The 57,671-nt window shown below is 69.1% G+C and carries 43 protein-coding genes and 2 pseudogenes (1 of these 45 running past the window's edge); 28 read left to right on the top strand and 17 right to left on the bottom strand.

Translation table 11 applies throughout. From position 1 onward, the window contains the following. The 7 genes from ABZ027_RS12755 to ABZ027_RS12725 all read left to right on the top strand — a co-directional run. Positions 1–1,612: the 3' portion of an acyl-CoA dehydrogenase family protein gene (locus ABZ027_RS12755; protein WP_356767337.1), read on the top strand. 320 nt of this gene lie to the left of the window's left edge; only the last 1,612 of its 1,932 coding nucleotides appear in the window; the start codon falls outside the window, past its left edge; it ends in the stop codon at positions 1,610–1,612. 343 nt (positions 1,613–1,955) lie between these two features. Further along, entirely contained in the window at positions 1,956–3,317 is a 1,362-nt protein-coding gene (gene dxr / locus ABZ027_RS12750) for a 1-deoxy-D-xylulose-5-phosphate reductoisomerase (protein ID WP_356767335.1), read from the top strand. 8 nt (positions 3,318–3,325) lie between these two features. After that, positions 3,326–4,618, top strand: a complete 1,293-nt coding sequence (locus ABZ027_RS12745) for a site-2 protease family protein (protein WP_356767549.1) — start codon at positions 3,326–3,328, stop codon at positions 4,616–4,618. A 318-nt stretch (positions 4,619–4,936) separates the two neighbouring features. Beyond that, positions 4,937–6,094 (top strand): flavodoxin-dependent (E)-4-hydroxy-3-methylbut-2-enyl-diphosphate synthase, encoded by a 1,158-nt coding sequence (gene ispG, locus ABZ027_RS12740; RefSeq protein ID WP_356767333.1) that lies wholly within the window; start codon positions 4,937–4,939, stop codon positions 6,092–6,094. 395 nt (positions 6,095–6,489) lie between these two features. Next, complete coding sequence (locus ABZ027_RS12735) at positions 6,490–7,338, top strand: GNAT family N-acetyltransferase (protein WP_356767331.1); 849 nt, start codon at positions 6,490–6,492, stop codon at positions 7,336–7,338. Between the two features lie 79 nt (positions 7,339–7,417). Continuing rightward, a complete protein-coding gene (locus ABZ027_RS12730; RefSeq protein WP_356767329.1) occupies positions 7,418–7,948 on the top strand; it encodes a GNAT family N-acetyltransferase in 531 nt (176 codons plus the stop codon). 84 nt (positions 7,949–8,032) lie between these two features. Beyond that, on the top strand, positions 8,033–9,736 hold the full coding sequence (locus ABZ027_RS12725; protein WP_356767327.1) for a proline--tRNA ligase: 1,704 nt from the start codon (positions 8,033–8,035) through the stop codon (positions 9,734–9,736). Positions 9,737–9,957: 221 nt separating this feature from the next. On the opposite strand, the gene ABZ027_RS12720 is transcribed toward ABZ027_RS12725, so the two are convergent. The 3 genes from ABZ027_RS12720 to ABZ027_RS12710 all read right to left on the bottom strand — a co-directional run bounded on the left by ABZ027_RS12720 (position 9,958) and on the right by ABZ027_RS12710 (position 12,195). Continuing rightward, entirely contained in the window at positions 9,958–10,854 is an 897-nt protein-coding gene (locus tag ABZ027_RS12720; RefSeq protein ID WP_356767325.1) for an aminoglycoside phosphotransferase family protein, read from the bottom strand. Positions 10,855–10,902: 48 nt separating this feature from the next. Next, the gene (locus tag ABZ027_RS12715; protein ID WP_356767323.1) at positions 10,903–11,370 is read right to left on the bottom strand and encodes a ferritin-like domain-containing protein; all 468 of its coding nucleotides are present in this window, start codon (positions 11,368–11,370) and stop codon (positions 10,903–10,905) included. A 270-nt stretch (positions 11,371–11,640) separates the two neighbouring features. After that, on the bottom strand, positions 11,641–12,195 hold the full coding sequence (locus tag ABZ027_RS12710; RefSeq protein ID WP_356767321.1) for a hypothetical protein: 555 nt from the start codon (positions 12,193–12,195) through the stop codon (positions 11,641–11,643). A 225-nt stretch (positions 12,196–12,420) separates the two neighbouring features. Between ABZ027_RS12710 and rimP the strand changes: the two genes are divergently transcribed. The 9 genes from rimP to ABZ027_RS12665 all read left to right on the top strand — a co-directional run bounded on the left by rimP (position 12,421) and on the right by ABZ027_RS12665 (position 24,095). Next, positions 12,421–12,930 carry a ribosome maturation factor RimP gene (gene rimP / locus ABZ027_RS12705; protein ID WP_356767319.1) on the top strand — a complete coding sequence of 170 codons (510 nt, stop codon included), beginning with the start codon at positions 12,421–12,423 and terminating at the stop codon, positions 12,928–12,930. A gap of 2 nt (positions 12,931–12,932) precedes the next feature. Then, on the top strand, positions 12,933–13,919 hold the full coding sequence (nusA, locus tag ABZ027_RS12700) for a transcription termination factor NusA (protein WP_356767317.1): 987 nt from the start codon (positions 12,933–12,935) through the stop codon (positions 13,917–13,919). 102 nt (positions 13,920–14,021) lie between these two features. Continuing rightward, entirely contained in the window at positions 14,022–14,300 is a 279-nt protein-coding gene (locus ABZ027_RS12695; RefSeq protein WP_356767315.1) for a YlxR family protein, read from the top strand. A 146-nt stretch (positions 14,301–14,446) separates the two neighbouring features. After that, positions 14,447–17,584, top strand: a complete 3,138-nt coding sequence (infB, locus tag ABZ027_RS12690; protein ID WP_356767313.1) for a translation initiation factor IF-2 — start codon at positions 14,447–14,449, stop codon at positions 17,582–17,584. A 154-nt stretch (positions 17,585–17,738) separates the two neighbouring features. Next, positions 17,739–18,032, top strand: a complete 294-nt coding sequence (locus ABZ027_RS12685; protein ID WP_356767311.1) for a DUF503 domain-containing protein — start codon at positions 17,739–17,741, stop codon at positions 18,030–18,032. Between the two features lie 58 nt (positions 18,033–18,090). Further along, positions 18,091–18,537: a 30S ribosome-binding factor RbfA gene (gene rbfA / locus ABZ027_RS12680; RefSeq protein ID WP_356767309.1), complete on the top strand. Its 447-nt coding sequence runs from the start codon at positions 18,091–18,093 to the stop codon at positions 18,535–18,537. Continuing rightward, positions 18,534–19,439, top strand: a complete 906-nt coding sequence (truB, locus tag ABZ027_RS12675; protein WP_356767307.1) for a tRNA pseudouridine(55) synthase TruB — start codon at positions 18,534–18,536, stop codon at positions 19,437–19,439. Before rbfA ends, truB begins: the two co-directional genes overlap by 4 nt. A 488-nt stretch (positions 19,440–19,927) precedes the next feature. Continuing rightward, positions 19,928–22,909, top strand: coding sequence for a trypsin-like peptidase domain-containing protein (locus ABZ027_RS12670; protein ID WP_356767547.1), 2,982 nt, complete (start codon positions 19,928–19,930; stop codon positions 22,907–22,909). A 232-nt stretch (positions 22,910–23,141) separates the two neighbouring features. Continuing rightward, complete coding sequence (locus ABZ027_RS12665; RefSeq protein ID WP_356767305.1) at positions 23,142–24,095, top strand: bifunctional riboflavin kinase/FAD synthetase; 954 nt, start codon at positions 23,142–23,144, stop codon at positions 24,093–24,095. A 124-nt stretch (positions 24,096–24,219) separates the two neighbouring features. On the opposite strand, the gene ABZ027_RS12660 is transcribed toward ABZ027_RS12665, so the two are convergent. The 3 genes from ABZ027_RS12660 to eccE all read right to left on the bottom strand — a co-directional run bounded on the left by ABZ027_RS12660 (position 24,220) and on the right by eccE (position 30,081). Next, a complete protein-coding gene (locus tag ABZ027_RS12660; protein ID WP_356767303.1) occupies positions 24,220–27,360 on the bottom strand; it encodes an SCO5717 family growth-regulating ATPase in 3,141 nt (1,046 codons plus the stop codon). A 568-nt stretch (positions 27,361–27,928) separates the two neighbouring features. Then, entirely contained in the window at positions 27,929–28,684 is a 756-nt protein-coding gene (locus ABZ027_RS12655; RefSeq protein WP_356767545.1) for a hypothetical protein, read from the bottom strand. Between the two features lie 5 nt (positions 28,685–28,689). After that, positions 28,690–30,081, bottom strand: a complete 1,392-nt coding sequence (eccE, locus tag ABZ027_RS12650) for a type VII secretion protein EccE (RefSeq protein WP_356767299.1) — start codon at positions 30,079–30,081, stop codon at positions 28,690–28,692. A 204-nt stretch (positions 30,082–30,285) separates the two neighbouring features. Between eccE and eccB the strand changes: the two genes are divergently transcribed. The 6 genes from eccB to ABZ027_RS12620 all read left to right on the top strand — a co-directional run bounded on the left by eccB (position 30,286) and on the right by ABZ027_RS12620 (position 36,275). Further along, on the top strand, positions 30,286–31,812 hold the full coding sequence (gene eccB, locus ABZ027_RS12645) for a type VII secretion protein EccB (RefSeq protein ID WP_356767297.1): 1,527 nt from the start codon (positions 30,286–30,288) through the stop codon (positions 31,810–31,812). A 25-nt stretch (positions 31,813–31,837) separates the two neighbouring features. After that, the gene (gene mycP, locus ABZ027_RS12640; protein WP_356767295.1) at positions 31,838–33,106 is read left to right on the top strand and encodes a type VII secretion-associated serine protease mycosin; all 1,269 of its coding nucleotides are present in this window, start codon (positions 31,838–31,840) and stop codon (positions 33,104–33,106) included. Positions 33,107–33,415: 309 nt separating this feature from the next. Next, a complete protein-coding gene (locus tag ABZ027_RS12635) occupies positions 33,416–33,769 on the top strand; it encodes a DUF4333 domain-containing protein (protein WP_356767293.1) in 354 nt (117 codons plus the stop codon). Between the two features lie 333 nt (positions 33,770–34,102). Continuing rightward, positions 34,103–34,408 (top strand): hypothetical protein, encoded by a 306-nt coding sequence (locus tag ABZ027_RS12630; protein WP_356767291.1) that lies wholly within the window; start codon positions 34,103–34,105, stop codon positions 34,406–34,408. A 26-nt stretch (positions 34,409–34,434) separates the two neighbouring features. Further along, positions 34,435–35,724: a putative T7SS-secreted protein gene (locus tag ABZ027_RS12625; RefSeq protein WP_356767289.1), complete on the top strand. Its 1,290-nt coding sequence runs from the start codon at positions 34,435–34,437 to the stop codon at positions 35,722–35,724. Between the two features lie 35 nt (positions 35,725–35,759). Then, positions 35,760–36,275 carry a hypothetical protein gene (locus ABZ027_RS12620; protein WP_356767287.1) on the top strand — a complete coding sequence of 172 codons (516 nt, stop codon included), beginning with the start codon at positions 35,760–35,762 and terminating at the stop codon, positions 36,273–36,275. Positions 36,276–36,359: 84 nt separating this feature from the next. On the opposite strand, the gene ABZ027_RS12615 is transcribed toward ABZ027_RS12620, so the two are convergent. From ABZ027_RS12615 to ABZ027_RS12570, 10 genes and pseudogenes are all read right to left on the bottom strand, one after another. Beyond that, a complete protein-coding gene (locus ABZ027_RS12615; protein WP_356767285.1) occupies positions 36,360–37,073 on the bottom strand; it encodes a hypothetical protein in 714 nt (237 codons plus the stop codon). A gap of 286 nt (positions 37,074–37,359) precedes the next feature. Continuing rightward, a pseudogene (locus ABZ027_RS12610) lies at positions 37,360–37,618 on the bottom strand (DUF397 domain-containing protein); the annotation flags it as partial. 70 nt (positions 37,619–37,688) lie between these two features. Continuing rightward, positions 37,689–37,861, bottom strand: a pseudogene (locus ABZ027_RS12605) (transposase family protein); the annotation flags it as partial. A 61-nt stretch (positions 37,862–37,922) separates the two neighbouring features. Then, positions 37,923–38,234 (bottom strand): hypothetical protein, encoded by a 312-nt coding sequence (locus ABZ027_RS12600; protein ID WP_356767283.1) that lies wholly within the window; start codon positions 38,232–38,234, stop codon positions 37,923–37,925. A 399-nt stretch (positions 38,235–38,633) separates the two neighbouring features. Continuing rightward, positions 38,634–39,140, bottom strand: a complete 507-nt coding sequence (locus tag ABZ027_RS12595) for a hypothetical protein (RefSeq protein ID WP_356767281.1) — start codon at positions 39,138–39,140, stop codon at positions 38,634–38,636. 54 nt (positions 39,141–39,194) lie between these two features. After that, positions 39,195–41,522: a hypothetical protein gene (locus ABZ027_RS12590; RefSeq protein ID WP_356767279.1), complete on the bottom strand. Its 2,328-nt coding sequence runs from the start codon at positions 41,520–41,522 to the stop codon at positions 39,195–39,197. A 104-nt stretch (positions 41,523–41,626) separates the two neighbouring features. Beyond that, a complete protein-coding gene (locus ABZ027_RS12585) occupies positions 41,627–42,133 on the bottom strand; it encodes a hypothetical protein (protein ID WP_356767277.1) in 507 nt (168 codons plus the stop codon). 467 nt (positions 42,134–42,600) lie between these two features. After that, a complete protein-coding gene (locus ABZ027_RS12580) occupies positions 42,601–43,293 on the bottom strand; it encodes a hypothetical protein (protein ID WP_356767275.1) in 693 nt (230 codons plus the stop codon). A 58-nt stretch (positions 43,294–43,351) separates the two neighbouring features. Further along, complete coding sequence (locus tag ABZ027_RS12575) at positions 43,352–45,589, bottom strand: DUF6571 family protein (protein WP_356767273.1); 2,238 nt, start codon at positions 45,587–45,589, stop codon at positions 43,352–43,354. 11 nt (positions 45,590–45,600) lie between these two features. Next, positions 45,601–46,071 carry a hypothetical protein gene (locus ABZ027_RS12570; protein WP_356767271.1) on the bottom strand — a complete coding sequence of 157 codons (471 nt, stop codon included), beginning with the start codon at positions 46,069–46,071 and terminating at the stop codon, positions 45,601–45,603. Positions 46,072–46,556: 485 nt separating this feature from the next. On the opposite strand from ABZ027_RS12570, the gene ABZ027_RS12565 reads away from it, so the two are divergent. From ABZ027_RS12565 to ABZ027_RS12545, 5 genes are all read left to right on the top strand, one after another. After that, positions 46,557–47,009, top strand: coding sequence for a hypothetical protein (locus ABZ027_RS12565; protein WP_356767269.1), 453 nt, complete (start codon positions 46,557–46,559; stop codon positions 47,007–47,009). Between the two features lie 2 nt (positions 47,010–47,011). Further along, entirely contained in the window at positions 47,012–48,778 is a 1,767-nt protein-coding gene (locus tag ABZ027_RS12560; RefSeq protein WP_356767267.1) for a hypothetical protein, read from the top strand. Positions 48,779–48,877: 99 nt separating this feature from the next. Further along, positions 48,878–50,116, top strand: a complete 1,239-nt coding sequence (locus ABZ027_RS12555) for a S8 family serine peptidase (protein ID WP_356767265.1) — start codon at positions 48,878–48,880, stop codon at positions 50,114–50,116. A gap of 127 nt (positions 50,117–50,243) precedes the next feature. Beyond that, positions 50,244–50,594 (top strand): WXG100 family type VII secretion target, encoded by a 351-nt coding sequence (locus tag ABZ027_RS12550; protein ID WP_356767263.1) that lies wholly within the window; start codon positions 50,244–50,246, stop codon positions 50,592–50,594. Between the two features lie 72 nt (positions 50,595–50,666). Continuing rightward, a complete protein-coding gene (locus ABZ027_RS12545) occupies positions 50,667–50,966 on the top strand; it encodes a WXG100 family type VII secretion target (protein ID WP_356767261.1) in 300 nt (99 codons plus the stop codon). A 676-nt stretch (positions 50,967–51,642) separates the two neighbouring features. Here ABZ027_RS12545 and eccCa read toward each other — a convergent pair. Then, positions 51,643–55,617, bottom strand: a complete 3,975-nt coding sequence (eccCa, locus tag ABZ027_RS12540) for a type VII secretion protein EccCa (protein WP_356767259.1) — start codon at positions 55,615–55,617, stop codon at positions 51,643–51,645. Between the two features lie 336 nt (positions 55,618–55,953). On the opposite strand from eccCa, the gene eccD reads away from it, so the two are divergent. Further along, on the top strand, positions 55,954–57,462 hold the full coding sequence (eccD, locus tag ABZ027_RS12535) for a type VII secretion integral membrane protein EccD (RefSeq protein WP_356767257.1): 1,509 nt from the start codon (positions 55,954–55,956) through the stop codon (positions 57,460–57,462). Positions 57,463–57,671 lie beyond the last annotated feature (209 nt).

The raw sequence follows: 57,671 nt of genomic DNA, 5'->3' as shown, positions 1-57,671 counted from the left end.
GTACGGCGGCCTGGGTCTCACGCAGGTCTACTACAACAAGGCCCTCGCCCTGGTCGGCACCGCGAACCCGGCGCTCGGCGCGCTGCTGTCCGCCCACCAGTCGATCGGCGTTCCGCAGCCGCTGAAGATCTTCGGCACCCAGGAGCAGAAGGACACCTTCCTGCCGCGCCTGGCCCGCACGGACATCTCGGCGTTCCTGCTGACCGAGCCCGACGTCGGCTCCGACCCCGCCCGCCTGGCCACCACCGCCGTCCCGGACGGCGACGACTACGTGCTCGACGGGGTCAAGCTGTGGACCACCAACGGCGTGGTCGCCGACCTGCTGGTGGTGATGGCCCGGGTGCCGAAGTCCGAGGGGCACAAGGGCGGCATCACCGCGTTCGTCGTCGAGGCCGCCTCCGAGGGCATCACGGTCGAGCACCGCAACGCCTTCATGGGCCTGCGCGGCCTGGAGAACGGCGTCACCCGCTTCCACCAGGTCCGCGTCCCCGCCGCGAACCGCATCGGAGCCGAGGGCGCGGGCCTGAAGATCGCGCTCACCACCCTCAACACCGGCCGGCTGTCGCTGCCCGCGATGTGTGTGGGCGCCGGCAAGTGGTGTCTGAAGATCGCCCGCGAGTGGTCGGCGGCCCGGGAGCAGTGGGGCAAGCCGGTCGCGTTCCACGAGGCGGTCGGCTCGAAGATCAGCTTCATCGCGGCGACCACCTTCGCCCTGGAGGCCGTGGTCGATCTCGCCAGCCAGATGGCGGACGAGGACCGCAACGACATCCGCATCGAGGCCGCCCTCGCCAAGCTGTACGGCTCCGAGATGGCCTGCCTGATGGCCGACGAACTGGTCCAGATCCGCGGCGGCCGCGGCTTCGAGACGGCCGCGTCCCTGGCCGCCCGCGGGGAACGCGCGGTACCCGCCGAACAGATCCTGCGTGACCTGCGCATCAACCGCATCTTCGAGGGCTCCACCGAGATCATGCACCTGCTGATCGCCCGCGAGGCGGTCGACGCCCATCTGTCGGTGGCCGGCGACCTGATCGACCCCGACAAGTCCCTGTCGGACAAGGCGAGGGCGGGCGCGAACGCGGGCGTCTTCTACGCCAAGTGGCTGCCGAAGCTGATCGCCGGACCGGGTCAACTCCCGCGTTCCTACAGTGAGTTCAACCACGAGGTGGACCTCTCCGGGCACCTGCGCTACGTCGAGCGCACCGCCCGCAAGCTCGCCCGCTCCACCTTCTACGCCATGTCCCGCTGGCAGGGCCGGATGGAGACCAAGCAGGGCTTCCTGGGCCGGATCGTCGACATCGGCGCGGAACTGTTCGCGATGAGCGCGGCCTGCGTACGCGCGGAACTCCTGCGCGCCACCGACGACCACGGCCGGGAGGCCTACCAGCTCGCGGACGTCTTCTGCCGTCAGTCCCGCATCCGGGTCGAGGAACTCTTCGGCCGCCTGTGGACCAACACCGACGACCTCGACCACAGGGTCGTCAAGGGCGTGCTCTCGGGCACCTACGAGTGGCTGGAGGAGGGCATCGTCGATCCGTCGGGCGACGGTCCGTGGATCGCGGACGCGACACCGGGGCCGAGCGAGCGCGCCAACGCCCGCCGCCCGATCCGCTGACCGACCCATGACAGAACGCGTTCCCCTCAGGCCCTGGCTGACAATTCCCGTCTGCCGCGCGACGCCATGCACGCTCCCCCACTGCCTTAAGGGCGTGGGAGGTGCCCCCACTCGCCGCACCGGGCGCAGGCCCAAGTACGTCCAGTACGAGGGTCTACGCCCGGCACACCGAGAGCACGCTCCCCCACTCTCGGCTGCGCTCGAGCGGGAGGGGCCCCCATGACGCCGCGCGGCCGCCCTTCGGGCGACGACGGGAATTGTCGGCCAGGACCTGGGCCCCCCGTGCGGGGGACGAGGGGGGCGCGCTGTCCTCACACACCGTCCTTACGGCAACAATGGGGGGATGAGCGACAGTCCAGCCCCCTCAGGGCACGGGTCGGAGACCCCGTCCACCCCGCGACGCCACGCACTCTCCCTCGCCGCACCGGGTCCCGACCCGAGCACGCCCGGTACGGGGCTCGCGACCCGAGCCCTGGCCGACCCGCACCGCGTCTACGACCCGGTCGTCGGCGACGGGCCCAAGGACGTGGTGATCCTCGGCTCCACCGGCTCGATCGGCACCCAGGCCATCGACCTCGTGCTGCGCAACCCGGACCGGTTCCGGGTCACCGGCCTGTCCGCCAACGGCGGCCGCGTCGCCCTCCTCGCCGAGCAGGCGCACCTGCTCAGGGCGAGCACCGTGGCGGTGGCCCGCGAGGACGTCGTACCGGCGCTGCGGGAGGCCCTGAGCGCCCGGTACGGCGCCGAGCCGCTCCCCGAGATCCTCGCCGGACCGGACGCGGCCACCCGGCTCGCAGCGTCCGACTGCCACACCGTCCTGAACGGCATCACCGGCTCCATCGGTCTGGCCCCGACCCTCGCCGCGCTCAAGGCGGGCCGCACGCTCGCGCTCGCCAACAAGGAGTCGCTCATCGTGGGCGGCCCGCTGGTCAAAGACCTCGCCGAACCGGGCCAGATCATCCCGGTCGACTCCGAGCACGCGGCGCTCTTCCAGGCGCTGGCCTCGGGCAACCGGGCCGACATACGCAAACTCGTCGTCACCGCGTCCGGCGGTCCCTTCCGGGGCCGTACCAAGGCACAGCTGGCGGACGTCACGGTCGAGGACGCCCTCGCCCACCCCACCTGGGCCATGGGCCCGGTGATCACGATCAACTCCGCGACCCTCGTCAACAAGGGCCTGGAGGTCATCGAGGCGCACCTCCTGTACGACATTCCCTTCGATCGGATTGAGGTGGTCGTGCACCCGCAGTCGTATGTCCACTCGATGGTTGAGTTCACCGACGGATCCACGATCGCCCAGGCGACGCCCCCCGACATGCGGGGGCCGATCGCCGTGGGCCTCGGCTGGCCCGAACGCGTGCCCGACGCGGCGCCCGCCTTCGACTGGAGCAAGGCGTCGACGTGGGAGTTCTTCCCGCTCGACAACGACGCCTTCCCGTCGGTGAACCTGGCGCGACACGTGGGGCAGCTCGCGGGCACCGCACCGGCGGTGTTCAATGCCGCCAACGAGGAGTGCGTGGAGGCCTTCCGGACCGGCGCGCTGCCGTTCGACGGGATCATCGACACCGTGACCCGGGTGGTGGACGAGCACGGCACCCCGGACAGGGGAACCTCGCTCACCGTCGCGGACGTCCTCGAAGCGGAGACCTGGGCGCGGACCCGGGCCCGGCAACTGGCGGCACAGACGGCGGAGGCCCGTGCATGACGACCCTGATGTTCATCCTCGGCATACTGATCTTCGCCGTCGGCCTGCTGGTGTCGATCGCGTGGCACGAGCTGGGGCACCTGTCCACCGCCAAGCTCTTCGGCATCCGCGTGCCGCAGTACATGGTCGGCTTCGGACCGACGATCTTCTCCCGTCAGAAGGGCGACACCGAGTACGGCATCAAGGCCATCCCGTTCGGCGGCTACATCCGCATGATCGGCATGTTCCCGCCGGGCCCGGACGGCCGCCTGGAGGCCCGGTCCACCTCGCCCTGGCGCGGCATGATCGAGGACGCCCGCTCGGCCGCGTTCGAAGAGCTCCGGCCCGGTGACGAGAACCGCCTCTTCTACACGCGCAAGCCCTGGAAACGGGTCATCGTGATGTTCGCGGGCCCCTTCATGAACCTGGTCCTGGCGGTGGCGCTGTTCCTGACCATCCTCATGGGCTTCGGCATCTCCCAGCAGACCAACACGGTCAGCTCGGTCTCCCAGTGCGTCATCGCGCAGAGCCAGAACCGCGACGAGTGCAAGAAGTCCGACCCGGCCTCCCCGGCCGCGGCAGCCGGCCTCAAGGCGGGCGACAAGATCGTCTCTTTCGCCGGCGTGAAGACCGACGACTGGAACCAGCTCTCCGACCTCATCCGCGCCAACCCCGACAAGGAGGTGGCGATCGTCGTCGACCGCAAGGGCGAGCAACTCACCCTGCACGCGAAGATCGCCTCCAACCAGGTCGCCAAGAAGGACTCCAGCGGCCAGTACGTCCAGGGCGAGTACGTCACCGCCGGCTTCCTCGGCTTCAGCGCCGCCACCGGCATCGTGAAGCAGGACTTCGGCGACTCCGTGACCTGGATGGGCGACCGGGTCGGCGACGCCGTCGACTCCCTCGCCGCGCTGCCCGGCAAGATCCCGGCCCTGTGGGACGCGGCCTTCGGTGACGGCCCGCGCGAACCGGACTCCCCGATGGGCGTGGTCGGCGCGGCCCGGGTGGGCGGCGAGATCTTCACCCTGGACATCCCGCCCACCCAGCAACTGGCGATGGCGTTGATGCTGGTCGCGGGCTTCAACCTGTCCCTCTTCCTCTTCAACATGCTTCCGCTGCTGCCGCTCGACGGCGGCCACATCGCGGGCGCCCTGTGGGAGGCCCTGCGCCGCAACGTGGCGAGGGTGCTGAAGCGGCCCGACCCCGGCCCGTTCGACGTGGCGAAGCTGATGCCGGTCGCCTATGTGGTGGCGGGTATCTTCATCTGCTTCACGCTGCTCGTCCTGGTCGCGGACGTCGTCAACCCCGTCAAGATCAGCTGACACACGGTCGCCGCCCTCCGGCGACGACCGCACGCAACGGCACCCTCCACTCGCACGATCCGTACGGGTAGGAGGGTGCCGTTCGGCTGTCGGCCACCACGGCGACCTCCGTGCCCGGGACGGGCCGGGCACCGTGAACAGCCAAGGAGCATGTCCCCCCGTGACGAGGGTCATGCCCGTGCGGCCGACAGGGGAGCCCAACGGGCGAACCGAGGGGACGCCGTGCGCCCCCGTTCACGCTCGTGCCGTAATCTCGAAGCTCGGAGCCCGCTGCTGACGGGACCGAACCTTGATCCACGACTTGGGGTTGCACAGCAGATGACTGCGATTTCTCTCGGCATGCCGTCCGTTCCGACCAAGCTCGCCGAGCGCCGCAAGAGCCGGCAGATCCAGGTCGGATCCGTGGCGGTCGGTGGCGACGCCCCGGTGTCCGTGCAGTCGATGACCACGACCCGTACGTCCGACATCGGCGCCACCCTCCAGCAGATCGCCGAGCTCACCGCCTCCGGCTGCCAGATCGTCCGGGTGGCCTGCCCCACCCAGGACGACGCCGACGCCCTCGCGACCATCGCGCGCAAGTCGCAGCTCCCGGTCATCGCGGACATCCACTTCCAGCCGAAGTACGTCTTCGCGGCCATCGAGGCCGGCTGCGCCGCGGTCCGGGTGAACCCCGGCAACATCAAGCAGTTCGACGACAAGGTCAAGGAGATCGCGCGGGCCGCGAAGGACCACGGCACCCCGATCCGCATCGGTGTGAACGCGGGCTCGCTGGACCAGCGCCTGCTCCAGAAGTACGGCAAGGCGACCCCCGAGGCCCTGGTCGAGTCGGCCCTGTGGGAGGCGTCCCTCTTCGAGGAGCACGACTTCCGGGACATCAAGATCTCCGTGAAGCACAACGACCCGGTCGTGATGATCGAGGCGTACCGCCAGCTCGCCGCGGCCTGCGACTACCCCCTGCACCTCGGTGTGACCGAGGCGGGCCCGGCGTTCCAGGGCACGATCAAGTCGGCGGTCGCCTTCGGCGCGCTGCTGAGCGAGGGCATCGGCGACACCATCCGCGTCTCCCTCTCCGCGCCCCCCGTGGAGGAGGTCAAGGTCGGCAACCAGATCCTGGAGTCGCTCAACCTCAAGCAGCGCGGACTGGAGATCGTCTCCTGCCCGTCCTGCGGCCGCGCCCAGGTCGACGTCTACAAGCTGGCCGAAGAGGTCACCGCGGGCCTGACCGGCATGGAGGTCCCGCTGCGCGTCGCCGTCATGGGCTGCGTCGTCAACGGCCCGGGCGAGGCCCGGGAGGCCGACCTCGGTGTCGCCTCCGGCAACGGGAAGGGCCAGATCTTCGTCAAGGGCGAGGTCATCAAGACCGTCCCCGAGTCGAAGATCGTGGAGACCCTCATCGAGGAGGCCATGAAGCTGGCCGAGCAGATGGAGGCGGACGGCGTGCTCTCGGGCGAGCCGTCGGTGTCGGTGGCGGGCTGACGGGGGCGGTCCAGGGCCGACCGAAGGGTTCGGTCTAGGACGAACCGAAGGTTTCGGTCTAGGACCGGCGGGTCCGGGCCAGGACCGGCAGGTAGGCGAGACCGGCGGGTTCGGGCGACGGCCGGCGGGTTCGGTCAAGGACCGTGTGACCCTGCAAGCACCGGTCCGGGCACCCCCAGCCCGTCCGGCGTTCGAGGACGAGGCCCGTTCCGGCCCGAAGCGGGGGACCCGCGGGCGCCGACCCCCGGGACGGGTCGGCAGCCCGGTGCCAAGACGGCCGAGACGGCGGCAGCCGGTTACGTTACGGACAAGAGGGCGGAAACACAGGGCGGCGCGGCTCAGCTTCCGCAGGTACAGTGCGGGGACCAGCAGACCCGAGTGTGAGGCCCCCGCCCGTGTTGACCCAGACGACCTCCCGGGTCCTCGAACCGAGCGACCTGGACGCCGCGCTCGCCGTCCTCGACCGCGAGCCGGTCGCCAACGCCTTCGTGACATCCCGGATCCAGGTGGCGGGCCTCGACCCGTGGCGGCTCGGCGGCGAGATGTGGGGCTGGTACGAGGACGGCATGCTGACGTCCCTGTGCTACGCGGGCGCCAACCTGGTCCCGATCTGCGCCACCCCGAGGGCCGTCCGGGCCTTCGCCGACCGGGCCCGCCGGGCCGGCCGCCGCTGCTCCTCCATCGTCGGCCCCGCCGAACCCACCGCCCAGCTCTGGCGGTTGCTCGAACCCAGCTGGGGCCCGGCCCGCGAGGTCCGCCGTCAGCAGCCCCTCATGGTCACCGACCGACTGCCGGCCGACACCGCCCCGGATCCCTACGTCCGTCGCATCCGCAAGGACGAGATGGAAACGATCATGCCGGCCTGTGTGGCGATGTTCACCGAGGAGGTCGGGGTCTCCCCGATGGCCGGTGACGGAGGGCTGCTGTACCAGGCCCGCGTCGCCGAACTCGTCGGCGCCGGCCGCTCGTTCGCCCGCCTCGACCAGCACGGCAAGGTCGCGTTCAAGGCGGAGATCGGCGCCGCGACCGACCGCGCCTGCCAGATCCAGGGCGTCTGGGTGGCCCCGGAGTACCGGGGCAGGGGCCTCGCCGCTCCCGGCATGGCGGCGGTACTCCGCTTCGCCCTGGCCGATGTGGCCCCCGTCGTCAGCCTCTACGTGAACGACTTCAACACGGCGGCGAGGCGCACCTATCGCAGGGTGGGCTTCCAGGAAGTCGGCGCGTTCATGAGCGTGTTGTTCTAGGCGGACGTCCGCGGGGCGCGCACAGCCAGTGATCACCCGCACCGGACAGGACGCCCTCGCGCCCCTGTACGCTCCCCGCATGGACCTCGTCATCGGCCCCCTGGACCTCTCCGCCCACGTGGACGAGGCCCTGGCAGTCCAAGCGATCGCCTTCGGACTCGGTCCCGACGAGGTCGCCGTACGCCGTCAGATCGTCCTGCGTCACATGACCCACCCCGGAGCGAGGGCCCTCGGCGCGAGTGCCGGAGGCAACCTCGTGGGGTTCGTCTACGGCATGCCCAACAACCGCACCCACTGGTGGTCCACCGTGGTGGAGCCGTATCTCCGGGCGCGCCACTGCGACGACTGGCTCGACGACTCCTTCGTGATCACCGAGCTGCACGTCCACCCGCGCTACCAGAACCGCGGCATCGGCCGGTCGCTGATCACCACGATCACCGACGGCGCCGCCGAGCCCCGCTCGATCCTCTCCGCGATCGACACCGACAGCCCGGCCCGCGGCCTCTACCACTCCCTCGGCTACCAGGACCTCGCCCGCCAGGTCCTGTTCCCCAGCGCCCCGAAGCCGTACGCGGTGATGGGGGCACCGCTGCCGCTGCGCAGGCGGTAGCGCGGGGGCCAATCGATTTCCGACGGGACGGACCCCCCGGCTAACCTCCTGGCATCACCCTTAATCAGCAGGAGTACGAGAGCCATGGCGAAAGCACCGGTCCAGCGCATGTCCCAGTTGATGGCGAAGACGCTGCGCGACGACCCGGCGGACGCCGAGGTCCTCAGTCACAAACTGCTCGTCCGGGCCGGCTACGTCCGCCGTACCGCCGCCGGTCTGTGGAGCTGGCTGCCGCTCGGCAAGAAGGTCCTCGCCAACGTGGAGCGGATCGTCCGTGAGGAGATGGACGCGATCGGCGCCCAGGAGGTGCTGCTCCCCGCGCTGCTGCCGCGCGAGCCCTACGAGGCGACCGGCCGCTGGGCGGAGTACGGCCCCGAACTCTTCCGCCTCCAGGACCGCAAGGGCGGTGACTACCTCCTCGGTCCGACCCACGAGGAGATCTTCACGCTGCTGGTGAAGGACCAGGCCTCCTCCTACAAGGACCTGCCGGTCATCCTCTACCAGATCCAGCACAAGTACCGTGACGAGGCCCGCCCGCGGGCCGGCATCCTGCGCGGCCGTGAGTTCCTGATGAAGGACTCCTACTCCTTCGACACCGAGGACGAGGGCCTCGCCCAGTCCTACGCGCTGCACCGCCAGGCGTACCAGAAGGTGTTCGCGCGTCTCGGCCTCGACTACCGCATCTGCGCCGCCACCGCGGGCGCCATGGGCGGCTCGAAGTCGGAGGAGTTCCTGGCCCCGGCGGGCGCCGGCGAGGACACCTTCGCCGACTGCCCGAACTGCGACTTCGCGGCCAACACCGAGGCGATCACCTACGAGCTGACGACGGCGGACGCCGACGGCGTGGCCGCGCTAGAAGAGATCCCGACCCCCGACACCCCCACCATCGAGACCCTCGCCGCGCACCTCGGCGTCCCGGCCTCCGCGACCCTCAAGAACCTCCTCGTGAAGGTCGACGGCGAGATCGTCGCCGTCGGCGTGCCCGGTGACCGCGAGGTCGACCTGGACAAGGTGGAGGCGCACTTCGCGCCGGCCGCGGTCGAGCTGGTCACCGCCGAGGACTTCGTGGGCCGCCCGGAGCTGGTCCGCGGCTACGTCGGCCCGCAGGGCCTGGAGAAGGTCAGGTACATCGCCGACCCGAGGGTGGCGCCGGGCACCTCCTGGATCACGGGCGCCAACAAGGAGCACACGCACGCGAGGAACGTCGTCGCGGGCCGTGACTTCGAGGTCGACGCCTACGTCGACGTGGTGGTCGTCCAGGAGGGCGACCCGTGCCCGAAGTGCGGCACCGGCCTCAAGCTGGACCGCGCCATCGAGATCGGCCACATCTTCCAGCTGGGCCGCAAGTACGCCGACGCCCTCAAGCTCGACGTCCTCGGTCAGCACGGCAAGCCGGTCCGGGTGACCATGGGCTCCTACGGCATCGGCGTCTCCCGGGCGGTCGCCGCCCTCGCCGAGCAGACCGCCGACGACAAGGGCCTGTGCTGGCCCGCCGAGGTCGCCCCGGCCGATGTGCACGTCGTCGCCGCGGGCAAGGCCCTCCAGACCGAACTCGCCCTCGACGTCTCCGACAAGCTGGCGGCGGCCGGTCTGCGCGTCCTGGTGGACGACCGGGCCGGTGTCTCCCCGGGCGTGAAGTTCACCGACTCGGAGCTGATGGGCGTACCGCGGATCCTGGTGGCCGGACGACGTGCCGCCGAGGGCGTGCTGGAGCTGAAGGACCGCCGCTCCGGTGAGCGCGAGGAGCTGACGGTGGACGAGGCGATCGAGCGCCTCACGACCGCCTGAAACCCCTCGTGAGGGCCCACGTCTGACTGACCGTCCGCTACGGCGCGCCGTGGGTTCCACTCCGGTGGAACCCCGGCCCGCGTCGCTGTGGCGTGGAGTCACGGCTTAGCTCGGTCTGACGGCCCGCCACAGTTCCGCTACGCGGCGGGGCACTCCACTGCGCTGCCGCCGGGGCAAGACCGCCCCGTGCCGCCCCGAACCCGTCAGAGCGGTCAGCACACCTAGAGCCACACGGCAAGCTCCAACAACATCTCCGCGTCCTTCTGCCGCCCCACCCGGCGGGCCCGCACCCCGGACTCCACCGCCCTGAACAGCGTCCAGCCCCGCAGCCGGTCCTGATCCACGTCCAGGGACTCCGCGAGTCGCTTCACCCGCCGCCGGGTCGTCGCCGCACCCGACGGTGAGGCGATCAGGTCCTCCACCCGGTCCCGCACCAGCCGCGCCAGATCGAAGGCGCACTCGCCGACCACCGGGTCGGGCCCCACGGCCAGCCACGGCATCCGCTCCCCGGCGAGCACCTTGCTCTGCCTGAACGTCCCGTGCAGCAACCGCCGCTCGGGCGGCGCGGCCAGCAGGTCCGCACGGACGGAGAGCGCCGCGTCCACCAGTTCAGCCACCTCCGCGTCGGCCACGGCGCTCGCCCGCATCGCCTCGGCCTGCCGCCCGGTCCGCTCGGCCACCGTCTCGAAGGCATGGTCCCCGGGCTCCACCCACAGCCGCCGCAGGGCGCCCGCCGCCTCCAGCAGCGCCTTCGCCTCCGGCAGCGAGCGCACCGACACATCCGGACGCAGCCGCTCCAGGAGCAGCACACCCTCCGCCGTATCGGGTTCGAGCAGCTGTACGGCACCCCGACCGGCCCACCGGGCGAGCGCGGCCCGCTCGCTCTCCGGACGTGCCCGGGGCGGGGCCAGCTTCAGCACCGCCGGCGTACCGTCCGCCCGCCGCACCAGCACCACCAGACTGCTGCGCCCGCCGGGCACCTGCACCCGCTCCACGGTCGCCTCGCCCAGCGCGACGGCCTCCCGGGCCGCCTCGGGCAGCTTCTCCAACCAGCCGTCACCGTCCGGTGCCGTCTCACCGAGCGCCCTCACCAGACGCGGCGGTGGTTCGAAAGCCATACGCGAGCCGTTCCCTTCCCGCACGATTCGAGCCGTACGCGTGACGCGTTACGCAGTGGGCGTCGCCGACGCCGAAGCGGACCGGGCCCGCTCGGCGAGCCCAGGGAAGGCTACGCTCTCGCCGCGCCAGCGCACCGCCCGCACCGCCGCCTCGCGCAGCGCCCCGGCCGCCGCACCCCGCCGCTCACCCGTCGCCGCCCGCACCAGATCGGAGTACACCCCGGCCACCCTGTCCTCCAGCTCGGCCGCCAGCCGCACCGCCGAGGCGGGGTCCGGCACCGGGAAGGGCAGCGCGTACCCCGGCGCCGCGGACACCGGCGTACCGCCCAGGTCCCGCACCTGACGGACCAACGCGTCCCGCCGGGCGCGGTGCGCGTCGTAGGCGGCCTGCGCCTCGGTACGCCGCTCCTTCGGGACCCGGCCGCCGACGACCCCGTACCCGTACACCGCCGCGTGCTCGGCGGCCAGCGCCGCCTGCAGGGCCTTCAGCTCCCGTTCCCTCTCCCGCTTCGTCACCGGATTCCTCCGAGCAGGTCCGGAAGCGGTGTTTCGCCTCCGGGGCGAAACACCGTCCACCTGAGCGGGTCAGCTGCATGCCGTGCGTTGCGAGAACCAAGCGCGTACACCGTGCTGATCGAGAGCCAAGACAGCACATGCACCTCCAAGCTTTGCCGTATCAATCCGGGCTGGTTTCAACCCGGCTGGTGTTGATCGTGGAAGACCTGTTGGGTCGCTGACCCGCAGGCATCGTGAGCCAGGAATCCCCCTGCTCAGCTGGGGGAGGATTCAATTCGTGCCCTCCGTCAGCAGGTACGCGTGCGCCGCCCCGGCCGCCGCGACCGAGGCCAGCAGCCGTGCCAGCTCGCCCGGCACGTCGAGCAGCGCCTTCGCACGCCGGTCGGCGACGGCCCGCTCGGCCGCGGCCAGCTCCGCGAGGGCGTCCCGCTCGGTCCCCGGTACGGCGGGAGACGGGGAAGCGGAGGCCGGCAGCGAGGGCGAGGCCTCGGACGGCTTCGCGGGAGCCCCCTGGGCGGCGACCTCGGGCGCCCTGCCCCCGAACGCCTCCGTGTGCCCCGCGACCGCCGCCCGCAACGGCACCAGCCGGTCCGCCAGCGCGGGATACACGGCGAGGACGGCGTCGTACCGCTCGGCCAGGCCCTGGCTGTCCCGGGCGGCTCGAGCGCGTGCCCGCGCCGCGACCGACGGACTGCCGCCCGTCGTCCCCCCGGACCCGTCGGAACCGGCGGAGCAGCCCGCCGACAGGGCGGCCCCGGCGGCCGAGACGAACAGCGCTCTTCTGCGCGGCCCCGAGGGGGTGCGCGGCGGTGGGGAAAACGGCACGGCAGACGTCCTCGGGAGCTCGTACGAACACACGGGCGGGAAGGGCGGCCCCGCAGGTGATCACGGTACCCGCGTACCGGCCCGCCACCGCTCACCGGCGCCGCCGGAGCCCGCGCCAAGGGCCCCGGGGGCACGGTGGACGGCAACACACCCTGGGACCGGATACCCTTTGACCAGACACGCGACGTTCCCCACAACAGCACACGCGGCCGAGGAGTCACCCGGATGAGCACCACCCAGAGCGAGAGGCTGCGAGAACTTCTGGAGCCGCTCGTCGGCTCCCAGGGCCTCGATCTCGAGGAGATCGCGGTGGACTCGGTCGGACGCAAGCGTGTGCTGCGCGTCGTCGTCGACTCCGACACCGGTGCGGACCTGGACCGGATCGCCGATGTGAGCCGCGCGCTCTCGGCGAAGCTCGACGAGACGGACGCGATGGGGGAGGGCGAGTACACCCTCGAAGTCGGCACCCCCGGCGCGGAGCGCCTCCTCAAGGAGCACCGGCACTACGTACGCGCCGTCGACCGGCTGGTGAAGTTCCAGCTGCACGAGGGCGACGAGCTGGTCGCGCGGATCCTCCAGGTCGACGACGAGGGTCTCGACGTGGAAGTGCCCGGCGTCAAGGGCCGCAAGGCCACCACCCGCACACTCGCCTTCGCGGACATCGACAAGGCCCGCGTGCAGGTGGAGTTCAACCGCAAGGACAAGAAGGACATGACGGAAGAAGAGGAGGCGTAGCCGTGGACATCGACATGAGCGCCCTGCGGGGCTTGGTTCGGGAGAAGGAGATCTCCTTCGACCTGCTGGTCGAGGCGATCGAGTCGGCCCTCCTCATCGCCTACCACCGCACCGAGGGAAGCCGCCGTCACGCGCGCGTGGAGCTCAACCGGGAGACCGGGCATGTGACCGTGTGGGCGAAGGAGGACCCGGACGACCTCGAAGAGGGCCAGGAGGCCCGCGAGTTCGACGACACCCCGTCCGGCTTCGGCCGTATCGCCGCCACCACCGCCAAGCAGATCATCCTGCAGCGGCTGCGCGACGCCGAGGACGACGCGACGCTTGGCGAGTACGCGGGCCGCGAGGGCGACATCGTCACCGGCGTGGTCCAGCAGGGCCGCGACCCGAAGAACGTGCTGGTGGACATCGGCAAGCTGGAGGCCATCCTGCCGGTGCAGGAGCAGGTTCCGGGCGAGACGTACCAGCACGGCATGCGCCTTCGGTCGTACGTCGTACGGGTGGCGAAGGGAGTGCGCGGTCCGTCCGTGACCCTCTCCCGTACGCACCCCAATCTGGTGAAGAAGCTCTTCGCCCTCGAGGTGCCGGAGATCGCCGACGGTTCCGTCGAGATCGCCGCCATCGCCCGCGAGGCCGGACACCGCACGAAGATCGCCGTCCGGTCCACCCGTTCGGGTCTGAACGCCAAGGGCGCCTGCATCGGCCCCATGGGCGGACGCGTGCGCAATGTCATGGGCGAGCTCAACGGTGAGAAGATCGACATCGTCGACTGGTCGGACGACCCGGCCGAGATGGTGGCGAACGCGCTGTCCCCGGCCCGCGTCTCCAAGGTCGAGGTCGTGGACATGGCGGCCCGGTCGGCGCGGGTGACCGTGCCGGACTACCAGCTGTCGCTGGCGATCGGCAAGGAAGGGCAGAACGCCCGGCTCGCGGCCCGGCTCACCGGCTGGCGGATCGACATCCGCCCGGACACCGAGCAGCCCGGGGAATAGATCCAAGCCGCAGGTCGCTCAGATCACGACAGTTTGGTGTGCGGCAACTGTTCGATGCTTGCCCCACAGGGGTGAGGTCGTTGCGGGGAGGTAGACTTAAGAGTGTCTGGCCGGACGCGAGCCCGCGCATGCCCTGAGCGCACCTGTGTGGGGTGCCGGGAGCGAGCGGCCAAGAAGGACTTGCTGCGGACCGTGGCGATCGAGGGCGAATGTGTCCCCGATGATCGCGGTACGCTGCCCGGCCGGGGTGCGTATCTGCACCCCGCCCTGGTCTGTCTCGATCTGGCGATACGCCGTCGGGCGTTCCCAAGGGCGCTGCGCGCCCCGGGACCGCTCGACACCCAGGCGTTGCGCCGCTACGTCGAGCAGGCAACACCGTAAGAAGTGTCGCGCGGAACCCCGTGCGGCCCTGGTACCCCGCGAGTTGGAAGTAGGTCGAGATTGCGATGAGCACTCGATGAGCACGCGATGAGTACGCCCATGAAGTAGCGACGGTCCGGACGCAACCCGGACCTAAAAGGAGCGAAGTGGCTAAGGTCCGGGTATACGAACTCGCCAAGGAGTTCGGGGTGGAGAGCAAGGTCGTCATGGCCAAGCTCCAAGAACTCGGTGAATTTGTCCGTTCGGCGTCCTCGACGATCGAGGCGCCCGTTGTACGCAAGCTGACCGATGCCCTCCAGCAGGGCAACGGAGGCGGCAAGCCCGCCGCACGCAAGGCTGCCCCGGCCAAGCCGGGCGCCCCCTCTCCCGCGCAGGGAGCCCGTCCGGCTCCCCCGCGCCCGGCGGCCCCCAAGCCGGCCGCCGCCGAGAAGCCCGCGGCTCCCGCCGCGCCGGCCACTCCCGGCCCCCGTCCCACTCCGGGCCCGAAGCCCGCGCCGCGGCCCGCCCCGGCGTCCCCGGCTCCGACCACGCCCGAGTTCACGGCACCGCCGGCGGCTCCCGCCGCACCGGCTGCCTCCTCGGGCACCGGCACCGGCTCCGGCCCCCGTCCGGGCGCTCCGCGTCCGGCCGGCCAGGGTCAGGGCGGCCAGGGCCCGCGTCAGGGTGCCCGTCCGTCCGGCCCCGGCCAGGGCGGCCAGGGCCGTGGTGACCGCGGTGACCGCGGCGACCGTCCCGGTGGTCAGCGTCCCGGTGGTCAGGCGCCGCGTCCCGGTGCTCGTCCGGCCGGTCCGCGTCCCGGCAACAACCCGTTCACCTCTGGTGGCTCCACCGGCATGGCGCGCCCGCAGGCGCCCCGTCCGGGCGGTGCCCCGCGTCCCGGCGGCCAGTCAGGCCCCGGCGGCGCTCCGCGTCCGCAGGGCTCCGGCCAGGGCGGTCCCCGTCCCCAGGGCGCGTCGGGCGGTCCCCGTCCGCAGGCTCCGGGCGGCGCCCGTCCCACCCCGGGCGGCATGCCCCGCCCGCAGGGCGGCGGTCCGCGTCCCGGCGGCGGCCCCGGCGGCGCCCGTCCGAACCCCGGCATGATGCCGCAGCGTCCCGCTGCCGGCCCCCGTCCCGGTGGCGGCGGCCCCGGCGGTCGTGGTCCCGGCGGTGGCGGTCGTCCCGGTGGCGGCGGTCGTCCGGGCGGCGGCGGCTTCGCCGGTCGTCCGGCCGGTCCCGGTGGCGGTGGCGGCTTCGCCGGTCGTCCCGGTGGTCCCGGTGGCGGTGGCGGCGGTTTCGCCGGTCGTCCCGGTGGTCCCGGTGGCGGCGGCGGTCGTCCCGGCTTCGGTGGTCGTCCCGGTGGTCCGGGCGGTCGTGGTGGCACGCAGGGCGCCTTCGGTCGTCCCGGCGGTCCCGCGCGTCGCGGTCGCAAGTCGAAGCGGCAGAGGCGCCAGGAGTACGAGGCCATGCAGGCCCCGTCGGTCGGCGGCGTGATGCTGCCTCGCGGCAACGGACAGTCCGTCCGCCTGTCGCGCGGTGCGTCCCTCACCGACTTCGCGGAGAAGATCAACGCCAACCCGGCGTCGCTCGTCGCCGTGATGATGAACCTCGGTGAGATGGTCACCGCCACGCAGTCCGTCTCCGACGAGACGCTGAAGCTCCTCGCGGATGAGATGAACTACATCCTCGAGATCGTCAGCCCGGAGGAGGAGGACCGCGAGCTGCTCGAGTCCTTCGACATCGAGTTCGGCGAGGACGAGGGCGGCGAGGAATTCCTCATGCCGCGTCCGCCGGTCGTGACCGTCATGGGTCACGTCGACCACGGTAAGACCCGCCTCCTCGACACCATCCGCAAGACGAACGTCGTCGCGGGCGAGGCCGGCGGTATCACGCAGCACATCGGTGCGTACCAGGTCGCGACCCAGGTCAACGACGAAGAGCGCAGGATCACCTTCATCGACACCCCGGGTCACGAGGCGTTCACCGCCATGCGTGCCCGTGGTGCGAAGTCGACCGACATCGCGATCCTGGTCGTCGCGGCCAACGACGGCGTCATGCCGCAGACGGTCGAGGCGCTCAACCACGCGAAGGCGGCCGACGTCCCGATCGTCGTCGCGGTCAACAAGATCGACGTCGAGGGCGCCGACCCGACCAAGGTGCGCGGTCAGCTGACCGAGTACGGGCTGGTGGCCGAGGAGTACGGCGGCGACACCATGTTCGTCGACATCTCCGCCAAGCAGGGCCTCAACATCGAGAGCCTGCTGGAGGCCGTGGTCCTCACCGCGGACGCCTCGCTCGACCTGCGGGCCAACCCGGAGCAGGACGCGCAGGGCATCGCGATCGAGTCCCACCTCGACCGTGGCCGTGGTGCCGTCTCGACGGTCCTGGTCCAGCGCGGCACGCTGCGCATCGGCGACACCATGGTGGTCGGCGACGCGTACGGCCGTGTCCGGGCGATGCTCGACGACAACGGCAACAACGTCGAGGAAGCGGGTCCGTCGACGCCCGTCCTGGTTCTCGGTCTCACCAACGTTCCGGGCGCCGGCGACAACTTCCTGGTTGTCGACGAGGACCGCACGGCGCGTCAGATCGCCGAGAAGCGTGCCGCTCGTGAGCGCAACGCCAACTTCGCCCGCCGGGGTGTCCGGTTCTCCCTGGAGAACCTGGACGAGGCCCTCAAGGCCGGTCTGGTGCAGGAACTCAACCTCATCATCAAGGGCGACGCGTCCGGTTCGGTGGAGGCTCTCGAGTCCTCGCTGCTCCAGCTCGACGTCGGCGAAGAGGTCGACATCCGCGTCCTGCACCGCGGCGTGGGTGCGGTCACCGAGTCGGACATCGACCTGGCGACCGGCTCCGACGCCATCGTCATCGGCTTCAACGTCCGCGCTGCGGGCCGCGCGGCGCAGATGGCGGACCGCGAGGGCGTCGACGTCCGGTACTACTCGGTGATCTACCAGGCCATCGAGGAGATCGAGGCGGCCCTCAAGGGCATGCTCAAGCCGGAGTACGAGGAGGTCGAGCTCGGCACGGCGGAGATCCGCGAGGTCTTCAAGTCGTCCAAGCTGGGCAACATCGCCGGTGTCCTGGTCCGCTCGGGCGAGGTCAAGCGCAACACCAAGGCGCGCCTGGTCCGCGACGGCAAGGTCATCGCGGAGAACCTCACCATCTCCGGGCTGCGCCGCTTCAAGGACGACGTCACCGAGATCCGCGAAGGCTTCGAGGGCGGTATCAACCTCGGAAACTTCAACGACATCAAGATCGACGACGTCATCGCGACGTACGAGATGCGGGAGAAGCCGCGCGCGTAAGCGCTCGGACTTCCGGGACGGTCCGGTCCGGGGCCGGTCGACGGATATTATTTCCGTCGATCGGCCCCGGCCGTTCGTTGTACGGTTCTGATGTCCCTGCCCCATGGATGGCGGGGCCATCGATCCCGGACCGGCGGGTGAACCGGTTACACACATGTATGTGGGGACTCTGTCCTTCGACCTTCTCCTCGGCGACGTACGGTCGTTGAAGGAGAAGCGCTCCGTGGTCCGCCCGATCGTCGCCGAGCTCCAGCGGAAGTACGCGGTGAGCGCGGCCGAGGTGGAACACATGGACCTTCATCGCCGGGCGATCATCGGCCTGGCCATGGTGTCCGGCGACACGGGGCACATCACCGACGTTCTGGACCGGTGTGAGCGGCTGGTCGCCGGACACCCCGAGGTGGAGCTGCTGTCGGTGAGACGGCGCCTGCACGGCGACGACGACTAGATGCCCTTCGGGCGACCAGATTCTATGAACGTGGAACAGGAAGAACGGGAGACGACCAGTGGCCGACAACGCGCGGGCTAAGAGGCTGGCGGACCTCATCCGAGAGGTGGTGGCCCAGAAGCTGCTGCGCGGGATCAAGGACCCGCGGCTCGGCTCGAACGTCACCATCACGGACACCCGGGTAACGGGTGACCTGCGGGAGGCGACCGTCTTCTACACGGTGTACGGGGACGACGAGGAGCGTGCGGCCGCGGCCGCCGGACTGGAGAGCGCCAAGGGCGTGCTCCGTTCCGCGGTCGGCGCGGCGGCGGGCGTGAAGTTCACGCCGACGCTGACCTTCGTCGCGGACGCGCTGCCCGACACCGCCAAGACCATCGACGACCTCCTCGACAAGGCCCGCCAGTCCGACGAGAAGGTGCGCGAGGTCTCCGCCGGCGCCCACTACGCCGGTGACGCGGACCCGTACAAGAAGCCGGGTGAAGACGAGGACGACAGCACCGAATGACCCAGAAGAACCAGACGCCCGACGGCCTTGTCATCGTCGACAAGCCGCCGGGCTTCACTTCGCACGACGTCGTCGCCAAGATGCGCGGGATCGCCAGGACCCGGCGCGTCGGGCATGCCGGCACGCTCGACCCGATGGCGACCGGAGTGCTCGTGCTCGGCGTCGAGAAGGCGACCAAGCTCCTCGGGCATCTCGCGCTCACCGAGAAGGAGTACCTGGGCACGATCCGCCTGGGTCAGACCACCCTCACCGACGACGCCGAGGGCGAGATCACGAGGTCGGTCGACGCCTCGAAGGTCACCCGCGACGCCGTCGACGCGGGGATCGCCAAGCTGAGCGGCGACATCATGCAGGTGCCGTCGAAGGTCAGCGCCATCAAGATCGACGGCGTCCGCTCCTACAAGCGGGCGCGTGAGGGCGAGGAGTTCGACATCCCCGCCCGGCCGGTCACCGTCTCGTCCTTCGCGGTGTACGACCTCCGGGACGCCGTCGCCGAGGACGGCACCCCGGTCCTCGACCTGGTGGTGTCGGTGGTCTGCTCGTCCGGCACGTACATCCGGGCGCTCGCCCGCGATCTCGGCGCCGATCTCGGCGTCGGCGGTCACCTCACGGCGCTGCGCCGGACCCGCGTGGGTCCGTACAAGCTCGACTCCGCCCGGACCCTCGACCAACTCCAGCAGGAGCTCACGGTGATGCCGGTCGCCGACGCCGCTGCGGCCGCGTTCCCGCGCTGGGACGTGGACGCCCGACGGGCCCGGCTGCTGACGAACGGCGTGCGGCTCGACATGCCCGACGAGTACGAGGGCCGGGGCGCCGTGGCCGTCTTCGACCCCGAGGGCGTCTTCCTCGCCCTCGTCGAGGAGCAGAAGGGCAGGGCCAAGAGCCTGGCCGTCTTCGGCTGACGGACGCACGAGGTGTCCTTCGCCCGTGGAGCGGCGATCACGGGGTCGTCACTGACGCCGCTCCACGGGTCCCCCTCGGTTCCCCCACCCCTAGGGTGTCCAGCCACCCCCGCCCATTCACCCGTCCGGGCAGGCGCTCGGAGTGAAGCGGGGGAGCGGGAGGGGGCGCGTTCGTCCCGGGACCTGTCCGGCTGATCATCTCGCGCCTACCGTCGAAACAGGCACGTGCGTGCGTACGGAGGACACGCACACGCGTACGGCGGGGAGGTTCGACCATGGCGGGACGGAGCGTGCGGGGCGAGGACGCCGACGACACCGCGCGCCTGCCCCCGGCCGACGACATCGCGCGGCCGCCCGGGACCGACCACATCGCGTGCCCGTCCCGGGCCGACGACCTCGCATGGCCGCCCTGGACCGAGGACCCCGAGCGGCCTTCCCGAGCGGCGGACCCCTCCCGCTACCCGCGCGGCCGGTGCGACGAGGCTCTCGTGCGCATCCACGACCTCGCCGGGCGCCCCCGCGGCACCGGCTTCCTGGCCGACCACCACGGCACGGTCGTCACCAGCCACGAGACCGTCGACGGCCTGCCCCGACTCGCGCTGTACGCCACCGAGGACCGTGGGTGCGTGGTGGCCGCCGACGCGGTGACCCCGTTGCCCGAGCTGGGCCTGGCTCTCGTACGCACCGAGGGTCTCGGCGTGGCCCCGCTCCCGGTGACCGTGCGGGACCGGGTCGACAGCGGCGCGTATGTGCGGCTCCCGGCCGGGTGCTGGCGCGAGGCGCGGGTTCTGGGAGTGGCCGACGCGACGTACGCGGCCACGGACGGCTCGCATCTCCTCGACGGCGTACTGGAGTTGGCGATCGGCACGGCAGGGCGGGACGCGTTGCGGCCCGGCGGCGGGGCGGCCGGTGGCCCGGTGCTCGACGCCGGGACCGGCGCGGTGATCGGTGTCCTCGGCACCGCCCTGCGCAGCGGCCACCGGGACGCCGCCTTCGCGGTCCCGCTGCGCCCGGCCCCCGAAGGCCCCCTCGCCGCCCTGCTCACCGAGAACGCCGCCACCGTCCCCGCCTACGGCGCCGACCTCAACCTCGCGGGCGTACTCGAACTGACGGTCACCTCCGTGGCGCAGGACGGACCGCCGCAGGTGGCGGAGGTCGTCGAACGGGCCGCCACGGCCGCGGAGTTCGCCGCCTTCGACCAGGGGCCGACCGCCGTCCTCGGTCTCGTCGGGGATCCAGGGAGCGGGCGTACGACACAACTCGCGGCGCTGGCCGACCGACGCCACCAGGGTGCGCGGCCGGCCCCCACACTGTGGCTGCGCGGGGCGGATCTGGAGGACGGGGACCTCTCGGTCGAGGACGCCGTGAGCCGGGCGCTGACCCGGGCCGCCCGGATCGTCGCGGCGTCACGGTCCGCCCTCGCCGACGACCTCGGTGACCTCACCCCGGACCGTCTCGCCCGCCTCTCGCACACCGCGGGCCGTCCCCTCCTGCTCATGCTCGACGGCCCCGAGGAAATGCCGCGGGCCCTGGCCCAGCGCCTTCCCGAGTGGACCGCGGGGACGGCGGCATGGCTGCGGGACACGGGCGCACGGCTGGTGGTGGCGTGCCGGGCGGAGTTCTGGGAGGAAGCGGGGCTGGGATTCCCGGCGGGGACGCTGTACGACCCCAGGGACCGCACCGGGCGGGGAGGCGGCCGCGAGGCCGGTGATGCCGCTGAGGCTGTTGATGCCGGCGAGGCAGGTGAGACCGTGCTGCGGTTCCTCCCTCCCCATGTGCGCCTGGGAGACCTGCGCGAGGACGAGGCCCGCCGGGCACGCGCGCGCTACCGCATCCCCGACGACGCCCTCGCCGACCCCGACGCCCGTCACCCCCTCACCCTCCGGCTCCTCTCCGAGGTCCACGCGGCCCTTGCCGACGCACCCCAGGGGCAGGCCCACTCCCACACCCGCGTCGACAGAGACGAGGTGTTCTCGGCGTACCTCGACCTGATGTGCCTGCGCGTCGCCCTCCGGCTGGCCGGCGGACAGGGACTGCGCGGCGCCGCCGTGCGCCGGCTCGCCGCCAAGGTCGCGGGACAGGTGCACGAGGCCGCCCGCCGGTCCCTCGGCTCCGGCCGGGGCGAACTGGACCGGGAGTCCTTCGAGGAGGTGTTCCCGTGGGGCCAGGCCCCCGCGCGGCTCGGCGGCGGCACCGGCTGGGCGTCCGCCGTCCTCACCGAGGGCCTCCTCGTCCCCGCCGGCACCGGCTACCGCTTCGCCCACGAGGAACTCGCCGACTGGCTCCAGGGCACGCACCTCGACCTGGACCAGGCCCTGCGCGCTCTGATCCACCCCAACCCCGCCCCGCCCGGCAGCGCGCCCACAGTGCCCGTACCGCACCACCGCATCGGCCCCGTCGTCCAGGCCCTGCTGCTCCTCGCCCGCCAGCACGGAACGCCCCAACTCTCCCGCCGCCTGGAGGAGTTGACCGACGCCCTCGACACCGACCCCTGCCCCTGGTGGGCCGCCCGCCTCCTCACCGAGGTCCTGCGGCGCGTCCCGGACGCCACCCCGTACACGCCCCTCCTGCGCCTGCTCACCGACCGGATCGTGCGCCGACGGCAACAGGAACCGCCGCTGCCGCCGCCCGCGGAACTCGGCCCCGACTTCTGGACCGCCCTGCCGCTCCCGCCGGGCACCCGGCTCGACCTCCTGCGCCGCCTCGTCCTGGCCGACGGCCCTCCGCACCAGGCCGGACCACGGTTCCTCGACGCCGTCGCCGGACTGCTCACCGCGGACCCCACCGCCGTACAGGCGCACCTCATCGACTGGTTCGACGACGAACGGCCACTGCCCGCCACCCCGCACGCGACCGTCGCACAGGCGGCGCAGGCCCTGCTGCACACCCACCGGCACCGCGCGCTCGACGACCTCACGGAGCTGCTGGTGACCTGCGCGCACCAGCGGGCGGAGGAACTGCTCGACGTACTGGCGCAGGACGAGCCGTCCGCGATCTGCCGAGCCGTCGACCGGTGGGCCCGCGACGAGCGGCCCGCACGCCGGGGCGCGGCGGTGGCGTACGGGCTGCGGGCCGCCCCGCACGTACGCACCGAGGCGGACCGCGCACTGCTGCGCCGCGCCGCCCTCGCCCTGCTCGACCACCCAGACGACCGCACCGTGGACGGCGGTGCGCTAGCCCTGCTGGTCCACGATCCACGCACCCGCGCCCGCCATCTCCCGCAGGCGCTCGGACACTTCGTGGCCGGCGACCCGCGGCTCCCGCCGAGCGCCCTCGTTCCCGCCCTCGCGACCCACCCCGAGCCGGTCCTGGACGCCTTCCGTGCGCGGCTGCGCCGCCCGGACGCCGGGGAGGCAAGGCGCACCCTCGCCGACGTCACCACGCCCGCCCTGGCCCCACGGGTCGCCGCCCTGCTGCGGGAGGAGGCGACCCGGCGACGCCCGGAGACCGCCGTGCGGCTGGTGGTGTGACCGGAAGGCGCACCGGCACGCGCTTCCCGCGCTGACTGCGGCTGCCTCCCGCGACGACGCCCGCGTCGGCTGGTGTGGGGGGTGCCGTGTAGCCGGCGTGCGTGCGCTGGGTCACAGCCCCCATGCCGGTGCCGATGCCGGGCAAGGGCACGCGGCATGGCACCCTTAGACCTGCGTAAGAGGCGGAGCGACGGACACAGGTTCGGCGAGGATGCGACGAGGAGCGGTCACAGTGCAGCGCTGGCGTGGCTTGGAGGACATCCCCCAGGACTGGGGGCGCAGCGTCGTCACCATCGGGTCCTACGACGGAGTTCACCGCGGACACCAGCTGATCATCCGGCATGCCGTGGAACGCGCCCGCGAGCTGGGCGTTCCCGCCGTCGTCGTCACCTTCGACCCGCACCCCAGCGAAGTGGTCCGCCCCGGCACCCACCCGCCGTTGCTGGCCCCGCACCACCGCCGCGCCGAACTCATGGCCGACCTCGGCGTGGACGCCCTTCTGATCCTCCCGTTCACGACGGAGTTCTCGAAACTCTCGCCCGCCGAGTTCGTCGTCAAGGTCCTGGTCGACAAGCTGCGCGCGAAGGCGGTCGTCGAGGGCCCGAACTTCCGCTTCGGCCACAAGGCCGCGGGGAACGTCGAGTTCCTCGCCGGGCAGGGCAAGATCTACGACTTCGAGGTCGAGATCGTCGACCTGTACGTACGCGGCGAGGCGGGCGGCGGCGAGCCGTTCTCCTCGACCCTGACCCGGCGCCTGGTCGCCGAGGGCGACGTCGAGGGCGCCGCGGAGATCCTGGGCCGCCCGCACCGGGTGGAGGGCGTGGTCGTCCGAGGCGCCCAGCGTGGCCGCGAACTCGGTTTCCCGACCGCGAACGTCGAGACCCTCCCGCACACCGCGATCCCCGCCGACGGCGTCTACGCGGGCTGGCTGCACGTGAACGGCGAGGCCATGCCGGCGGCGATCTCCGTCGGCACGAACCCGCAGTTCGACGGCACCGAGCGCACGGTGGAGGCGTACGCCATCGACCGCGTGGGCCTCGACCTGTACGGGCTGCACGTCGCCGTCGACTTCCTGGCCTTCGTGCGCGGGCAGGCCAAGTTCGACACGCTGGACGCGCTGCTGGAGCAGATGGCCGAGGACGTCAAGCGCTGCCGGGACCTGGTGGCGGGGGCGGCGACCGAGTAGCAGGCCTTCGCCGCTCTCTGCGTCTGCCTCGGTCTCCGTCTCTATCTCTGTTTCTTTTTCTTCATGACATCGAAGGGCGGCCGGTGCGTCGGGCACCGGCCGCCCTTCGCTCATGTCGTGCGGCCTACTGCTGTGGCGGCGGGGGAGGGGGCGGGGTCTGTCCGTCCGGCTGCGGGTGGCCGGGGTACGGCTGACCGGGCTGTCCCTGCTGCGGCGGGTAGGGCTGCGGACCGGACTGCGGGTACGGACCCGGCTGGCCGGGCTGCCCCGGGTGGGCGGGCGGCTGTCCCGGGTGACCTGGCTGGCCCGGCTGAGGGTAGGGCTGGCCGGGCGCGAACTGTCCCGGTCCCGGCTGGCCCGGTTGCCCCGGCTGGCCGGGGTACGGCTGCTGCGGGTACGGACCCGGCTGACCGGGGGCCTGCTGCCCCTGAATGGGCCCCGTATACAGCTCCTGTCCCGGGCCCTGGTGCCCCGGCATCGGCGGCGCGGCCACCGGCGGCGGATTGCCATCGCTCGTCCACAGGCCATGCGCCTGCTGATGCCGTACCAGGTCCTCGGCGACCATCGCGGCGAGGTTGAAGTACGCCTCCCGCACCTTCGGCCGCATCATGTCCAGGTCGACCTCGGCACCGGCCGCGAGGTGCTCGTCGAACGGCACCACGACCACACCCCGGCACCGCGTCTCGAAGTGCGCCACGATGTCCTCGACCTTGATCATCTTGCCGGTCTCACGGACACCGGAGATGACGGTGAGGGAGCGGGAGACCAGGTCGGCGTACCCGTGCGCGGAGAGCCAGTCCAGCGTCGTACTCGCACTGCTCGCACCGTCCACGGACGGCGTCGAGATGATGATCAACTGGTCGGCGAGGTCCAGCACACCGCGCATGGCGCTGTACAGCAGACCGGTGCCGGAGTCGGTCAGGATGACCGGGTACTGCTTGCCCAGCACGTCGATCGCGCGCCGGTAGTCCTCGTCGTTGAACGTGGTCGACACGGCGGGGTCGACGTCGTTGGCGATGATCTCCAGGCCGGAGGGCGACTGGGAGGTGAACCGCCGGATGTCCATGTACGAGTTGAGGTACGGGATCGCCTGGACGAGGTCACGGATGGTTGCCCCGGTCTCCCGGCGCACGCGGCGGCCGAGCGTACCGGCGTCCGGGTTGGCGTCGATCGCGAGGATCTTGTCCTGCCGCTCGGTCGCCAGGGTGGAGCCCAGGGCGGTGGTGGTCGTGGTCTTGCCGACGCCGCCCTTGAGGCTGATCACGGCGATCCGGTAGCAGGACAGCACCGGGGTGCGGATCAGGTCCAACTTCCGCTGCCGCTCGGCCTCTTCCTTCTTTCCGCCCAGCTTGAACCGGCCGCCGGCGGCAGCCGGACGGCTGCTCTTCGCCTTCTGCCGCTTGCTGTTGAGCAGTCGGTCCGAGGACAGCTCCACCGCCGCGGTGTAACCGAGCGGCGCGGCACCGGAATGCGTCGCCTGCCGCTGGTCGTGCTGCATCGGCTGCGGCCAGGCGGCACCGGTACGGGGGTCGACCGGCGGGTGGGGCTGCTGGCCCTGGGGGCCGGGCTGGGGCTGAGGCTGCTGACCCGGCTGCGGCTGGCCCGGCTGGCCCTGCTGCGCGGGCGGCGGGGGGAAGCCGTATCCGCCTGCCTGGGCAGGGGAGTCGGGCGAGTTCGGCGCGGGCGGGGCCGGAGGCTGGGGGAAGCCGTACCCCGACTGCTGCGGACCGGTCTGCGGTTGCGCGGGGGGTGGCGGGAAGCCGTAGCCGCCCTGCGGGTTCGGCGCCGGGGCAGGGGGCTGCGGGGGGAAGCCGTAGCCGCCCTGCGGGGGAGCCGGAGGGGTGGGCTGGGGCGCAGCGGGCGCCGGGGCGTTGTCGCTGCCGGGCTGCGGGAAGCCGTAGCCGGGTGGTGCCTGCGGGGCGGGCTGTGCCGGGGCGCTCCAGGAGGCCGGCGCGGGCTGCGGGGCCTGCGGCTGGAACGGCTGCTGCTGGAGCTGCTGTTGCGGGGGCTGCTGCTGTGGAGGCGGCGGGGGGAAGCCGTATCCGCCGGGCTGAGCCTGGGCCGGATCCGGCTGTGGGACGGACGGAGCCTGCGGCTGGGGCTGTGCGGGCCACTGCGCCGCCGGGGCCGGTGCCGCGGGCTGGTAGGACGGCGGCAGCGGCGGGACGCCGCTCTGCGGTGCCGGCGGGGGAGTCCAGGCGGCCGGGGCGTCCGGCGCGGGAGCGGCGAGTCCTACGGGCTGCGCGGAGCTCTGACCGGCGCTGTCGGGACCGGCGGGCGTCTCGGCGCCGTGGGCGCCGTCGTCGTCCGGGGCACCCTCCGGTGCGGAGTTGTCCGGTGCGGTGTTGTCCGGTGCGAGGGAGTCCGGCGTCCCGGCGGGTGAGCCGGACGGGGCGGGCGTACCCGATGTGGCGGATGCGCCGGAGGTGCCGGGCGTGCCGCCGGAGGGCTGGGCGCTCTGGGTTTCCTGATCGGTGCCCTCGGTCTCCTCCGGTGTGCCCGTCGGGTCCGTGAGGGAGGGCGCGCCCCCGTCACCGCTCCCCTGCGGGCCCTCGGCGGTGGGCTCCTCGGCGGCAGCCGTGAGGTCACCCGCGGGAGCCGCCGTACCGTCCGCACCGCCCTCTCCGGTGACCCGCTCGGAACCGGCCTCGGTGTCACCGGCGCCGTTCTGCGGCGCGGCCTCGCCGTCCGCCGCGAGGGGCATGGGAGCGCCGGTCGAGAACGCGACCGGCGTCCCCGTACCGGACCCGGGCTCGTCGGCAGCGGAGTGCGCGCCCGCGGAGTACCCCCCGGCCTGGACGTCGGTCCCGGCCGCGGGCGTGGCGGTGCCGTCGCCGGACGGGGCGTCGGTGTTCGCCGCCGCGTTGCGCTCCGCGATCTCACGCTTCAGCGAGGAGGACGAGATCCGCATCGTCGCGCCGCTGACGAGGTCGCCGTCCTCGGCTTCCTCCTCGGGTGCCACGGGTGCGGGTGACGGCGTGGGCGTCCAGGCGGGCTGGAAAGCGCCGCCGTGCGGCAGGTCGGGTACGGCCACGGGAGGCCCGACCGGCGGCGGAGGCACGGCGGGACCGGGCGCCGGGGCCGGTGGGGGAGTCGGAGCCTGGGGAGCCGTGTTCGACGCGCCCGAGGCGTTCTGCGTGTACCAGGCCGGCGGGGCGTAGTCGATGGTGAACTCGCCCGTCATCTCGATGGCGGACTCCGCGTCGGTCTGGTCGTCGTCGGGTGTGTCCCAGCCCCCGCGGATCCCGTCCCGATCGCTGTTCACAGTTCCTCCTGATGTGGTCGAGCACCCTCGTGCCGTGCTGGGGCGACCGTTACTGTCGTCCGATTCGCCGGGCCGTCCCCCTTCGGGCCCCGGGCCTGTCGTCGCAGAGCCCGCATCGCCCGCTCGCGAGTACTCGCGACGTGCTCTGCCCCAGCCTAATCATCAAAACCGCGAGCCCGGCAGGCCCGCCCACTCGACGGGCTTCCGCAAAGCAGCCCAATGCCCGCTAGAAGGCGACAAGTTGGACATGACAGTCAGGGGGAATGTGTACGCGTGAGACGTCACAGCCCGGCCCGACGCGCATCCCTCGGACCGAGCGCCCCGCCCGAAAAAACGTGGCGGGCCCTGGGAGATGCGCGGCGGTCCGCCGGAGACGCACGGCGGTCCGCCGGAGACGCACGGCGGGTCCTCGGAGCAGCCGCCCGCCCCCGCCCGAAGGCCCATGCCGGACGCGTCCCGAGAAATCGGTCAGCCGACGTCCCGACAGGCTGCCCCGAAAGAGCCGCTCAGTCAGCTCGCCCCGTTCCACCCATGCGGCCCATGGAGCCAACGGGGCAGTTCGCCGCCGTCAGTCCATGCGGCGGGCCACACCCAGCAGCCCGGTCTCGGCATCCGTCGCCTGCGTCAGCACGTACTGCCGGTCCCGCTCCGTGCACCACAGGGTGAGACCGTCCTGCAGGGTGGGCAACGACTCGATCTCGGGGCGCGGCAGCCCTATCACCCGCCCGATCTCCGCGGCCTCGTCCGGCGACACCCGCTGCACGCCGACCAGCCGCGCCTGGCGCAGCAGGCGCGGCGCGACCGGGCTCAGATACGGCAGCAGCGTGAGCACGGCCTGCCACGGCGCCGACACCACGCGTCCGCGCGGCGGGCGCATACCGCAGTCCCGCACCACCAGCACGGGCGTACCGGCCGACGCGCCCTGCGGGGGCACCCGGCCGACGTCGTAGACGGCCAGGCCGTTCTGCCCGCCGCCCATGGCGTGCACCATCGGCATCCAGGCCTGCGGCCGACCCGTCTCCACGGCCACCCGGGCGCCCGTCGCCGCCGCACGCAGCGCCAGCACCTGGGCCGTCCACAGACCGCCGATGAGGAGAATGTCGTACGGCGTGGGCCGGTTGACGCCGAGCACCGCGGGCTGACCCTCGGCGTTGACGCCCGCCACCACACCGTCGTCCCCGAGGGGCAGCGAGAGCGCGCCCATCTGCTCCACGGGCAACGTGTGCCGCGGATGACGCGGGCCGATCAACCCGAACCCGGTACGCAGCCGCTCCTTGAACGCCGCCCCGCCCTCGGGCGAGGACGACTGCGTCGACGTCGTCATGGCCATCAGCGGGCACCTCCGAGCGGCAGGGTGGCGAGAACGCCGGGGAGTTGTTCACGATCCAGCCGGGCGAGCCCGGTACGCACCTGCCGCGCCGCCTGCTCCAGATCGCGTCGCGCGTTCGTCAGCTCCTGGTTGCTGCGCCCGGTGATACGGAGGTGACCGGCGACGGACACGTCCTTGCGGTCCCCCCGGGCGAGAGTCAGGCTGAACGTCGTCGCCAGCGCGGGAACGGCGGTGAGCTGCGCCACCAACTGCGCCAAAGACGTACCGGAATCGCCCAGCTGGGGCCAGCGCCGCACCCAGTACGTGGTGTGCCGCCGGTTGTCGCAGCGCCAGCTGCGGCTGGTCTCCTCGGTCCGCCGCTGCGGCACCTCGCCCCGCCCCGCCTGGGCGGCCTGCGCGGTCACCATCGGGTTGGCGCACGCGGAGGTGGCGATCGCGGCCGTCAACTCCTCCTCGGTGAGGATGTTGGCGAGGAACCCGGCACCGGTCAGCCGGCTGGCCAGATGCTCCGCCGACCGCACCAGACACTTCTGCGCGCCCAACAGGCCACCCCCGCGAGCGGCCACCGCCTCCGGGCACAGCTCGGGGTCCAGCTTCAGCGCGATCCACGTGATGCGCACCGAGGGGGACCCCGTCTGCGCCTGCAGCGGGGCGTAGTTGCTCACCACGACGGACTGCTGGGGCAGATGCAGTGCGGGCGCCGGCTGGGTGTGCACCACGATCTGCGCCGACTCCAGGAGGATCCCGTCGACCTCGAGGGCGTCCTGTACGAGCCCGACGGGCAGCGGCCGACGACTGCGCTCCGCGCGCAGCGCACCGGCGTCCGACTCCACCTGGAGCAGCGCGGTGAGGAAGCCACCGTCGCCCACCATGCCCACCGGCCGCCGCTGATCGCGGTCGTCGCCGCGGCTGTGGCTGTACGTCCGCAGGTTCGGGTCGCACTCCACGGCGGGCGCCAGACCGGAGTCGGTGCCCGGCGGCAGCGGAGTGTTCGCGGCCTTGCGGGTGCGGGCCCGCAGCGCCAGCAGGGCGCCCAGCCACTCGGGCAGGGACAGCCCACGGCGGCGTACCAGGGCGAGCACCACGAGGACCGCGGCGACCACGCCGGCCGGCACCATCGCGACCATGCCGATGAGCCACCCGACAGCGACCAGTGCCGCCGCCAGCTCCAGCATGACCAGCCGCTGCACCGTGAACGAACCCCCGCGCCCCGAGCGCGACTTGAGGTGCGGCGTGACAGACCCGTGGTGCGAGGCGGAGGCGGCGTGCGCCGCGCCCGACCGTGCCGTGGGGGGCTGGGGCGAGGACGGGCCGGGGGAACCCGACCGGCGCGCGCGACTCGATCTCGACCCCGATTGCGATCGCGACCGGGCCCGCGTTGCGGAAGCCATCACTCCAAAACCCCCGAACTCTTCCTAAAACCCTTGCCCTTCGGCCCCTTCCAGGCCTGAGCACCCTACCCGTGCCACCAGCACGGTCACGCAACAGGCATAGTAGGGGGCGGCTCTGACAGCCCAGGCATCAGAGGCAACAGAGAACGGGGTAGAACCTTCACAGGTCCCCCACGGCTCCGCACGGGGAGAGAGCGGACACAGATGGCATCACGGCGGGACGAACTCAACGCCTACACCTTCGCGAAGCGCCGTACGCTCGCATCCTTCTTGCAGCCCTCTCCGACGGGCTCGGAGGAAGGCGCACCCAAGCCACTGAAGGCGCTGTTGCCGGGCACCATCGTCGGGGTGGTGATCCTCGCGGTGTTCGGCGGCATCGGCATGTTCAGCCCGACCGCGCCCAAGGGCTGGAACACCCCCGAAGAGCACGTCATCGTCGCCAGCGACTCGACCACCCGGTACGTGGTCCTGAAGACGGGCAAGCAGACACAGCTGCACCCGGTCCTCAACATGGCCTCGGCCAAGCTCCTGCTGGACCCCGGCAAGGCCGACGTCATCACCGTCGACGAGAAGATCCTGGACAGCGGCAAGCCGCCGCACGGCGCCACGATCGGCATCCCCTACGCCCCCGACCGCCTGCCCTCGGCCGACGAGGCCGAGACCGCCAAGCGCTGGGCGGTCTGCGAGCGTCCCGGCGAGGGCGGCCGCGCCATCCAGAAGGCCGCGTTCGTCTTCGCCAAGAAGGAGTTCGGCAAGACGGAGGGACGCGACAAGCTCACCGGCGGCGACCTGATGTACGTCGTCGGACCGGACGAGAAGACCCAGTACGTGGTCGACGCCCGGGGCACGGCGTACCAGATCGAGGACACCACCGACACCGAGTTGCTCAAGGCCCTCGACACCCAGGGCCGCGACCCGCAGCGCGTGTCCCAGGAGTGGCTCGACACCCTGCGCAAGGGCGACCCGATCTCCATTCCGACGATCGGGAACACCCCCGGCGCGACGGCGAACGTCTCCGGACTCCCCGAGCAGTACGACAAGGTCGGCGAGGTCATCAAGGCCCTCAACGGCTCGAAGATGCAGTACTACGTGGTGCTGCCGGGCCGGGTTGCCGAGATCTCCGAGTTCGTCGCCACCCTGCTGCTCAACAGCGGTGACCTCGTCGCCGTCGGGCAGGCGGGCGAAGCGCAGCAGGTGAGCCCCGGCGCGGTGGTCGAGAGCACGCCCTTCGAGACCGCGAAGAACACCTGGCCGACGTTCAAGCCCCAGACCGTGAACGACGGCACCAGCGCCACCTCCGGCCGCAACACCGTCTGCAACGTCCTGCTCTCGGTCGGCTCCAAGGGCAGGACGACCCTGTCCACCTGGGCGGGCACGGACTTCCCCGCCCAGCTGCCGACGGGTTCCTCCAGCGGCTACGTCACCGCCGGTTCCGGTCAGCTCTACCGCCAGTTCCAGGGCACGGAGACCGGCGCGGGCGGCGTCTTCCTGGTCACCGACACGGGCCTGCGCTACGCCCTGCAGTCCAACAGCGACAGCGCCACCGACGACGAGGGCTTCGGCACGTCCTCCAAGAAGCGCCAGGAGGAGCTCCAGGAAGCCAAGATCGCCCAGACCCGGCTCGGCTACGAGAAGGTGACGCCCACGCCCGTACCCGCGGTGTGGTCGACGTTCCTGCCGACGGGCCCGCGCCTGTCGGAGGCGGCGGCACGGCTGCCGCAGGGCTCCTAGCGGCGCGGCGGAGGAGAACGAAGCGATGCTGAACGCAAGGACGCCGGCGATCCGGGAACGGGGCAGGAGGGCGGCCGCACTGGCCGCCGCCACCACGATCGTGGCGAGTGTCTCGGTGGTCGCCCTGCCCGCGACCGCCGCCCACGCGGACGAAGAGTGCACGTTCCCGTCGAAGCCGTACACGGGCCGCCCCTGGGCACTGCAACGCGTCAACCTCGACGAACTCTGGGCGCAGTCCAGGGGCAAGAACGTCCAGGTGGCCGTGATCGACACCGGCGTGGACGTCAAGAACCGCCAGCTCACGGAGGCCGTCGAGGCGTCCAAGGGCGCGAACTTCCTGCCCCCGAAGAACGCCAAGGGCGAGAAGATCGAGCGCGGCAACAACCAGGGCACCACCGACACCGTCGGCCACGGCACACGCGTCGCCGGCATCATCGCGGCCCGCCCGATGAAGGGCACCGGTTTCGTGGGCCTGGCGCCCGACGCCACGATCATCCCCATCAAGCAGAACAACGCGGAGGGCGACGGGACGGCCCTCACCCTGGCGACGGCCATCCGCCACGCGGTCGACGAAGGCGCCGACGTCATCAACATCTCCCAGGACACGGCCAACGCCGTGAAGCCCGACTCGCGCCTGGAGGACGCCGTCGACTACGCCCTCGGCCAGAAGGTCGTGGTCGTCGCCTCCGCGGGCAACGACGGCCTGGGCGGCAAGGTCCAGATCACCTACCCGGCGTCGTACAAGGGCGTCCTCGCGGTCGCCGCCTCCGACCGCAACAACGAGCGGGCCGCCTTCTCCCAGTCGGGAGATTTCGTGGGAGTCGCCGCCCCCGGTGTCGACATGATCTCCACAGTTCCCGGCGGCGGTCACTGCTCCGACAACGGTACGAGCTTCTCGGCGCCGTACGTGGCGGGAGTGGCCGCGCTCCTCAAGTCCAAGTACCCCACGTGGACGGCCCAGGAGGTCGTCGCCCAGATCGAACAGACGGCGGAACGCTCGATCCCCGGCAAGGACCGCAACGTCGGCTGGGGCGTCGTCGACCCCGTCAAGGCCCTGATGGACGTGGACCCGGAACACCCCGTCCAGTCCCCCAAGCCGGAGGACGGTGTCTCCCGGGCCGAGGCACCGTCCATCACCCCCCTGCACTTCGGCGAGACAGCCGAGGAACGCAACACCCGCCTGGCGACGTACGTCGTCGTGGGCGGGCTGGTCGTGGTGGCCGGGCTGGGCGGTACGGCGGTGGCGGTCCGGGACGCGCGCCGGCGGCGTACGCGGCTCGGGGGCCAGGTGTGACGGCGCTGGGCCCGGCTGCGAAGTTCGCTGCCGGTCCGAGTACGTGACGACTCGTCACCCGCATTGAGGCGGCCGCCCGTTCGATGACTTCAAGACTCCGTATTTCCGATCCACCCCCTCATTGGTGAAGATTATTTGCGGGTACGGCGAAGTGCTCGTGGAGCGCCGTCCACCACTCGCTTGGAATTGCGGTCTTTACTTCTCCTATCCAGGTCAGCGAGCCTCTGGGGCCACATGGCGCGGCTGTGTCGGCACGTATGCTCTCGGTGTCTTCTTACCTTGATAAGACCCGGAAGGAATCTCCCCACCATGACCAAGCCCCGCCTGTCCGCAATAACTTGGAGCCTCTCGGCGGTAGCCGTCGGCGTGCTGCTCGTTGGCTGCTCGGCCTCGGTCAAGGCTGAAACGTCCGAGCCGAAGATTTCCAAGGACAAGCTGGCCGCCACGGTGGCCGAAAAGCTCGCTGCCACAACGGGCCAGCCGAAGCCGGACATCACCTGCCCCGAGGACCTCGCCGGGAAGGTCGGCAACACCACCCGCTGCAAGCTCACGGCGTCCGACGGCAGCACCTTGGGTGTGACGGTCAAGGTCTCCTCCGTCGACGGAGACAACATCAACTTCGACATCAAGGCCGACGACACGCCTTCCCCGGCCGCGAACTGATTGACCCCTCTCCCGCTTGATGACGTGGGTGAAGTCCCCCTCAGGGCCGTCCGGTTCGTGAATCTATGGTGTGCGGGGACGGCGGATCCGGTGTGCGGCCCGGACAGTGAATCCGGGAAGAGGATGGCACCCCCGCCTCGGCTGACCCCGCCCGCGAGACACTCGGGAACCCCTTGGCCGCATGAGGGCACTGAGGGGCCCTGCGTGGCTGCTTTGCCGGAGTCGTGAAGAGCCGGTGAGCACACGTTTTCGGACACATCAGCGGTGATAGCGTTCACGCGCTCAGCGCGAAGTGTGCGCGATACAAGCGGAGTTGAAAGACGGGGGTGCGCCGTGGCCGGCGATCTCGGAGTAGGGCCCGACGTCCTCAAGCAGGGCGGAAAAGACATCCTGGAAGTGCTCAAGCCGGTCAAGAAAGTGGACTTGGGCGACGAGGCCAAGCAGGCCTCTGAGATCGGTGACGACGACGCCGCCGCGGCAATGGTGACCTTCTGCGCGACGTGGGAGGGAGGCGCCGCCTTCCTCGCCGACTGCGCGGCCACCTTGGCGGAGGGGCTGAACAAGGCCAACGGCGACTTCGATGACACGGACCAGGCCATTCGGGATTCGGTGAACTCCGTCAAGAAGGTATTGGTCTAGCAACAGAAACGGGGGAATTCGCAGTAATGGCAGCTTCACTCGGGTCCACGAGTGACCCGAAGGACCTCATCCCGGGAGACGCCGGCAAGCTCGGCAGCCTCGAGACCTCGCTCAAGAAGTGGTCGACCACGTTCGACGGCATAGGCGACGGCCTGCGTGACGTGCGCGTCAAGGACTGGGTCGGTCAGGCCAGTGACGCCTTCTGGCCCACGTTGAGCAAGGAGAAGACCAACTGGTACTTCGCGAGCGACACGATGTCCGGGGCCGCCAAGGCGGTCCACTCGTACGCCTCCACCCTGACCTGGGCGCAGGGACAGGCCGGGACGGCCATCGACAAGTGGAAAGCCGGCGACCACGAGGCCGCGGAACAGCTGCTGAGCACCGCGCGCAAGCAGCTCAAGGAGCAGGCTGAGAGGCTGACCAAGAAGCTCAACGACCTTGCGGGCAGCGCATCCGACAGCCCCGACTGGCTCGTGGCGGTCAGAAGCGGGGTGGATGCCAAGAAGTGGGCTGAAGAGCACGGAGTCGGCAAGAGCGCCATCGGTCCTACGGCGTGGGCCAGGGAGTCCCAGAAGTGGAAGACCGACGAGGCCAGCCACTGGCGCCGCAGGGAGAAGGAGTGGGGCAAGGACGCCGACGGCAACTACTACCTGCGGAACAAGCCCGACACGGCCGGGGACGCCGACCCGACCACACCCGGCCCGAAGGCCGACTGGAACATCAAGCTCGCCGAGTGGTCGGGCAAGGCCAGCGTTTGGTCGGATGGTGTTGCAGGGGAGAAGAAGTGGGGCGACTTCACGGGGAAGGGCGCAGCCGACGTAGCAGTGCTGGGAGTTGACGGCTCGGTCGGCGCGAGTGTCGCGAACGGGCAGCTGCAGGCGGGTGCTTCGGGGACCGCGTACCTGGCTCAGGCATCCGCGAACGGCAGTGTCGAGTACGGCGTGGCCGCCGTCCAGGGCGAGGCCAAGGCCTTCGCGGGCGCGGACGCCTCAGCGAAGGTGGGCGTCGGCAAGGACGGAGTGCACGCCGGCGCGGAGGCGTTCGCCGGAGCCAAGGCCACCGGTTCGGTCTCGGCCGACGTCGCCGGCGTGGGCGCCGGTGCGACCGGTGAGGCGTGGGCGGGCATAGGCGCCGAGGCCAACGCCGACCTGGGCATGAAGGACGGCAAGTTCACCATCGGTGGAGAACTCGGGGCCGGTCTGGGCGTCGGCGGCAAGGTCGGTGTCAACATCACCGTCGATCCCGGCAAAATGGTCGACTCGATCGGCTCCGCGGCGGACGACGCCTGGGACCACACACTCGGCAGCTTCTTCTAGCCCGAGTCGACGTGCACTGAAGGATGGGATCCACCATGACGACCACACTGCCGGTCAAGATTTCCTTTTCACTGCCGGACGGCTGGCAGGCGGCGCCGCCGGACGAGGTGGGAGCGCCGGGCGCCGCCTTCGTCGCGCTGCACCCCGCCTCCATCGACGGCGGGTTCACGGCGAACATCACCATCTCCGGTGAGATGCGCAACGACGGCGCCACCCTGTCGGAGATTGCCGCCGAGTCGGTGCCCAGGCTGGAGGAGGCAGGGCCCGTACGGGTCGTCAAGAAGGTGGATGCGGGTACGCCGGACATCCCGGGCCTGACCGACCCTCCGGGCATTCTCCAGAACCTCGTCCTCTCCACCACCCTGCGAGGGGAACCCGTGGAGCTGTGCCAGAGCCAGCTGTACCTCGGTATGGAGGACGTCAACTCGCCGGCGAAGCGCGCCGTCCTCGAGTTCGTCCTCACGGCGACGCAGAACCAACTCGACGAAGTGCTCGACGACTTCCGGCAGTTCCTCAGGACGGTACGCCCGGCCGACGACACTGAGGCCTAGCGAGCTCAGGCACGCCGCACACACACCCGAGTGCCCCTTGCCCCGGCGAATCACCGCCTGGGGACAAGGGGCACTCGGCGTTGCTCAGGCGGCCGTCCATGCCTGTGCGGGAATCTGGTCGAGCACGTCACACAAATAGTTCAGCTTCTCTTCCAGGACCTGCGGAGACAGCGTGCCCGTGTACCACGTGAACAGTTCGTCGTCGCGCAACTGAAGAGGAGACTGCCTGCCCCGTGGGTCCGTGACCAGGAAAGATGCCACGGAGTCGCTCAGGATGCCGCGGGCGAAAATCTCGTCCTGGGTGACGACCCGGAATATGTCGTCGAATTCGGTCATGCCGAGCCGCATCCGCTGCCTCCGGTCGAGCAGCGCGTCCGTCTTACTCGGTCGCAGAATCTCCACCGGCTGCCCATGTCCCGGAGCCTTGACCATAAAAATTGCTTCGATGGTCGGGCGTTTGCGTTCGCCGGCGTTGCCGGACATGGGGTTGTTGTAGCGGTGCTCGAAGCACATGAAGGATCGGCCACGGAACTCACCGGTGAGGCAGTGCCAGGCACTCAGGTTCGAGCCGCTGCCAGGCATGGGGCCCACACCGCAGAACTGAGTGGCCTGCCCACGCGCACGTTGCTCATACGTCCAGCCGCGCGCTACGGCGAGCCGCGGGAGCTCCGCCCAGTCGCGCCTGATCCGCTTGTCCTCCTTGTTGGTCCGCACGAACACCCAGATGACAAGAGTGAACATCCCGACAATGAAAGCGAAGAAGACCACCTTCGCCAAGATCCCTAGCAGCTGCTCCATGACCCGAGATTATTGCGGACTCCATGTGCTCCCGTGAACTGAGGCTTCCTCGGTGTCCCGGCCGTCCAACCACCACCAGCGCGGGTTCTTCGTGCACCGCACAAACGGTGAAGATCATCTGCATGCGCGGCAAACTGACGGAAACCGGATGACGAGACTCAGCGGAGGAAAGGAAGCCGCATGCGCCCGCGAGTTGCGCCGCTTTCGATCAGGCGGTGACCGCTGAGGGCCCGGCCGCTCGGGTTGATGTTGCCCGGCTTCACTGATGCCTGCCACCTCGCGCGACTTACTCGCCTGCGCTGCACGAGGTTGCCAATCGTGAAGGTTCGCGGGAGATTGAGGGTGCTGATGTCTCGCCGACCGCCTTGAGCGCGGTAACGAAGGCTGACCAGCCGGCGGCGGCGAACACGACGGCCGCACCGGCAGGGGTTCTTGGAGTCCCGGACGGGGACGCCGGCGGGGTGGCCGTCCAGGACCTCGAAACAGCTACCGCCCTCAGCGTTGCTGTAGGAGGACCGGCGTCAGCCCTCCCGCGTGGAAGCGTCCCGGAAGTTGCGCTCTCAGTCATCGTGTCTAGCCCTTCGCTGTTGCCCTCATCAGAGCCAGTGAGGTCTTTCAGCGTTGCCGCTCCAGGGTGAAGACGACATCGGCATTGACGTCATTCGATTCGGGCTGCGCCGGGATCGGCGGAAGATGCGCCAGGACTTCAGTCGTGCGACGCAGCATTCGACTGCTCCACAAGCCACGGACAGCGTGCGGTTCACGGTTTGCTGGGTCGGTGTGAGCTCACCGGCTCGGCGGGCGTCTGAGGGGTGTCGTTATGCGCAGTTGATGAATTGAGTTTGGTGATCATCGGCATGCACTGGAGTCCTCCAGTGCCTTGGTATAGGACATGATCAGCTTTTTCATTGCATCGGGATCAGCCCGGTCTTGAGTGAATACCTGGATTACGCCGTACAAGTCCTGATCGGGGTGCTTCGCGGACTTGCAGGATTCTGTGGTCTTCCCCACACCGCCAGTGCCCGAGTAGAGATACCGATCGTCGTCGGTCACTCGGCCATTCTCCGTCTTGTCGTACGCATCGGCAACAGTGGCAGCGCTCTCCCTATTGCCCCACCACGTCTGAATCTGACGCACCGCGATATCGCCGTCAATGATCACGTCACATTGCTTCGTGCCACCATTGGGAGACGATGGTTTTACTGTGATGGAATCTCCTCCCGGCAGGAAGGGGTTTAGGGGTTTGGAATCTGAGCGAATACCGCATAGGGCGCCGGGGGCAGTATAATTCTTTTCCTCATTGCCACCGCTTGAACACCCAGATATGAGCACAGTTCCACCCAGGGCGACAGCGACCGAAGTCGACGCTCGTACGAGTCGTACGAGTCGTACGCGTATGGGGAGTCGGGGTCCGAACATGAAAAACTCCTCTCGCGGGGTATTCAGATTTCGGTCTTTAGGTGCAGTGCCGTGTAAGGCAGTCCATAGTTTTGGTGAGTGCCTCAGATGTCACTCAAGGTTGGCGAGCAGGTTTTTCTCTCCAAGAGGCGTGGTTTTACGCTACTGGCACTCATCGGAATTCTCGACAGCGCGAGTATATGCGCGCATCAACTTCTTCACGGCGTCCGCGTCATTCACACTCTTGCCATAGGCTTGAATCGCAGTGAAAAGAGTGTGTTTGGCGTGATCACGGTTGACACAAGAATTCACCCGCTCCACTCCGCCCGTGTCGGAATATAGGTACGTGTTGTTATCGCCTGACTGCGCCGACTCCAACTGTGGGTGCGCGTCGGCGACGTCGTTAATGCTGTCTTCTTTCTCCCACCATTCTCGGCTCGCTATGAGTGCCGCTTTTCCGTCAATGTTGATCTGGCAGCGCTTCCTGCTGGGGACCGGATTTCTCTCCCGAACCTCGACCGTCTTTCCCGGGGGTAGAAGTTTCGAGATCAACTGTGGGTCCACAGACACGCCGCAAAGGTTCTTGGGGACGTCATACTCCTGTGCTTCGTTCGACCCGGAGCAGCCGACGAGCGTGCCCAGTGTGGCGAGCAAAAATGACGCAGCCATAACGCGTACGTTATTCAACTGGAAAACCTCTTATTCTGCTTGAGGTACTCGGTTCTAGATGTCCGTCACAAGCTCTGGTGCCACCCGGTCCATGTAGGAGCCGGCGTCCAGGAAGCCCTTGGATGACTCATCTTCAGCCCAAGTAGCTACATCGCCTGAAAGGTGATACGACCTTGCAGCTTCCGACGCGGCGCTTCGGGTGTACTTCATGTTGCTGTCCTGGCCGTTCTCCCAACTCTCACCCATTTTGGGGCCGGCCTCGTCCTTCGCGCTTCCCTCTGCGTCTTTAAACAACTGCTCCAAGACAACGCTGGTTGCGGTTCCGGCAGCACCACCGACCCCAGCGCCAACTACAGGAGAAGCGATGAATGACGTACCGATGCCGACGCCGGTGCCCACAGTTCCCGAGATGACGTTCTTCCACTGAGACACCGCGTGGTCGTAATCGTCGTCTTCCAGTGCGCCCGGTGCTGCGATAGCCTCGTTGCGACCCATTGCCAGGGTTCCAGAAACCTCACCCGAGTGGCGTGCAATGGAGCGAACGGTGAGTTGCAGATCATCATCGGGACGCTGGCTCTGCGGCAGATCGGGGTTCAGGTGATACTCCATCAGTTCTGCCATGTAGGCCTTCTGGCCCACCTCGACCGCTGCATAGCCTTCTGGGTTCTGACCGATGGCAAAGAGGAACCGCGATACGTCGCGGTGGTTCAGCTCGGCCGCGGAGCCATCTACGGGGTAGAGTTTCTGGACGCGATCCCACGCATCCAGACCGTCCCTGTCACTCTTGCTCGGGTTCGGGTCGACATCTGTTGCGGCCCGGTCGATGTCCGGCAGGTACTCAGAAGCGATCTGCCCGATGCTGTCCGACATATAGCTGCTGTCGGTTAGGCGCCCATTGTCCTCTGAGATCGAAGTCACGATGCTCTCGAAGAGCTTGGTCTGGCCCTCATTGTGGGCAGGTGTATCCATTGTTGGCTGCTCGCCAGCAGGATGCCCAGTGGTGGCAGCTTCCAGGGCCAGAGCCAGGTTGTTCTTCCCTGTGTGGAGATCGTCGCCCTTCGAGTCCGTCTCCTCAGGCCAGTCCCGCTCCTCAAAGAGATACTGGAAGTTGGACAGTTCCTTCTTGCCCTTGTAATCGTCCTCGTCGTCCGAGTCCCACTCGAAGGGGTTGTCCGGATCGTCCTTCGAGACGTACTGCTGGTTGAAGAAATCGGTAGCCGCGTCGGGGCTGTTGGACAGGCCCTTCAGGTAACCCGTGAGGGGATCGGAGCCGCTGTCGTCCCCGATCCGGTTGAGCCATGGGTCCATCCCCATGTGCTGCCAGGCCATGTTGTCGTGCTCACCATTGCCAGTGAGCCTGCGCTCGGTGACCATGAGCTTGATCCCGTAATCCTTGAGGAACTGGTCGTCGTAGTCGCCCGTTCGCATCAGGTTGCTCATGACCTGGAAGCCCATTGGGCCACCGTTGTTGCCATAGATCGGTTTGTCGCCGATGTCGATCATCGAGCGCTTCCAGTCAGTCATCGCGACTGAGTCGCTCTGTGTGGCGTTGGCCAGCGTCATCCCAAGATTGCGCTGCAGGTCGTCGAACTGGTCGTGACGCCTTTGCCCGAGTTCGTAGTTCCCCCGGTGGGGATCGTTGATCCCGGTCCAGAACTCCAGCGTCTTCTGCGGCCCGAGGGTCGTGGCGAACGTCTCGGCGAACAGGTCGTCGTTGGCGTACTGCTTGAGCCCGGCGTTGAGTCGGTCGAACTCCTCGACGGTCAGGTCTTCAGGGTTCTTTCTCGCCAGTTTGGCCAGGTTCTCGGCCTGCTTGATGGCCTTGTCCGCAGAGTCCCGGTTTGTGTAGTTTGCATCCGAGAAGCCGAGTTGACTCTGGTCGGCGATGGCCTGAAGAACCGTCTTGGCGGAAGTATCGCTCTCCGTCGCCCTGTCCAGAATCTTCTGGATCTCGTCCGTCAGCGCAGTGATGTCACCCTTGTTGGCCTGGTCCTCCTGGGCCCGGCCCTCCGGAGGCACATTCGTGGTGACCGTGAAACCGCCCTCGTAGCCGATGACCGTGAGCTTCTTCTTTCGACCGCCCTCGATGGCGTCGACGAGCTGCTGGTGGTAGCCCTTCAGCTCGTTGCGGGTGTCTCTGAGGATGCTGTGAATGGTCTTGGCCTGCGTGTGTGCGTCACTGAACTCGCCGGCCGTCTTACCGATGAACTCCTTGGTGACCGTGGCATTCACACCTGCCCACTCGGCCTTGTTGGCGGCCTGGTGAAGTTCACTTTCGGCATCCTTCTTCAACTGCTCAAGGTGCTTGACGAGAGTCGACCAGTCCGTGACAGCTTCGTCGAGCAGGTTGAAGTTGGCGTGGTGGAGGGCGTCGAGATCCATCGGGTTTCGTCCTTCAGGTTGGAGCGGGGAAGTGAGGGCTTGTCTCGGGCAGGTGTGAAACCCAGCTCGCATCGCAAGGACGCGGCGTCGGCACCCAAGCGCCGCTACTCCTTCTTCTCGTCCTTCTTCCCATAGACGGGGTTCTTGTCGCCGGGCTGCCCGACCCTCTCGTCGAAGCCGGCATCCAGCAGGTCGATGCTGCTCATCTGACGCTCGATAAAGTTCTCGTCGCCGGCATGCAGTTTCTTGGTGACTTGAAGGTGATTCGAGATCTGGGCGCAGGCGTCCATCAAGGACTTGAGTTGTTGGTCCCACCGGTTCGACACGTGCTGCAGTCCGGCCCCGAGCTCGAATCCCTGCTTCGACAGGTCGGAGGCTGCGCTGTCACTCGGGGCGACAGCTACGCGGGCTTTGTCCCACAACTGGTTGTAGAGGTCGTGGGCGGACTTGCTGATCTTGGTGAGGCTCTCGTTCTTGACCTTCAGATCGCCGTAGCCGCTCGGCGGCACGTAGCGTCCGCCATCACCTGGGTCGAGTTGGTTCAACTGCATGTGGGCCGACTGCCGCTCCGCCGCGTGAGCTTTGAGTTGATCCCACTCTTCCCATGCCATGCGTGATCTCTCCCCCGAGTGCTCGGCTGCCGGTCCTCGCCTCGGAGGGGCGCTGCAGCTTCGATGGTGTGGTGGCCGATCAAGTTAGCAACCCAGACCATGGAAAATTTGAGCCATGTCCGCTGCGCGTAGATTGTCGGACGTGAAGGTTCGCAGGGGATGCGCACTGTGACAGACAGCAGTAGCCGACAGGATGGCCCCCATCCGAACCCCGGACGGCCGGAACCGTGGCCGCCTCGCCTGAGGTGCCCCGGGGGGGTCGGTGTGCCAGTGACGATCACCCGAATGGGTTCACCTGCGCGCTTAGTTGTCGGCGAAGCCGCGGGTGAAGGTGGTCTTCATCCCCGTCCCACTCGTCCTGTCAGCCCCTTCTTGCGGTTGTCCTTGGCGTCTTCGGCGAGCTCTTGAACTCCCCGTCCGACGCCGCGTGAATCATGCGGCGTCGGAACGCCAACGCACGGGAGAGGTCAACCTTCGTACCCAGGCCAATTCGCCTTGCTGATCGGAGGAACCGAACTAGGCAGATTGGTGTCGTTCTTGCAGCCCCCCTGTTTGGCAACGTCCCGCGCCAGCTGGAGCATGATGTCCACGCCGACCTTGCGGGCCTCGGCCGCGGACAGGTCGCTCCCCTTCATCGGCCGTGCCAGGACATCGACCTTGATGTACTTGTCCCGTTTCCTGTACGCGGGTGCGTCGTCAGGGAGATCGGGTATGCACTCGAAGAACACCACCTGCGAGGCCCTGAGGTAATACGCGAGCACGCCCATGTCCATCCGAGTGCGAGGTTCGTCCCCCCGCGCGTCGGCCGTGGGGAGCTCGTCGGCTGGAGGAGTGTCGTCGTTCCATGCGATGTCGACGTCCAGAACAGTGTCCAGAGAGCCGTCGCTCTGTGCTTCGTATTCGCAATGGCTCGGAAAGTGCTCCGAGACGACCCGGAAGTCATCCTGTTGATGCAGGAGCTTGCTGCCCCGGCCGAGAAGCTTCTGCAGGGTGGCCTGGTTCGGTGTCCCGTTCCAACACGGTTTGGACGGGGCCTTGAGCGCGTCGGCTTTTCCTTCGTCAGAGCGGGCCGACCAGAAGTAGACGCCCGCTCCGAGGGCCGCCAGTACGACAACGACACAGAGCGCTTTCGCTCTGCCGGACATTCTTCCGACGCTCATGTCATCCCTGCTTGGTCGCTTGCTCTACGAAATTTTGTCAACTATTACCGAACCAAGGTCATTTCGGAGGATTGCGTTTGTAGTGGTCCTTGGCCTCCCGCTGCAGCTCCTTGCCGTGGTCGAAGCCCTCACCTGTCTGCTGTGTCACGTCGCGACGCATGTCCGTCGGATCCACGCCAGCCGGGGTGCCGGCGACCTGCAGTCCATTCGATGCCTGGTCAAGAGCGTTCTGGCGGGCGTTGAAGGAGGACTCTCCCGCAGTGTGAGCAGTCTCGGCAGAGGTGTTCCGTTCTGCTCCTTCGACCACCTCGCCGACGACTACCTCGGTGACACCGTTGATGACCTCTCCGGCGATGGGCACGCGCTCGGTGGCCAGACCGACAGTGGAACCGAAAGCGGTGTTGAACATGTCCGCTCGCTTTTGCAACGCATCGTTGTAGTCCTGGTCGCTCTGCTGGCCCCCGGTGACGATCTGGTCGTGTCGAGCCCCTGAGAGGAGGCCCTCCACCGTTCCGGTGTTGTACGCGATGTGCTTCAGGTTCTCCGCTGGAGTTCCGGCGTACCTCTCCGGGTGCGCGTTGGCGTCCTGCATCACCCCGGCCGAGTAGTTCTCCGCCCCCAGGGTGGCCTCGGCATAGCCGTCCGGATTCCTGCCGACGGTGTCAAGGAACTCCGCGGTGGCAAGCGCGTCGGTGAACTTGGTCGGACTGCCGTAGAGATCGTCGAATTCGTCGGACTGGCTCAACGTGGAATTGACCTCGGGCATGTACTCGCCAGCCATTCGTCCGAGGCTGTCGCCCATCGTGTCGTCGGCCAACTTGGGATCAGCGGCAACCGCGTTGATGACCTGGTTCATGATGTCCTGGCGCGCTTGGCTGTGTTCGGGGTGGGCACCGACGTCACCGTGGTCGTACGGAAGTCCGGACACCGCCGCCTCAAGAGCGTGCCCCAGAGCGTCCTTCCCGTAGATCACCGGGTCCTTGGCCGCCATGGGAGAGGTCATGTCAGGAATCCACTGTCGGGCGCCGTCGCCCTTGCCGTCCGCACCCATGCCCATCAGGTAGTCCAGATTGCTCATCTGCTTGCCGGGGCCCGCGACGTCGGCGTTGAAGAAACTTGTGGCCGCGTCCGGATTGTGCCCGTAGGCCTCCAGAAGACCCGTGACCGGATCCCACCCGCGGCCGCCCTCTGTGTCGGCGTTCAGGCCGAAGTTCTTCATGCCCCCGTAGTTTCCATCGGGGCGCCCCCACGATCCGCCTTCCCGCTCGTACGCGATCATGTCCTTGCCGACCTTGTCGAGGAAGCCCTTCGGGTACTCCCCGTGCCGCAACAGCGTGCCAAGCACCTGGTACCCCTTGGGTGCCACCTGGTTGCCCTGCATCTGCAGATCAAGATCACTGCGTCCGACGCGCATGAGTTCGTCGGTCCACTTGTCGCCGAGACCGGGAGTCGCGGTGGCGAGCGCCGTGCCCATGCTGTCCTGGATGCTCCTGGCGAGACGCAGTTGCTCCCCGCCTTCCGCTGTGCCGTCGAGTGAGAGCTGGGCCTGGAACCGCAGCGCCCCCTCCTGGCCGAGGCCTCGGTACAGATCGGTCGCGAACTCCTTGTCGTCTGCGTTGTACTTGATGAGGGTCTGAAGTTCCCGCAACTCCTCCGTGGAGAGCTCCTTGCCCTCCTTGTAGAGCGCCAGGCTCTTCTTCGCGAGCTCCTCGGCCCGTTGCTCCTGGGCGTCATCGAGCGATGTGTAGTTCTGGTGACCGAAGTTGAACTCGTCGCTGCCGTGGGTCTTGCGCAGCGCCCGACTCACGGAGTCGTCTATCTCTCGTGCCTGGGTGATGATCTCGGCGATGCGATCGGCGAGCTCCTGAGCGGTGTTGAGTTCAGCCTCTGTGTGCGTGTCGTCGGTGGTGCGATCATGCGGGTAGAAGACGTGGACTTTTCCGTCGCCTACGTCATTCACTCGCAGTCCCAGCCCAGGCGCCTCGGTGTGAACGGCGGAGTTCAACTTCTTCTGGAGTGCTACGAGTTCGGTGCAGGCGTCGTCGAGGACCTGGTAGATGCTTGAGGCCTCGGCATGGGCGTCTGCGAACTCCTTGGCTGTCTTCTTCACGAACTCCCGCGTCACGTCGGAGTTCACGCCGGCCCATCGGGCTCCCTCCGATTTAGCGAGCAGGCCTTTCTCGGCTCTGTCTGCGAGCTTCTTGAGATTGTCGACGATCTTCTTCCAGTCGGCGACAGAAGCTGTCAGCTTCCCGAGATTGACCTCGGACAAGTTCGTCATGGTGATGCCGGACACAACAGCCCCCGTTACTTGAAGTACTTGCTGAGCTCCGATACCGACCTGCCGGAACCATCCCGGCCTTTGACCGCCGCCGCGATCTCCGCATCGTCGTTCGCATGCGACTTCTTCGAGAAGTCAAGATGGTTGGATATGGCAGCGCAGGCATCGAGCAGCGACTTCACCTGGCTCGTCCAGATCTCAACGGTCAGCGAGAGACTGTCGCCCAAGGCGAAGTTCGAGCTGGACAGCTCGGTTGCCGCCTGCATCGTGCTGCCGGAACCGTGCTTGTCCACCCCCATGCCGGCCACGTCGGCCTGACCGTGCAGGTCACCATGCAGCCCATGAGCCTCATGGCCGACGGCGCCGAGGTCATCCTGGTTCACCACCAGGTCACCGCCGCCTCCGCCGCCGTCTGGCGCAAGCTGGTTCAGACGCATGTTTGTCGAACCTCGTTCGGCAGCCTGCGACTTGAGCTGATCCCACTCGTCCCATGCCATGTGCGGCACCTTTCCCCGTGACCGTGCTCTTCCCCGTGGTCATGCTGAACTCTTGTGGCTCCTGTGTGGCTCCTGCCTGCTTCTGGTGATCGCGCGGAGTGCGCAGCACGCTAGCAAGCCTGTTCGTGTTAATGGGAGGTTGCTGCGGAGTCGTGATCGCCCGCGTGTAGAAGTTTGATGAAGATCGCGAACGGGGCTGTTTGGTGGCGGAGACAGAGGTCACGATTGGTCAGCGCCTTGGGGTCCGCACCGTGAGGGGTTCACGCAACCAGCTGACGTGAACGCGCAAAACGGGCAAAGGTTCGCGCCTGCCGCGGTCTCGTAACGGACTTAACACACACCGCTGTTGGTCCCGTTGTACAGGTTGACTACAGTGGTAAAAGCGTTGTCAGGCATGGCTCGCTTTGCGATCGTACGGCGAGTGGTTGGTCGGTCCCGGCTTGATGGGGGCCGATGGAAGTACGGGGAAACGGGGGAGGAGCGTCGTGGGGCTGCCGGACAGTTCGGGGGGCGCGTCGGCGAGCAGAGCAGCGGACCTGGAGGTCAGTGGCGAACTGCTGACTACGTTCGTGAATCGGGTGGATGCAGTGCTCCGCAAGCTTCAGGAGTCGGCGGGCAACCCGACGAAGGTGAGCGCTCAAGGGATCAGGAAGACGTCTCTGGGGAATGTGCCGGACGCCTCGACCTTCCCTGAGGCGCACCGTCTGTACGAGCAGTACGACCGAGTGCACCAAGAGCTCACATCCCTGTCCAAGACCCTGCACCTGCAGATCGAGGCGACCGGTATCGCGGTGCAGGGCGCCGCTCATGGCTTCGACAGTCTCGAAGAGGAGCAGCGCCAGCGCTTCTGGGCGATCCAGGCTGAGATCCGAGACATCGAGCAAGCGCAGAGCAACAGGGCGCACACCCAGGACTCGAAGACCGGCTGGAGCTTGTGACGATGACTGACAAGCACGAAGCGGACCTGCAGCGGGTCAATGCCGAGAACACTTACACGGACATCACCAGGGCGGGCGAGCACCTGCCACAGGGTGGCGGGCTGTTCACCACGATGGTCAACGGCCTCGTGCGCACGGTTGCCGAGACCAACCCGAACAAGAAGGCCGTTTGGGGCAGCACGGACTTCGACGGCAAGGATCTCGCTCTTAACCAGATGCTGGATCTCGTTGAGGGAACGGACCCCGAGGACCTGGAATCTTCAGGCAAGGCTTTGTGGGACGCGCGCGATGCCATCAAGGAAGCGGCTGACGAGCTCAACGGGCACATCGACAAGGTCCGTTGGGTCGGAAAGTCGGGTAATGACTTCCGTACTTGGGGCACGAACCTCGTGGCGAGCACGACCGAGTTGAGTAAATTCGCCGGAGACGCCGGCGATCAACTCGCTACGGCGGCCGTGGGTCTGGCGTCTGTGCGCGGCTCCATGCCGTCTCGTGACACAGAGGCGAACCGCAAGCGACCCGAGCACTTCACCGAGGCCGAGAAGACGGCGAACAAGGACGAGTACACCGCTGCCGTACGGGTGGAGAAGGACCGCCAAGAGGCGATCAACCAGATGAACCGGTTGGCGTCGTACTACGCGGTCTCGGGTCAGGAACTGGAGAGCCTGCAGGCGCCGACGTTCAAGAGCATGCCCAGCGTGGGAGTGCCTCGCCCCGAGCAACAGCGCTGGAACTCTTCTGGTTCTGATAGTTCTGAAGGGACCGGAACAACAACCCCGGCGACTCATCACTCGGTCGCATCAACTAGCCGTACTGACATTCACGACGTAAGCAATACCCCGACGCCTGCGAAGGACTTCGCGGGCAGGATTACGCGTCCGGATGATGTTGTCGGTACGAATATCGACAGCGTAAACACGCTGCCACCCCCTACGACCGCACCTACTGGCCATACGCCGACAGTCACAGGTGTCCCTCCCATGGGCGGGGGCCAGACCCCCGCGCCTGAGGGCCTCGGGTCCCCGGTCCCCAATGGCATGTCTGGCCGGAACTTGAACGGAACAGGCGGTCTCCGCACCCCCACGTCCGCGCAGGGCCGTGCTGGGTCTCCCGGCCTGACTAATTCCGGCTCCGGGCGTAGCACGGGGCAGGGGGTCACGAGCCAGATGGGGCGCGCTACGTCGACCGGTCAGTCTGCCGCCAAGGGACTTACCTCCGGATCGAATTCGTCCCAGATGGGCCGGGGGATCAGTGGCGGTACTCCCCGTGCGGGGGGCACGGTGACACCACGAGCGAGTAGCGGCCCGGCGACCGGTGCCGGCCGGGCCAATGGAGTCGTCGGAGGGCGTCCCGCCGCTGGTGATGCTTCAGCGAAGGGCGGGTCGAGGATTCCCCGCGGCACGGTTGTCGGTGGCGAGGGCGCGGCCAGTTCCCGGCCCGCTACCGGTCGGCCGGGGCAGGGTGGCGTGTTCGGAGCAGCACCGGAGTCCACGGCGAGGCCTGGTTCCAAGGCGACCGCCCCTCGGGGCAGCGCGGGTGCCCCCGAGGCTGTCACCGGCAGGGCTGCGGCACGTAATTCCGCTGCCGGAGCCGAACGGAACGGCATGACGCGCGGCGGCGCCGGTCTCGTACGCGGGCCAGCTCAGAACGGGAAGCCCGGTGACGAGCGGAACGCGCAGGGGTCGACGCGTCCCGACTATCTGGTCGAAGACGAAGAGACCCATCTTCCCGACAAGCCCCGGCGCGATGTGCCGCCGGTCGTCAACTGAGCGCGAGCGAGGACACCGAACACGATGAAGTCTGGGACCAGCCGACGAGACGAGCGGGCTACATTCCACAGAACGCACCGCAGTAGACGAGTGCGTGCTGTGGGCGCGGTCGTCGGCGCCCTAGCGGCTACAACTGTCGGGTTCGCTCCCAATGCCGCTGCCTACGACGCGAAGTCAAAGCAGTGGTACCTGGCACCAATGGAAGCCGAGCAGATGTGGAAGGTCAGTACGGGGAAGGGTGTGAAGGTTGCTGTCATCGACAGTGGCGTGAACGCAAATACCCCGTCGCTGAAGGGGCAGGTCCTGACTGATCAGGTCCCCAAGTCGGTTTCCTACCGTGCTACGGACGACTACACCGGCCATGGCACGACCATGGCCGAGCTGATCGCAGGCACCGGAGCAGGTGGTGGCCTGCAGGGGTTGGCGCCAGGGGCGAAGATCGTTCCCATTCGGATCGAACTTGAGGGTCTGAAGGGTGGGGCGGAAGAGAAGCAGAAGACACCCAATTCGGTAGCCGCGATCAAAGCGGCCGCCGATACCGATGTAAAAATCATCAACATGGCATTCGGTGCGGAGGGGCCAGACCCCGACGAAGAGACAGCTATCGACTACGCCGCTTCGAAGGGTAAGTTGTTGATCGCCGCAGTCGGTAACGATGGTGAAGCCGGGGGTCGTATCGATTATCCGGCCGCGTCCCCGTATGTAGTTGGTGTGGCGGCAGGCGACAAAACTGGCACGGTGTCTAAGTTCTCGTCGAGTGGAGGCTACGTGGACTTCACGGCGCCGGGACAGGACTTCCCGGGGTGGTGCGATGCGAACTTCCGCTCGTACTGCGATGACAGGGACGGTACGAGTCCGGCAGCCGCGATCGTTTCAGCCTCCGCAGCCCTGATCTGGTCCGCACACCCCGACTGGACGGTGAACCAGGTCACCCGTTCCCTGATCGACACGGCAGGCCGTGACTGGCCGGAGGACGAACCGAGCAAATACCTCGGATACGGAGGTGTTCGTCCCCGCGTAGTTCTGGAGAAATCTACGTATGATCCCGGACCTGCGAACGTCGATCCGCTGGCCAAGGAGAACGGTGGCGATCTGCTGGCAAAGTCCGCATCATCGGCCTCGTCCTCATCTACCACTCCGGCCGCACCCTCTGCCTCTGCTTCAGGCACGTCACAAGCCCCAGAAAAGGCTTCTACCGGCGGAACTTCTGCGGCAGGATCAACCGCAGAAGCGTCCAACGAAAGCAACACCCTTTGGATCGCACTCGGTGCAGCCGCCGCGGTCATCGTGATCGGCGGTGCCGGCGTGGCCATCATGCGGGCGCGCCGCGCCAGGTAACAGCCGTCAACCGCTCATCGTCCTGTGCCCTTCGGACGGGGCGTGCAGAACGTGCTCACGTTGCGATGTCACAAGCGCAGAGTGAGCCGAAACAATCAGATCAGCAACAGCCCCAGAAAGGGTGATCATGGCCGGCGGAAAGCAGAAGCTCGAAGATGCCGCAGTAGTCCAACTCCAGAAGCAGATGCTGGAGAAGTACGAGGGCATCACGAAGCGCGTGCACGGCCTTCAGGGTGTGATCGACGGCCTCGAGGGCCAGTGGCAGGGAATCGGTCGTGCTGCGTTCGACAAGAAGCAGTACGAGATCAACGAGTCGCTGCAGAACATCGGCAAGATCCTCGGTGATGTCATCGAGGCGATGACCTCGACGCGCAACATCAAGGACAGCAAGGAAGACGAGGTGCGCGCGGCCGTCAGCAAGATCGACGTCCAGGACGGCGCTCCGACGGTCCAGTCGTCCTCCCTCAGCTCCTACTGAGCCGAGCGGCGTTCAGACATTCGCCGGGCATCCGGCAGCCAGCAAGCATCCAGCGAGACGAGGTAAACAGGCATGGCCAACAACGCCGATGGGCTGCAAGTCACTTATGACGGGCTCGACGTCGCCGCCACCAAGATCGGTAATGAGGCGAGCCAGCTCGAGCAGGACCTGCAGGAGCTCAAGAAGCTCGTTGTGAGCAGCCTTCAGTACTGGGAGGGCGAGGCTCAGAACACCTTCAACGAGAAGCTGCACCGGTGGGACAAGGAAGCCAACGACATCCACCAGGCGCTCACGGGGATCGGCCACGTCGTCGCGACGTCGGGCGGTACCTACATGCAGGGTGACAAGAAGGCGGCCAGCTACTTCCAGTAGGAAGACGGCTGTAGCGGAATTCCGGGGTGGGCGCGCGCGGGAGGCGCCCACCCCGTTGCTCTGCCCCCACGGAGGCGGCGGGTGAACATACGCGTGTCAGCTCGCTGGCCGAGGTACACCGAGGACCGTCTTCGCTCTCGGTGCGGCCGCCCGGTCAACGTGATCGGTGGTGCCGGCGTAGTCATCATGTGGTCGCGCCGCGCCGGGCAACAGCCGTCAACCCTTCAGCGTCCTGTGTCCTTCGGATGGGGCGTCCAACTCCAGAAGCAGGAATACTCGCGGCCTCTCATTGACGCCCCCGGCGCGACCCTCGTATACGCCGCGACGGGCCACACGACCCCGAACGCGACGAACTCCCACCCGCCTTGCACCGTGAACGCGGAGGACAATTCACTGGGCTGGGCCTACGAAACGCCCGAAGCGAGCACCCGGCGATCGGGGCCGGGAGTAACTGGGCCTCCATCAGGAACGGTGACGCACCCTGCGCACTAACGGTGTTCTGAACACCCGTTAGGACGACCCCCAGCGCGCAGAACAGCGCCACCCCTCGGCATACGCCCCCCAGCGCCACGCCTTGTCGCCCGAACGCCACTCGGGGCCGTGACCGCCAAAGCGCCCACGACCCCAAGTCACATCAATCCGTACCCCAGTAGACCGACCGCCGGTCAGCCGACCGTCATCCGTTCCCGTCCCCCACCAGCCCCACCTGGACCAGCGGCTTCCCCCGCTTGCGGGAGACGAACACACCGCGCCCCGCGGGCATCGGGCGCGGCCGCACGTTGCCCAGTACGTCGCCCTCCGCCGGGTCACCCGCGAGGACGACGCCCTGGGCGCCGAGTTCCTTGATGCGCTGCATGAAGGTCTCGTAGCCCGCGCGGCCCGCGCCCGCCGTGGAGCGGGCGATGATGAAGCGGACGCCGACGTCACGGGCGAACGGGAGCAGGTCCGTCAGGCCCGCCAGTGGGTTGCCGCTCGAGGTGGACACCAGGTCGTAGTCGTCGACGATGACGTACACCGTGGGGCCACGCCACCAGCTGCGGTCCCGCAGTTGCTCCGCCGTGACGTCCGCGGTGGGCGTGCGGCGCTGCATCAGGTCGGCCAGCGCGTCCATGTGGTGCTGCATCTGGTTCGACATGGGGATGTACTCCGCCAGGTGGGAAGGCGGGGTGACACCCAGCAGCGAACGGCGGTTGTCGACCACGAACAGCTTGCAGTTGTTGCCGTCGTACCGCTCGGTGAGGCGCTTGATGAGCAGCTTCAGCAGGTTCGACTTGCCGGACTCGCTCTCGCCGAAGATGAGGAAGAACGGGTCCTGGTCGAAGTCCACGAACACCGGCTCGAGGTTGTCCTCGTCGAGACCGAAGGAGACGCCACGGTTCGGGAAACGGTCGCCCGGGGGCAGCTGGGCCGCCGGGAACTCCCTGGGCAGCAGGCGTACTTCGGGTGCGCCGGGCTGCTGCCAGTGCCGGGCCACCTCGGCCGCCAGGGCCCCTGTCGCCTCCGCGAGGTCCGTGTCGGAGGACAGACCGTCGATGCGCGGGACGGCCGCCATGAAGTGCTGCTTCTGCGGCGTCTGACCGCGTCCCGGCACGCCCGTGGGCACGTTGGCGGCGACCTTGCGGTCGAACTCGGAGTCCATCGCGTCGCCGAGCCGCAGCTCCAGGCGGTTCATCAGGTGGTCCTTGAGGTTCGCGCGGACCTCCATGGAGCGCGAGGCGGTGAGGATCAGGTGGATGCCGTAACCGAGGCCGCGCGCGGCGATGTCCAGGACCAGCGGCTCCAACGCCTCGTAGTCCTGACGGAAGTTGCCCCAGCCGTCGATGGCCAGGAAAACATCGCCCCAGGGCTGGTCGGTCACCGAGATGTCGCCCCGCGCGCGGCGGGTGCGGAACTCGGCGATCGAGGAGATGCCCGCCGAGCGGAAGTACTCCTCTCGGCGCGTCAGGATGCCGTAGACCTCGGCCGCCGTACGCCGTACCTTCTCGGGGTCCAGACGCGAGGCCACACCGCCCACGTGCGGCAGGCCGGCCACCGACGACAGACCGCCACCACCGAAGTCCAGTCCGTAGAACTGCACTTCGTGCGGGGTGTGGGTGAGCGCGAACGACGCGATGATCGAGCGCAGCAGGGTCGACTTGCCGGACTGCGGACCGCCGAGGAGCTGCATGTGACCGGCCGCGCCGCCGAAGTCGGCCCACAGCGGGTCGCGCCGCTGCTCGTACGGCTTGTCGACGAGGCCGACCGGGATGACGAGCCGGCCCGCGCCCTCGTAGCCGGGCTGGGTCATGCCGCGGCCCTGCACCGGAGCGAGTCCGGGCAGCAGCGAGTCCAGCGACGGCGGACTGTCCAGCGGGGGCAGCCACACCTGGTGGGCGGACGGGCCCTGGGCCTCGAGGCGCCGCACGATGACATCCAGCACGGTGTCGGCGAGCGCGTCGTCCTGCTTGGCTTCCGGCTCCTCCTGGCGCTGCTGCGGGATCGGCGAGTACTGCACCGGGACCTCGGCCGCGGTGAAGAGGACCGGCCGGCGGTCGACCGGGAGCGGCCCGCCGGGTGCTGCGGACTGCGGCGAACTCGTGCGGTAGACGCCGGAGACGTACGCCGCCTTGAAGCGCACCATCTCCTCCGTGCCGAACTTGAGCAGACCGGAGCCCGGGACATTGGGCAGCTCGTAGGCGTCCGGGACGCCGATCGCGGCGCGGGACTCGGCCGCGGAGAACGTCCGCAGACCGATCCGGTACGACAGATAGGTCTCCAGCCCCCGCAGACGGCCCTCCTCCAGGCGCTGCGAGGCCAGCAGGAGGTGCACGCCCAGCGAACGGCCGATCCGGCCGATCTGCACGAACATCTCGATGAAGTCCGGCTTCGCGGTGAGCAGTTCGCTGAACTCGTCGATGACGAGGACGAGGGAGGGGATCGGCTGCAGGGGTGCGCCCGCCGCCCGGGCCTTCTCGTAGTCGTGGATGTTGGCGTAGTTGCCCGCGTCGCGGAGCATCTCCTGGCGGCGGTTCAGCTCGCCGCGGATGGAGTCACCCATGCGGTCGACGAGGGTGAGGTCGTCCGCGAGGTTGGTGATCACGGCCGCCACGTGCGGCATCTGCGCCATACCGGCGAAGGTCGCACCGCCCTTGAAGTCCGCGAGGACGAAGTTCAGCGTCTCGGAGGAGTGGGTCACGGCCAGACCGAGCACCAGCGTGCGCAGCAGCTCCGACTTTCCGGAACCGGTCGCGCCGACGCACAGACCGTGCGGGCCCATGCCCTCCTGCGCCGCCTCCTTGAGGTCGAGCATCACGGGCCGACCGTCCTCACCGAGGCCGATCGGCACCCGCAGCCGCTCCGACTGCGACCGCGGCCGCCAGGTTCGCCGCGGGTCCACCGAGGCCGCGTCACCCAGGTTCAGCAGGTCCGTGAACTCCAGGTTGGCGAGCAGCGGTTCGCCGTCGTCCCCGCCCGTGCCCATGCGCAGCGGCGCCAGCTGCCGGGCGAGCGCCTCGGCGGCCTCGTACGACAGGAGGTCCGGAGTGCCCTCGTAGACCATGCCGTGCGACGACTCCAGGCGCAGTTCCTTCGGGTGCACGATGACCGCCAGGTCCCCGCGCCCGACGCTGAGTTCACCCGGCACGACCTCCACGACGGTCACGCCCTGCAGGCCCTCGGGACTGGCCAGCAGGGAGGTGGGCGGCAGGGAGACACCGTCGAGCACGATCACCAGGTGCGGCTGCTCGGGCACCGGCGGAGCGGCGGGGTGGAAGCGGGGGCGGCCCTGCAGGAGGGTGTCCAGCCGCTCCTCCAGCTCCAACGGGTCGGTCGTGATCAGGCGCATGCTGCCCGCGCCGTCCGAGGCACCCCGGGTCTGCAGGTGCGGCAGCCACTTCGCCCATTCCCACTCGGGGGCCGACTCCCGACCGGCGGCGACCGCGATGACCATGTCCTCGGGGGAGTGCAGCGCGGCGAGGCAGGCGGCCACGGAACGGGCGGTGCCGCGCACGGTGCGGGGTTCGCCGGAGATCGTCACGTGGTAGAAGGCCCGCAGCGAGACCGCCATCGGCAGGTCCTCGAGGGTGCTGTGGGTGGCGAGGAAACGCTGCATGGCGCCGGTGGTCAGAGGCTCCAACTCGTCGACCGGCGCGGTCTGCGGAGGAACCAGGGGAGTGGCCAGGGCCTGCGGGCCGAGGCCCACCCGCACCTGTCCGAAGTCCTCGTCACCGGTGCGCCGCTCCCACACCCGGCTGCCCTCGGCGACCAGAGCCCACAGTTGCTCCGGCGAAGGGTGCAGGTAGTACTGGGCGTCGCGCTGGACCTGGGCGGTGTCCAGGGCCTGGCTCCGGGTCTGCGACAGATAGCGGAGGTAGTCGCGGCGCATGTCCGCCAACTGCCCCTGGTTGCCGCGGCGGTAGCGGACCAGCATCGCGATGCCCATGGCGACGGTGGAGGCCACCATCACCATGCCCATGATCTTCATGAAGGGCTGGGCCTGCGGGTTGAAGAAGAACACCACCGAACCGCCCATGCCGAGCATGGGCAGGAGCTGCATCAGCGCGCCCTCCTGCTGCCCGCGCGGAAGCTCCGGCGGCGCCTGGAGCATCACCTCGTCCGTGGGCACTTCCTTCGGCAGTGCCCGCGGCGGGCGCTTGACGACGATGTGGCTCACTACGCACCAATTCCCTTGCCGGACCGAGTTGTTTCGTCCGCCGCCCCGTCTCGGGCGGACGTCGATCGCGCAGCGTGATCCTACTGACAACCACTGACACCGGCGGGCGGTAGGGTGCCGGTGAGACGCGTGAGCAGTTGCGAATCGCCCTGGAAAAAACGGGCAATCCGCAACGGTTCGAACCATGCGCCTCCCCGCAGTTCCCGGGTGCGACGGCCTCGTTGCCCGGCTGCGCGGGTGGCGCGACGCAACCTACACAGGATCTTTACGGGCGGAAGTGGGCGCGGCGATACCGCGAGCCGCCCCATCGCCGACGAGGGGGAACAGCAGGTGAGCATGACGGCCTCCGCGCCGGCCGGCGCGACCGGCGGACCGGGCACCCAGGCCCCTTCCGGGGCGGGCACCGGACTCGGCTTCAGCCGGGTCACCATCGTGGCGCCCGACAGCCGCATCGACGTGGCACTGCCGGACGACGTACCAGTCGCCGACCTGTACCCGGAGATCCTGCGGCTGTCCCAGCAGGGTCCCGACGAGGGCGCCCCGGTCGGGTACCACCTCGTACGCCGTGACGGCACCGTCCTCGACGGCTCGCGGTCCTTCTCGGCCCAGCGCATCCTCGACGGCGAACTGCTCACCCTGCGCCCGTTCGCGGAGTCGTTGCCGCCGGCCGTCATCGACGACGTCTCCGAGGCGGTGGCCGCCGCCGTCACCCGCGACCGCACCTTGTGGAACGGCGAGTTGACCCGGGTCGGCGGCCTGGTCGCCGGCGGCATCCTGCCCGCGCTGCTGGCGTTCGTGGCCTGGAGCTCCCAGATCCGCCACGACATGCACAGCCTCCAGGGCGTCGTCGCCGCCGTCGCCGGAGTCCTGCTGATCACCATCGCCTGCGTACGGGCGCGGGTGTACGACGACCGGGGCTCCGCGATCGCCCTCGGTCTGGGCGCGTTGCCGAACGTCGCCGTGGCCGGTTCCGGGCTGCTCGCGCTCTCCGCCGGCGAGGGCATCGGGCGACTGCAGTTCCTGCTCGCCTGCACGGGGGTCCTGGTCGCCTCCCTGGTCCTCACCCTCGTGTCACCCGGTGGCGACGGCCCGTTCGTCGCCTTCGTCTTCGCCTCGGTGATCGGGCTGATCACCACCTTCATCGCGATCCTCACGGAGCTGCGGCCGATCGAGACGGCGGCCATCTGCGCCCCGCTGTCCGTCGTCGCGCTCGCCTTCCTGCCGGGCCTGTCGATGCGTTTCGCGCGACTGCCCATCGGCTTCGAACCGCCCAACCCCTCGCGCGGCGGCTACGACGCCGGCGAGCCGGCCGCGCAGGAGCCCGTCGACGTCGAGCGCGTCGCGGCCCAGGCCCGCCGCGGCCACGAACTCCTCGTCGGCCTGGTCGGCGGCTGCGCGCTGGTCTCCGTGGGCGCGTCGATCGTCCTCGGCTTCTCCGACAACGTGTGGGCGGAACTGCTCGCCCTCGCCACCGGTGTGGCGATGCTGATGCGCGCCCACCTCTTCCGCTACACCGCGCAGGTCGGCGCCACCTTGGCCGCGGGCCTCGCCGCCCTCGTCTTCCTCGGCCTCGGGCTCGCCCTGAACCCGCCCCGGGACTTCCTGCGCGACGCGGTCCTCGGTGACACCACCGCCCTCGACATCCGCAGCGTCTGGCTCGCCGCGGCCATCGCCGCCGCCGCGGCCCTGGTCACCGCGATCGGCCTGATCACCCCCCGGCGCGGGGTCACCCCCTTCTGGGGACGCTTCCTGGAGATCGCCGAGAGCTTCGTCCTGCTCACGCTGATCCCGCTGGCCCTGGCGGTCTTCGACGTGTACGCACGAGCCCGGGCCATGACCAGCTAGCGAGAGCGCTTCCCGTACGAGCAGAGGAGCCGTGTCCCAGGGAAGGGACACGGCTCCTCTGCTCGTACCGGGCCCGGCGGCCCGGACGGGACGCCTAGGGCCTGTCGTTTGGACCACGCCGCAGACGCGGGGTCTGGCACGCACATCTGCCGCGTTGTCGTCGGTTGCCGACTCCCCCACGCTCGGCTGCGCTCGCGCGGGGGGACCCC

This window comes from Streptomyces sp. NPDC006332, from assembly GCF_040612855.1.
GTDB lineage: Bacteria > Actinomycetota > Actinomycetes > Streptomycetales > Streptomycetaceae > Streptomyces.
This window is presented reverse-complemented; position numbering and strand designations above follow the sequence as displayed.

What these genes read in the sequence shown, in the direction of transcription:
- dxr (WP_356767335.1), top strand. Translation starts at nt 1,956, where the DNA reads ATGAGCGACAGTCCAGCCCCCTCAGGGCACGGGTCGGAGACCCCGTCC.
- ABZ027_RS12745 (WP_356767549.1), top strand. Translation starts at nt 3,326, where the DNA reads ATGTTCATCCTCGGCATACTGATCTTCGCCGTCGGCCTGCTGGTGTCG.
- ispG (WP_356767333.1), top strand. Translation starts at nt 4,937, where the DNA reads ATGACTGCGATTTCTCTCGGCATGCCGTCCGTTCCGACCAAGCTCGCC.
- ABZ027_RS12730 (WP_356767329.1), top strand. Translation starts at nt 7,418, where the DNA reads ATGGACCTCGTCATCGGCCCCCTGGACCTCTCCGCCCACGTGGACGAG.
- ABZ027_RS12725 (WP_356767327.1), top strand. Translation starts at nt 8,033, where the DNA reads ATGGCGAAAGCACCGGTCCAGCGCATGTCCCAGTTGATGGCGAAGACG.
- ABZ027_RS12720 (WP_356767325.1), bottom strand. Translation starts at nt 10,854, where the DNA reads ATGGCTTTCGAACCACCGCCGCGTCTGGTGAGGGCGCTCGGTGAGACG.
- rimP (WP_356767319.1), top strand. Translation starts at nt 12,421, where the DNA reads ATGAGCACCACCCAGAGCGAGAGGCTGCGAGAACTTCTGGAGCCGCTC.
- ABZ027_RS12685 (WP_356767311.1), top strand. Translation starts at nt 17,739, where the DNA reads ATGTATGTGGGGACTCTGTCCTTCGACCTTCTCCTCGGCGACGTACGG.
- truB (WP_356767307.1), top strand. Translation starts at nt 18,534, where the DNA reads ATGACCCAGAAGAACCAGACGCCCGACGGCCTTGTCATCGTCGACAAG.
- ABZ027_RS12655 (WP_356767545.1), bottom strand. Translation starts at nt 28,684, where the DNA reads ATGACGACGTCGACGCAGTCGTCCTCGCCCGAGGGCGGGGCGGCGTTC.
- eccE (WP_356767299.1), bottom strand. Translation starts at nt 30,081, where the DNA reads ATGGCTTCCGCAACGCGGGCCCGGTCGCGATCGCAATCGGGGTCGAGA.
- eccB (WP_356767297.1), top strand. Translation starts at nt 30,286, where the DNA reads ATGGCATCACGGCGGGACGAACTCAACGCCTACACCTTCGCGAAGCGC.
- mycP (WP_356767295.1), top strand. Translation starts at nt 31,838, where the DNA reads ATGCTGAACGCAAGGACGCCGGCGATCCGGGAACGGGGCAGGAGGGCG.
- ABZ027_RS12635 (WP_356767293.1), top strand. Translation starts at nt 33,416, where the DNA reads ATGACCAAGCCCCGCCTGTCCGCAATAACTTGGAGCCTCTCGGCGGTA.
- ABZ027_RS12625 (WP_356767289.1), top strand. Translation starts at nt 34,435, where the DNA reads ATGGCAGCTTCACTCGGGTCCACGAGTGACCCGAAGGACCTCATCCCG.
- ABZ027_RS12620 (WP_356767287.1), top strand. Translation starts at nt 35,760, where the DNA reads ATGACGACCACACTGCCGGTCAAGATTTCCTTTTCACTGCCGGACGGC.
- ABZ027_RS12615 (WP_356767285.1), bottom strand. Translation starts at nt 37,073, where the DNA reads ATGGAGCAGCTGCTAGGGATCTTGGCGAAGGTGGTCTTCTTCGCTTTC.
- ABZ027_RS12595 (WP_356767281.1), bottom strand. Translation starts at nt 39,140, where the DNA reads ATGGCTGCGTCATTTTTGCTCGCCACACTGGGCACGCTCGTCGGCTGC.
- ABZ027_RS12590 (WP_356767279.1), bottom strand. Translation starts at nt 41,522, where the DNA reads ATGGATCTCGACGCCCTCCACCACGCCAACTTCAACCTGCTCGACGAA.
- ABZ027_RS12585 (WP_356767277.1), bottom strand. Translation starts at nt 42,133, where the DNA reads ATGGCATGGGAAGAGTGGGATCAACTCAAAGCTCACGCGGCGGAGCGG.
- ABZ027_RS12580 (WP_356767275.1), bottom strand. Translation starts at nt 43,293, where the DNA reads ATGAGCGTCGGAAGAATGTCCGGCAGAGCGAAAGCGCTCTGTGTCGTT.
- ABZ027_RS12570 (WP_356767271.1), bottom strand. Translation starts at nt 46,071, where the DNA reads ATGGCATGGGACGAGTGGGATCAGCTCAAGTCGCAGGCTGCCGAACGA.
- ABZ027_RS12560 (WP_356767267.1), top strand. Translation starts at nt 47,012, where the DNA reads ATGACTGACAAGCACGAAGCGGACCTGCAGCGGGTCAATGCCGAGAAC.
- ABZ027_RS12550 (WP_356767263.1), top strand. Translation starts at nt 50,244, where the DNA reads ATGGCCGGCGGAAAGCAGAAGCTCGAAGATGCCGCAGTAGTCCAACTC.
- ABZ027_RS12545 (WP_356767261.1), top strand. Translation starts at nt 50,667, where the DNA reads ATGGCCAACAACGCCGATGGGCTGCAAGTCACTTATGACGGGCTCGAC.
- eccD (WP_356767257.1), top strand. Translation starts at nt 55,954, where the DNA reads ATGACGGCCTCCGCGCCGGCCGGCGCGACCGGCGGACCGGGCACCCAG.